Source organism: Aeromonas sp. 602396 (assembly GCF_049173735.1).
GTDB lineage: Bacteria > Pseudomonadota > Gammaproteobacteria > Enterobacterales > Aeromonadaceae > Aeromonas > Aeromonas veronii_A.
Genome location: NZ_JAAKSD010000024.1, coordinates 1 through 42,653, shown reverse-complemented (window position 1 = coordinate 42,653; position 42,653 = coordinate 1). Strand labels below are relative to the sequence as shown.

44 protein-coding genes are annotated in these 42,653 nt (G+C 60.5%); 25 read left to right on the top strand and 19 right to left on the bottom strand.

The genetic code is table 11. The features are described 5' to 3' along the window. Positions 1–263: 263 nt before the first annotated feature. The gene (locus G5229_RS20325; protein WP_421210226.1) at positions 264–2,888 is read right to left on the bottom strand and encodes a GNAT family N-acetyltransferase; all 2,625 of its coding nucleotides are present in this window, start codon (positions 2,886–2,888) and stop codon (positions 264–266) included. A 73-nt stretch (positions 2,889–2,961) separates the two neighbouring features. Next, positions 2,962–3,153: a hypothetical protein gene (locus tag G5229_RS20320; protein ID WP_124930448.1), complete on the bottom strand. Its 192-nt coding sequence runs from the start codon at positions 3,151–3,153 to the stop codon at positions 2,962–2,964. 192 nt (positions 3,154–3,345) lie between these two features. Here G5229_RS20320 and G5229_RS20315 point away from each other — a divergent pair, with 192 nt between their 5' ends. After that, positions 3,346–4,206 (top strand): hypothetical protein, encoded by an 861-nt coding sequence (locus G5229_RS20315; protein ID WP_421210224.1) that lies wholly within the window; start codon positions 3,346–3,348, stop codon positions 4,204–4,206. Here the strand turns inward: G5229_RS20315 and ilvY are convergent. Further along, complete coding sequence (ilvY, locus tag G5229_RS20310) at positions 4,195–5,088, bottom strand: HTH-type transcriptional activator IlvY (protein WP_005342097.1); 894 nt, start codon at positions 5,086–5,088, stop codon at positions 4,195–4,197. The two genes, G5229_RS20315 and ilvY, sit on opposite strands and share 12 nt — an antisense overlap. 253 nt (positions 5,089–5,341) lie before the next feature. Here ilvY and ilvC point away from each other — a divergent pair, with 253 nt between their 5' ends. Continuing rightward, positions 5,342–6,823 (top strand): ketol-acid reductoisomerase, encoded by a 1,482-nt coding sequence (ilvC, locus tag G5229_RS20305; protein ID WP_041210772.1) that lies wholly within the window; start codon positions 5,342–5,344, stop codon positions 6,821–6,823. A 156-nt stretch (positions 6,824–6,979) separates the two neighbouring features. Here the strand turns inward: ilvC and pgi are convergent, their stop codons facing one another. From pgi to coaBC, 5 genes are all read right to left on the bottom strand, one after another. Beyond that, a complete protein-coding gene (gene pgi / locus G5229_RS20300) occupies positions 6,980–8,629 on the bottom strand; it encodes a glucose-6-phosphate isomerase (RefSeq protein WP_021231531.1) in 1,650 nt (549 codons plus the stop codon). Positions 8,630–8,976: 347 nt separating this feature from the next. Next, positions 8,977–9,813 carry a mechanosensitive ion channel domain-containing protein gene (locus G5229_RS20295; RefSeq protein ID WP_005339493.1) on the bottom strand — a complete coding sequence of 279 codons (837 nt, stop codon included), beginning with the start codon at positions 9,811–9,813 and terminating at the stop codon, positions 8,977–8,979. A gap of 165 nt (positions 9,814–9,978) precedes the next feature. Next, positions 9,979–10,575 (bottom strand): nucleoid occlusion factor SlmA, encoded by a 597-nt coding sequence (gene slmA, locus G5229_RS20290; protein WP_005339495.1) that lies wholly within the window; start codon positions 10,573–10,575, stop codon positions 9,979–9,981. A 67-nt stretch (positions 10,576–10,642) separates the two neighbouring features. Beyond that, positions 10,643–11,101 (bottom strand): dUTP diphosphatase, encoded by a 459-nt coding sequence (dut, locus tag G5229_RS20285; protein WP_005339498.1) that lies wholly within the window; start codon positions 11,099–11,101, stop codon positions 10,643–10,645. Between the two features lie 81 nt (positions 11,102–11,182). Beyond that, on the bottom strand, positions 11,183–12,385 hold the full coding sequence (gene coaBC / locus G5229_RS20280) for a bifunctional phosphopantothenoylcysteine decarboxylase/phosphopantothenate--cysteine ligase CoaBC (protein WP_421210221.1): 1,203 nt from the start codon (positions 12,383–12,385) through the stop codon (positions 11,183–11,185). A 147-nt stretch (positions 12,386–12,532) separates the two neighbouring features. Between coaBC and radC the strand changes: the two genes are divergently transcribed. The 6 genes from radC (at position 12,533) to G5229_RS20250 (ending at position 16,195) form a co-directional block, all read left to right on the top strand. Next, positions 12,533–13,207: a RadC family protein gene (gene radC, locus G5229_RS20275; RefSeq protein ID WP_421210219.1), complete on the top strand. Its 675-nt coding sequence runs from the start codon at positions 12,533–12,535 to the stop codon at positions 13,205–13,207. Positions 13,208–13,343: 136 nt separating this feature from the next. Then, on the top strand, positions 13,344–13,580 hold the full coding sequence (gene rpmB, locus G5229_RS20270; protein ID WP_005307492.1) for a 50S ribosomal protein L28: 237 nt from the start codon (positions 13,344–13,346) through the stop codon (positions 13,578–13,580). Between the two features lie 11 nt (positions 13,581–13,591). Next, positions 13,592–13,759 (top strand): 50S ribosomal protein L33, encoded by a 168-nt coding sequence (gene rpmG / locus G5229_RS20265; RefSeq protein ID WP_005307500.1) that lies wholly within the window; start codon positions 13,592–13,594, stop codon positions 13,757–13,759. Positions 13,760–13,852: 93 nt separating this feature from the next. After that, positions 13,853–14,308, top strand: a complete 456-nt coding sequence (locus G5229_RS20260) for a hypothetical protein (protein ID WP_129504963.1) — start codon at positions 13,853–13,855, stop codon at positions 14,306–14,308. 24 nt (positions 14,309–14,332) lie between these two features. Further along, positions 14,333–15,145, top strand: coding sequence for a bifunctional DNA-formamidopyrimidine glycosylase/DNA-(apurinic or apyrimidinic site) lyase (gene mutM, locus G5229_RS20255; protein ID WP_005357390.1), 813 nt, complete (start codon positions 14,333–14,335; stop codon positions 15,143–15,145). A gap of 177 nt (positions 15,146–15,322) precedes the next feature. Beyond that, complete coding sequence (locus G5229_RS20250) at positions 15,323–16,195, top strand: VirK/YbjX family protein (protein ID WP_216952390.1); 873 nt, start codon at positions 15,323–15,325, stop codon at positions 16,193–16,195. A gap of 106 nt (positions 16,196–16,301) precedes the next feature. On the opposite strand, the gene coaD is transcribed toward G5229_RS20250, so the two are convergent. Further along, on the bottom strand, positions 16,302–16,784 hold the full coding sequence (gene coaD / locus G5229_RS20245; protein ID WP_040069411.1) for a pantetheine-phosphate adenylyltransferase: 483 nt from the start codon (positions 16,782–16,784) through the stop codon (positions 16,302–16,304). Positions 16,785–16,918: 134 nt separating this feature from the next. Here coaD and G5229_RS20240 point away from each other — a divergent pair, with 134 nt between their 5' ends. After that, positions 16,919–17,956, top strand: a complete 1,038-nt coding sequence (locus G5229_RS20240; protein ID WP_213388211.1) for a glycosyltransferase family 9 protein — start codon at positions 16,919–16,921, stop codon at positions 17,954–17,956. A gap of 51 nt (positions 17,957–18,007) precedes the next feature. On the opposite strand, the gene G5229_RS20235 is transcribed toward G5229_RS20240, so the two are convergent. Further along, complete coding sequence (locus G5229_RS20235) at positions 18,008–18,784, bottom strand: glycosyltransferase family 2 protein (RefSeq protein WP_040069408.1); 777 nt, start codon at positions 18,782–18,784, stop codon at positions 18,008–18,010. 276 nt (positions 18,785–19,060) lie between these two features. Here G5229_RS20235 and waaF point away from each other — a divergent pair, with 276 nt between their 5' ends. From waaF to G5229_RS20210, 5 genes are all read left to right on the top strand, one after another. Then, positions 19,061–20,095: a lipopolysaccharide heptosyltransferase II gene (waaF, locus tag G5229_RS20230; protein ID WP_104016839.1), complete on the top strand. Its 1,035-nt coding sequence runs from the start codon at positions 19,061–19,063 to the stop codon at positions 20,093–20,095. Position 20,096: 1 nt separating this feature from the next. After that, the gene (gene waaA, locus G5229_RS20225; protein ID WP_421210216.1) at positions 20,097–21,362 is read left to right on the top strand and encodes a lipid IV(A) 3-deoxy-D-manno-octulosonic acid transferase; all 1,266 of its coding nucleotides are present in this window, start codon (positions 20,097–20,099) and stop codon (positions 21,360–21,362) included. 95 nt (positions 21,363–21,457) lie between these two features. After that, on the top strand, positions 21,458–22,438 hold the full coding sequence (locus tag G5229_RS20220) for an MDR family oxidoreductase (RefSeq protein ID WP_216952383.1): 981 nt from the start codon (positions 21,458–21,460) through the stop codon (positions 22,436–22,438). A gap of 74 nt (positions 22,439–22,512) precedes the next feature. Continuing rightward, positions 22,513–22,650 carry a hypothetical protein gene (locus G5229_RS20215; protein WP_216952376.1) on the top strand — a complete coding sequence of 46 codons (138 nt, stop codon included), beginning with the start codon at positions 22,513–22,515 and terminating at the stop codon, positions 22,648–22,650. Positions 22,651–22,787: 137 nt separating this feature from the next. After that, positions 22,788–23,120 carry a DUF2799 domain-containing protein gene (locus G5229_RS20210; protein ID WP_216952374.1) on the top strand — a complete coding sequence of 111 codons (333 nt, stop codon included), beginning with the start codon at positions 22,788–22,790 and terminating at the stop codon, positions 23,118–23,120. Between the two features lie 18 nt (positions 23,121–23,138). Here G5229_RS20210 and G5229_RS20205 read toward each other — a convergent pair whose 3' ends face one another. After that, positions 23,139–23,303, bottom strand: coding sequence for a hypothetical protein (locus G5229_RS20205; protein ID WP_216952372.1), 165 nt, complete (start codon positions 23,301–23,303; stop codon positions 23,139–23,141). A 112-nt stretch (positions 23,304–23,415) separates the two neighbouring features. Next, complete coding sequence (locus tag G5229_RS20200) at positions 23,416–23,856, bottom strand: flagellar basal body-associated FliL family protein (protein WP_216952370.1); 441 nt, start codon at positions 23,854–23,856, stop codon at positions 23,416–23,418. 145 nt (positions 23,857–24,001) lie between these two features. On the opposite strand from G5229_RS20200, the gene G5229_RS20195 reads away from it, so the two are divergent. Then, a complete protein-coding gene (locus tag G5229_RS20195; RefSeq protein ID WP_005339534.1) occupies positions 24,002–24,538 on the top strand; it encodes a chorismate--pyruvate lyase family protein in 537 nt (178 codons plus the stop codon). Continuing rightward, entirely contained in the window at positions 24,535–25,404 is an 870-nt protein-coding gene (gene ubiA / locus G5229_RS20190; protein WP_216952367.1) for a 4-hydroxybenzoate octaprenyltransferase, read from the top strand. The genes G5229_RS20195 and ubiA overlap by 4 nt, the downstream gene beginning before the upstream one ends. A 69-nt stretch (positions 25,405–25,473) precedes the next feature. On the opposite strand, the gene plsB is transcribed toward ubiA, so the two are convergent. Next, on the bottom strand, positions 25,474–27,897 hold the full coding sequence (gene plsB / locus G5229_RS20185) for a glycerol-3-phosphate 1-O-acyltransferase PlsB (protein WP_058057057.1): 2,424 nt from the start codon (positions 27,895–27,897) through the stop codon (positions 25,474–25,476). A 204-nt stretch (positions 27,898–28,101) separates the two neighbouring features. Between plsB and lexA the strand changes: the two genes are divergently transcribed. From lexA to dinF, 4 genes are all read left to right on the top strand, one after another. Beyond that, positions 28,102–28,725 carry a transcriptional repressor LexA gene (gene lexA, locus G5229_RS20180; RefSeq protein WP_005339540.1) on the top strand — a complete coding sequence of 208 codons (624 nt, stop codon included), beginning with the start codon at positions 28,102–28,104 and terminating at the stop codon, positions 28,723–28,725. 484 nt (positions 28,726–29,209) lie between these two features. Beyond that, the gene (locus tag G5229_RS20175) at positions 29,210–29,425 is read left to right on the top strand and encodes a hypothetical protein (RefSeq protein ID WP_019446524.1); all 216 of its coding nucleotides are present in this window, start codon (positions 29,210–29,212) and stop codon (positions 29,423–29,425) included. Positions 29,426–29,635: 210 nt separating this feature from the next. After that, positions 29,636–30,268 carry an SCO family protein gene (locus G5229_RS20170; protein ID WP_421210214.1) on the top strand — a complete coding sequence of 211 codons (633 nt, stop codon included), beginning with the start codon at positions 29,636–29,638 and terminating at the stop codon, positions 30,266–30,268. Continuing rightward, positions 30,265–31,626 carry an MATE family efflux transporter DinF gene (dinF, locus tag G5229_RS20165; protein ID WP_421210212.1) on the top strand — a complete coding sequence of 454 codons (1,362 nt, stop codon included), beginning with the start codon at positions 30,265–30,267 and terminating at the stop codon, positions 31,624–31,626. Before G5229_RS20170 ends, dinF begins: the two co-directional genes overlap by 4 nt. 13 nt (positions 31,627–31,639) lie before the next feature. On the opposite strand, the gene trmL is transcribed toward dinF, so the two are convergent. The 3 genes from trmL to G5229_RS20150 all read right to left on the bottom strand — a co-directional run bounded on the left by trmL (position 31,640) and on the right by G5229_RS20150 (position 34,226). Next, a complete protein-coding gene (trmL, locus tag G5229_RS20160; RefSeq protein ID WP_421210210.1) occupies positions 31,640–32,104 on the bottom strand; it encodes a tRNA (uridine(34)/cytosine(34)/5-carboxymethylaminomethyluridine(34)-2'-O)-methyltransferase TrmL in 465 nt (154 codons plus the stop codon). Between the two features lie 74 nt (positions 32,105–32,178). After that, entirely contained in the window at positions 32,179–33,549 is a 1,371-nt protein-coding gene (locus tag G5229_RS20155; protein WP_410170594.1) for an ATP-binding protein, read from the bottom strand. Then, positions 33,531–34,226: a response regulator gene (locus G5229_RS20150; RefSeq protein WP_216952361.1), complete on the bottom strand. Its 696-nt coding sequence runs from the start codon at positions 34,224–34,226 to the stop codon at positions 33,531–33,533. Before G5229_RS20150 ends, G5229_RS20155 begins: the two co-directional genes overlap by 19 nt. Positions 34,227–34,311: 85 nt before the next feature. Between G5229_RS20150 and G5229_RS20145 the strand changes: the two genes are divergently transcribed. The 4 genes from G5229_RS20145 (at position 34,312) to G5229_RS20130 (ending at position 37,768) form a co-directional block, all read left to right on the top strand. Next, positions 34,312–35,223 (top strand): cation diffusion facilitator family transporter, encoded by a 912-nt coding sequence (locus tag G5229_RS20145; RefSeq protein ID WP_216952360.1) that lies wholly within the window; start codon positions 34,312–34,314, stop codon positions 35,221–35,223. A gap of 8 nt (positions 35,224–35,231) precedes the next feature. Then, complete coding sequence (gene cysE, locus G5229_RS20140) at positions 35,232–36,011, top strand: serine O-acetyltransferase (RefSeq protein WP_005339552.1); 780 nt, start codon at positions 35,232–35,234, stop codon at positions 36,009–36,011. Between the two features lie 20 nt (positions 36,012–36,031). Further along, positions 36,032–37,312 carry a hypothetical protein gene (locus tag G5229_RS20135; protein ID WP_421207252.1) on the top strand — a complete coding sequence of 427 codons (1,281 nt, stop codon included), beginning with the start codon at positions 36,032–36,034 and terminating at the stop codon, positions 37,310–37,312. A gap of 246 nt (positions 37,313–37,558) precedes the next feature. Beyond that, positions 37,559–37,768, top strand: coding sequence for a cell division protein ZapB (locus G5229_RS20130; RefSeq protein ID WP_005342050.1), 210 nt, complete (start codon positions 37,559–37,561; stop codon positions 37,766–37,768). A gap of 77 nt (positions 37,769–37,845) precedes the next feature. Here G5229_RS20130 and elbB read toward each other — a convergent pair whose 3' ends face one another. Then, positions 37,846–38,496, bottom strand: a complete 651-nt coding sequence (gene elbB / locus G5229_RS20125; protein WP_421210208.1) for an isoprenoid biosynthesis glyoxalase ElbB — start codon at positions 38,494–38,496, stop codon at positions 37,846–37,848. 400 nt (positions 38,497–38,896) lie between these two features. Between elbB and polA the strand changes: the two genes are divergently transcribed. Then, complete coding sequence (polA, locus tag G5229_RS20120) at positions 38,897–41,662, top strand: DNA polymerase I (RefSeq protein ID WP_421210206.1); 2,766 nt, start codon at positions 38,897–38,899, stop codon at positions 41,660–41,662. 88 nt (positions 41,663–41,750) lie between these two features. On the opposite strand, the gene G5229_RS20115 is transcribed toward polA, so the two are convergent. Further along, complete coding sequence (locus G5229_RS20115) at positions 41,751–42,290, bottom strand: gamma carbonic anhydrase family protein (RefSeq protein ID WP_421210204.1); 540 nt, start codon at positions 42,288–42,290, stop codon at positions 41,751–41,753. Between the two features lie 146 nt (positions 42,291–42,436). Further along, on the bottom strand, positions 42,437–42,653 hold a 217-nt coding region (locus G5229_RS20110; protein ID WP_421210203.1), incomplete at its 5' end, for a hypothetical protein.

The following is a 42,653-nucleotide window of genomic DNA, read 5'->3' as shown; positions in this document are numbered from 1 at the left end:
TTAGAATACCGGCCTGTCACGCCGGGGGTCGCGGGTTCGAGTCCCGTCCGCTCCGCCACTAATTTGAAGGCCTTCCCAGATGGGAAGGCCTTTTTGCTATGGGTGGTTTTATCAAGTGACCCACAGGTTTGCACACCAGAACCAACACAAAGCCCAGTCTCACGACCGGGCTTTGGTGTTTTTAGTGTGTTAAACCAGCCAATGGCTGGCTTTTACCTGTCGGAAGGATCGTAAGACAGCCGGTTATTTCCACCATTTTCTGGCTATATCCGAGCCTTATCAGCCATTTGAGCGAGTTTACAGGCGGCCAAATCAGCCTTCTGCTGGTTGCAGGGCAGTTCCATATTGACCACCCCCTCGTCCATCTGCACATCGATCTTGAAGCCAAGCCGTTTGGCGAGGTTGACCATGCCGCGATTGCTGGGCATGGTCATGCCGGATAGCTGGCCAATCCCCTGCTCTTTGGCGTAACGGATGATCTTCTCCATCATCAATTTGCCGAGACCGACCCCTTTCAAGTCCGATCGCACCAGAATGGCAAACTCGGCATCGCTCAGGTCCGGGGTCGAGATAGCGCGTACCACGCCGAGGATTTGATCCTGCAGCTCGCCATCTTGCCCCACCGCTACGAAGGCCATCTCCCGGTCGTAATCGATCTGGGTCATGCGGGCCAGCTCTTCGTGACCCAGTTCGCCGACATCGGCGAAGAAGCGTTTGTACCTGTCTTCATCAGAGACTTGCAGCACGAACTGCTTGTGAGCCGGTTCATCTTCCGGCCGGATTGGGCGCAGCAGGATATGGCGCTGATCTTTAAGCCAGGCACCCTCCTCCAGTTCGGTGGGATAGGGGCGGATCGCCAGTCGGTTGATTATCGGGATGGCGGGGTCAGTCAGTGTGAGGCTGGCATCCAGTACCACCATCTCGGTACCGCATGCTTGCAGCGGGTGCAGGTCCAGCTCCTGAATCTCCGGAAAGGCGAGCAATAGCTCTGAGAGCTGGCAAAGCACTTGGCCCAAGGCATCGATATCCAGTTGTTCCGGCCTCGCCTGCTCACGGATCTTGCGGCTCTTGAGGGCTCCTATGATTTGGTAACGAGCCAGTGCCTGATTGAGCGGTGGCAAGGCTGCCACCATCTCCTGCGGTTCTGCGCCTGATTCCCCCAGCAGAATGACGGGGCCAAAGATGGCGTCTTGCTGGATGCGTACCCGCAGCTCGAGGCCGCCGCTGCGGCGAGCCATCCGCTGCACCAGCAAGCCTTCGATACGGGCGCCCGGATCATGCTGTTTGACCCTGTCCAGAATGGCATCTGCAGCTTGTGCCACTTCGGCCGAGGTGCGCAGATTGAGTACCACTCCGTGTACGGCAGACTTGTGCAGGATATCGGGCGAGCGCAGTTTTACCGCCACCGGGTAGCCGATCTGCTCGGCGGTGAGGGTCGCCTCGATGGCGTCGGTGACGATCCAGGTTGGCAGGGTCGAGAGACCGGCGGCTTGCAAAATGGGGTGAACGAGATGTGTATCCAGTCTCAGTTGCTTGCGCTGCTGCGCTTGGCGGATCAGCTGCTGGCACAGCTCTACATTGAGCTGGTTGCCATGTAGTGACGCCGGTGTCTCCATCAACTGCTTCTGGTTGCGGCGGTATTCCACCATGTGCATGAAGGCGGCCATGGCGCTTTCCGGTGTGCGGTAGGTCGGGAAGCCCGCCTCGGTAAAGAGTTTGCGCCCCTCCTGCGCCGAGTATTCACCCGCCCAGTTGGTGAGGATGTTGAAACGGCGCGCTCTGGGATGCTGTTTCAGATGGACGATTAGATTGCTGGCCAGCGGCGCGCTTGGCGCCGTGAGCGAGGGGGCGTGGATGATCAGGATGGCGTCGATGCCATCCTCCTGCAACACGTTGTCCAGCGCCTCCTGATAGGTGGTGATGGTGGCATCGCTGCCGATATCGAGCGGCGGGCGAGCCAGCTTGCCGCCCCGCTCCAGCAGTACATCCACTGCCATATTGGCCAGCCCGCGACCGTTGGAGATGATGGCAAGCCGCTCTCCCTTGAGGGTCATGGAGTGGCTCAAGGTTTCTACCGCGGCGAATAGTTCGTGGGTATCCCGTACCCGCAGCATGCCGGCGCGGCGGATGGCGGCATCATAGACATTGTCGAGGCCGTGGGCCGGATCGTGGCGCCCGCTTTTCAGCACCAGGATCGGCTTGTTGCGCGAGGCTGCCCGCGCCGCCGAGAGAAAGTGGCGGGCGTCGTGCAACTTGTCCATGTAGATCAAAATGGCGCGGGTGACGCTGTCGCGGGAGAGTTGGTCCAGCAGCTGGCCGAAGTCGATATCGCAGTGATCACCCAGCGAGATGAAGGCGGAAAAGCCCAGTTCATGCTGCTTGGCCCAATCCAGAATGGTGGTGCTGACGGCGGCGGATTGCGAGAGAAAGGCGACCTGCCCCGGCTTGGCGGCAATGGGGGAAAAGCTGGCGTTGATCCCCTGGCCGGGCAGCAGCATCCCCATGCTGTTGGGGCCGAGCAGGCGAATGCCATATTGTTGGCAGACCCGTTTCAGCTCCAGTCGCTCCTCGGGGGAAAAGTCGGCGGCCAGTATGATGGCCGCCCCCGCCCCCTTCTGGCCGAGCGCCTCCAGCAACGGCAAGACCCGCTCCCGCCTGGTGCAGATGATGGCGAGATCCGGGGTTAGCGGCAGGCTGGCAATATCGGGATAGGCCAGCACGCCGGCGATGGACTTGTTGCGCGGGGTGACGGGGAGGATGGGCCCTTTGAACTGGCCCGCCAGCAGGTGGCGCACGATCACATGACCCGCCTTGAGCGGGTCGGTCGAGGCGCCGATCACGGCGATTGAGTGGGGTTTGAACAGCCGATCCAGACCGCTTGCTTTCATGGGCACTCCCGACAAAAGGGGGAAGATACCAGTCTAATACGCCTTTGCTGCGGGTTCTGTGACCGGATCCTGATCACCGTTTGTTCAGGGCATTGGCACGCAGATAAAAGCGCAGTTCGCCCTGCACCCGGCGAATGGCTCCCAGGTGGCGTTCCTGAAGATAGATATCTTGCTCCCGATCTAGCGCCGTGCTGGGCACGCCCATGCTTTGCAGATACTCCTCAAACAGGGTTGAACCCTTGATCTCTACCAGATGCTGTTTCATGGCTCTCCTCCCTGCGCCTTGGCGTGTGTTGATGAACGCCCAGTCTGCGATGACCTGCCGGGTTTGCCTATTGTCACTTTTGACACGAGATTTGACACGAGAGCGCTCACACATCTTTCAGAGAGGGCGCCGTTGAGGCGCTGGCTGGCGTTATAGTATGGCGAGGAGCACGAGGCACGGATGGTGCACAGGATGATCAGAGTCTGGTGGTGGTGCATGGCACTGTGGACGGTTGGCGTATCGGCAGCCGAGCAGCCTATCCGCGCCTGGAATCTGCTGCTGGATCATCCCAACCCCGCTGTCGTCCAGTTGCTGCGCCTCTCCCTCGATCTCACCGTGCCCGAATATGGCCCCTACCAGCTGGTCTCCAGTCCGCAAATGGAGCAGGGGCGGGCGGTGAAGGAGCTGCGCAGCGGCGAGCTGGTTCAGGTCGGAGTGTTTGCCCCCGATGGTGCGCGAGAGCGGGAGTTGCTGGCAATCCACATTCCGCTGGCCAAGGGGCTGCTGGGGTGGCGGGTTTGTCTTATCCGGCAGGGTGACGAGGGGCGTTTTGCCGCGATCGAGTCGTTGGCGGACTGGCATCAAGCCGGGCTCTCCATCGGCCAGCACAGATCCTGGCCAGACACCCAGTTGCTGCGGGCTAACGGCCTCAAGGTGACGGTGGGCAATCTTTATGAGGCGCTCTTCAACATGCTGCGCAAGAAGCGCTTTGACTGCTTCCTGCGCTCGGTCATCGAGGTCGAGGATGAGCTCAGGCAACATCCGGATCTCGCCATCGAGCCCCGTCTGGTGTTTCGCTATCCGCTGGCGCTGCTGTTTTTCGTCTCGCCCAACTATCCGGAGCTGGCGCAGCGCATCGAGCTCGGCATGCTGCGGGCGCGGCAATCCGGCGCTTTTGACCGGGTCTTTGAAGAGGGATTTGGCCGCACCATTCGGCGGCTGAAACTGGATGAGCGGGTGCGCCTCGAGCTGCACAACCCCGACTTGCCGCTGCCCAGCCGCATCATGATGGCCGATCCGGCCCTTATCTATAATCCGGTGTCAGCGCAGTGAGCCCTGATTCTGCGCAGTATCCCAGAAGGCGCGGATCAGCGGCTCTTCCAGCCGCTTCTTGAGTACCCCGATCCCCACATCAAATGGCTTGAAGGCGGGTTTGAGGTCGATGATCCGCACCTTGTCGCCGAGCGGGCTGTGGTCGATCACCGCCGCCGGCACCAATCCTACGCCACAGCCGAGCGCCACCATGGCGACAATCCCCTCGTTACCCGCCACTTCGGCATAGATGTTGGGCGCGATCCCCTTGTTGCGAAACCATTGGTCGCTGCGTTTGCGGGCCAAGCCCTGCTCGGAGAGGATGACTGGCAGCTGCTCCCAATCAGGTTCTCCCTGACGGAACCACTGGTTCAGCTGGGGGGCATTGCGCGGCGCGATAAAGACCAGCGGTACCAGCTGCAGGCTGGCGAACTCCAGCTTGGCGGGCAGGGCATCGGGGCGGGCGGCGATGGCGAGATCGGCCTCGTCGGCCAGGATCTTGTCCACCGCCAGCGCCGGGTCGCCAGTCTCCAGCTTGATCTCCAGCTGGGGGTAGCGGCGGCGAAAGCGCTCCAGCACCTCGGGCAGCAGAAAGTAACTGGCAGTGACCGAGCAGAATACCCGCAGCCGCCCCTGTAGCGGTTCATCGCTACGTTTGAGCTCCTGCTTGAGCTGACGCCACTCCTGCAACAGGCCGCCGCCGAATTCGCGCAGCTTCTCGCCGGCGGGGGTGAGCCGTACCGAGCGGTTGTCCCGTTCGAACAGGATGCAGCCGGTCTCCTGTTCCAGTCGCTGGATGGCGCGGCTCAGAGTGGAGGGGCTGACCGCCATGGCATCGGCGCTTTTGCCGAAGTGAAGGGAGTCGGCGAGGTGGAGAAACAGCTCGAGATTGCGAAGGTCCATTGATCACTTCCTGCTGCAGTCAGGGCATAAATTCATGCCGAACCGTCCGGCTCTGGCAACCGCATCCCCGCACAATTCAGCGGCCACATTGTCGAAACGGGGGCACATTTAGGGATAAATTGCCAAGAATCATCTTTCAATTCTTGCAACGTACTGTTTCGAATATATCAGTTCAGGCAATAAGTGTCCCGCGCTATAGTGGTTCAGACAACGCCGCTATCCGGCATGGAATCAATCGAACGGAGCAATCACCATGGCTAACTATTTCAACACCTTGAACCTGCGTCAGCAGTTGGCCCAGCTGGGCAAGTGTCGTTTCATGCAGCGCGAAGAGTTCGCGGACGGCTGCAACGTGCTGAAGGGCAAGAAGGTGGTGATTGTGGGCTGTGGTGCCCAGGGTCTGAACCAGGGTCTGAACATGCGCGACTCCGGGCTGGATATCTCCTACGCCCTGCGCAAGGCCGCCATCACCGAGAAGCGCGCCTCCTGGCAGAAAGCCACCGACAACGGCTTCGCGGTCGGCACCTATGAAGAGCTGATCCCGACCGCCGATCTGGTGCTGAACCTGACTCCGGACAAGCAGCACTCCGACGTAGTGAAAACCGTGATGCCGCTGATGAAGCAGGGCGCCGCGCTGGGCTACTCCCACGGCTTCAACGTGGTGGAAGAGGGTCAGCAGATCCGCTCCGACATCACCGTCGTGATGGTGGCGCCCAAGTGCCCGGGTACCGAAGTGCGTGAAGAGTACAAGCGCGGTTTCGGCGTACCGACCCTGATCGCCGTTCACCCGGAAAATGACCCGAAAGGTGAAGGCATGGCCATCGCCAAGGCGTGGGCCTCTGCCACCGGCGGCGACCGTGCCGGGGTGCTGGAATCCTCCTTCGTGGCGGAAGTGAAATCCGACCTGATGGGCGAGCAGACCATCCTCTGCGGCATGCTGCAGGCCGGTTCTCTGCTCTGCTACGACAAACTGGTTGCCGAAGGCACAGACCCGGCCTACGCCGGCAAGCTGATCCAGTTCGGCTGGGAGACCATCACCGAAGCCCTCAAGCAAGGTGGCATCAGCCTGATGATGGACCGGCTGTCCAACCCGGCCAAGCTGCGCGCCTTCGAGCTCTCCGAGCAGCTCAAGACCCTGATGCGCCCGCTGTTCGAGAAGCACATGGACGACATCATCGCCGGTGAGTTCTCCCGCGGCATGATGGCCGACTGGGCCGAAGACGATGCCAAGCTGTTCGGTTGGCGCGAAGAGACCGGTAAATCCGCCTTCGAAAACGCCCCGGCGTTCGCAGGCAAGATTGCCGAGCAGGAGTACTTCGACAATGGCGTGGTGATGGTGGCCATGGTCAAGGCGGGTGTCGAGCTGGCGTTCGAGACCATGGTGGCTTCCGGTATCTACGAGGAGTCTGCCTACTACGAATCCCTGCACGAGCTGCCGCTGATCGCCAACACCGTTGCCCGCAAGCGTCTGTACGAGATGAACGTGGTCATCTCCGACACCGCCGAATACGGTAACTACCTGTTCGCCAACGCCGCCGTGCCCTTGCTGCGCGAGCACTTCATGCCGACCCTGAAAGCGGGCGATCTGGGTGCCAGCAAGGCGGAAGGGCAGAGCGTCGATAACCTGGCGCTGCTGGCGGCCAACGAGGCGACCCGCAACCATCCGATCGAGAAGATCGGCCAGGTACTGCGCGGTTACATGAAGGACATGAAACGCATCGCCGTTGGCGGTTAAGCCCGCATCGGGCTGGATGATGAAGGGGCGGGGATGACGATCCCCGTCGCTGGTCGGGCTGGACACCCGACCGGCCAGCCAGAAAAATCAGCCTGACAGTCATAAAAAAGCCCCGCTCATCGAGCGGGGCTTTTGCATTCAGAAAGGCCGGATAAATCAGGCTTTCCACGCTTTCCAGGTGTTGATCAGACCGTTGGTGGAGCAGTCGTGGCTGGTGACAGCCTCGTTGTTGCCCAGCTCCGGCAGGATCTTGTTGGCCAGCTGTTTGCCCAGCTCCACGCCCCACTGGTCGAAGGAGAAGATGTTCCAGATTGCGCCCTGTACGAAGATCTTGTGTTCGTACATGGCGATCAGGGCGCCCAGGGTTTTCGGGGTCAGGCTCTTGAACAGGATGGAGTTGGTCGGGCGGTTGCCTTCGAACACCTTGAACGGCACCAGATCCTTGACCTGCTCCAGCGTTTTGCCAGCAGCCAGGAACTCGGCTTCAACCTCTTCCTTGCTCTTGCCGAAGGCCAGTGCCTCGGTCTGGGCGAAGAAGTTGGCCAGCAGTTTCGGATGGTGGTCACCGATCGGGTTGTGGCTGATGGCTGGCGCCAGGAAGTCACAGGGGATCAGCTTGGTGCCCTGATGGATCAGCTGGTAGAAGGCGTGCTGGCCGTTGGTACCCGGCTCACCCCAGATGATGGGGCCAGTCTGGTAGTCAACCGGCTTGCCGTTGCGATCCACGTACTTGCCGTTGGATTCCATGTTGCCTTGCTGGAAGTAGGCAGGGAAGCGGTGCATGTACTGGTCGTACGGCAGGATGGCTTCGGACTCGGCACCGTAGAAGTTGTTGTACCACAGGCCAATCAGCGCCAGCAGTACCGGCACGTTCTGCTCATAGGAGGCTGTGGCGAAGTGCATGTCCATCTCGAAGGCGCCTTGCAGCAGGGCCTCGAAGTTTTCGAAACCGACAGACAGGGCGATGGGCATGCCGATGGCAGACCAGGAGGAGTAGCGGCCGCCAACCCAGTCCCAGAACTCGAACATGTTGTTGGTGTCGATGCCGAACTCGGCCACGGCCTTGCCGTTGGTGGAGAGGGCCGCGAAGTGCTTGGCAACGTGGGCCTTGTCACCGGCGATATTGATAAACCAGTCGCGGGCGGTCAGGGCGTTGGTCATGGTCTCCTGGGTGGTGAAGGTCTTGGAGGCCACCAGGAACAGGGTGGTTTCCGGATCGATCTTCTTCAGGGTCTCGGCGATGTGGGTGCCATCGACGTTGGAGACGAAGTGCATCTGCAGGTGGTTTTTGTAGGGACGCAGAGCCTCGGTGATCATCACCGGGCCCAGATCAGAGCCACCGATACCGATGTTGACCACGTGCTGGATCGCCTTGCCGGTGTAGCCTTTCCACTCGCCTCCGATTACCTTCTCGCAGAAGCCTTTCATCTTGGCCAGTACGGCGTTCACTTCCGGCATCACGTCCTTGCCGTCGCACTCAATGGGGCGGTCGGAGCGGTTGCGCAGGGCCACGTGCAGTACGGAGCGGCCTTCGGTCATGTTGATCTTGTCGCCATTGAACATGGCATCGATCGCGCTGCGAAGATCGGTCTCTTTGGCCAGATCAACCAGCAACTTGAGGGTTTCTTCGGTGATCAGGTTCTTCGAGTAATCAACCAGGATGTCGCCGCCGAAGGTAAGGGAAAACTTGTCAAAGCGCTTCGGGTCCTGCGCGAACAGATCCTTGAGTCGAGTCTCTTTGTTTGCTGCAAAGTGGGCTTCCAGTGCCTGCCAGGCCTGGGTTTGGGTTGGATTGATATTTTTCATAGGATTCCTGAAATGCCAAGTTGTGTTTGAACCTTGCAGGCAAGGTCCCGCCAAACCTTATTATCCGAGCATTATAGCGAGCCTGCCGGGCGGCCCGTGTAACAGATTTTTACCGATTGTCTTTTACCGCAATGGGTCACTGTCGGGAGCATACAACCAGAACATTGGGATTATGTGTCACGAAAGCAAGGCGGATCTTGCGCTTGCTCATGATTGGGGCCACCCCGATAGCCTGAAATTGTTTTCATCCGGTTGGCGTGGTTATGCATCGACATTGCCATGGGCTGGGGCCAGAAACGACAATGCCAGCCCGAAGGCTGGCATTGTCTGTTGCCGCAGAACCGTGATCACGCCTGCGGTTTTTGCATGTGCATCACCATCTGCGGGAAGGGGATCTCGATGCCTTCGGCATCAAAGGTCAGTTTCACCTTCTCGTGGAAGTCGAACCAGACACCCCAGTAGTCAGCGGTTTTCACCCAGGGGCGCACCACGATATTGACCGAGGAGTCGGCCAGCGCGGCAACGGCGATGGTGGCTGCCGGATCTTTCAGGATGCGTGGCTCTTCGCTTACCAGACGCTCGAGGATCTGTTTGGCCTTGCGCAGGTCAGAGCCGTAGCCGATGCCAAAGGTCATGTCGACGCGGCGGGTATCCATGCGCGAGTAGTTGACGATGGTGCCGTTGAGGATGGCGGAGTTCGGGACTACTACCATCTTGTTGTCACCGGAGGTGAGGGTGGTGGTAAAGAGCTGAACGGACTGTACTACACCCGCGGTACCTGCAACTTCGATGAACTCGCCCGCCTTGATGGGGCGGAAGATAATCAGCAGGAAGCCGGCAGCGAAGTTGGAGAGCGAGCCTTGCAGCGCCAGACCGATGGCCAGACCGGCGGCACCGATAATGGCGACGAAGGAGGCGGTCTGCACGCCGACACGGCCCAGCGCGGCGATCACTACGAACACCAGAATGGCGTACTTGAGGATGCTGCCGACGAAGTGAGTGACGGTGGTGTCCAGCTTGCGGGCCTGCATCACCTTGACCACACCACCGCTGATGAGGTTGGCGGCGATATAGCCGACCAGCAGGGTCAGCAGGGCGGCGGCGATATTGACGCCGTATTCGATCAGCAGTCCCTGATTATTGACCAGCCAGGTCTGCGCTTCGGTAATGATTTCGGGTTCCATAGGATGTCCTGTCAGGTTCTAAAAGGTTTATGGTGGATAAATCTAACACCGCAGCGCGACAGTACGGGTCGCATCTGGTACTTCTTTTCTGCCATAAAAACCTGACACAAAAAAGAAGGGAGGCCAAAGCCTCTCTTCTTTTTGCTGAATGACGCGAAAAAAACATCAGCTCTGCAGCAGTTGGCTGCGGATAAATTGCCACTGATCTTCGAAACCTGCGGTCGGCTTGAGCTTGAACTCGGAGCGCACGAACTGGCTGATGCGACCTTCGGTGTAGGCCAGCAGCAGATTGGCCAACATGGTCTCGTCGAGCTGGAAGCCCTGACCCTCGCGCAGCCGCTTCTCGCGCAGCACCTGCTTGATCTGGGTCTCCAGCTTGTCGAACAGGATGCTGATGCGATCCCGCAGCCGATCGTGCTCACCCAGCAGGGCGTCGCCATTGAGGATGCGGGTAATGCCGGGATTGCGCTCGGCGAACACCAGCAGCAGCTGCAGGATATGGTGGCAGCGCGCCATGGTGTCCTTCTCTTCCGCCATGATCAGATTGACCCGTGACAGCAGGGAATCCTCGATAAAGTCGATCAGCCCCTCGAACATCCGCGCCTTGCTGGGAAAATGTCGATAGAGGGCTGCTTCAGAGACGCCGACCTCGGCCGCCAGACGGGCCGTGGTGATGCGCTGACCCGGACTGGTTTCCAGCATATGGGCGAGCGCCTGCAGGATCTGATCGCGCCGACTCTGTTTCTGATTACTGCTTGCCATGGATTCCCCTAAAAAAACAATGGCTTGATTCTATTATTAGGCACCGCCATCGGGCTGGTGTGGTCTGTTATTGGCGACCAGAAGAACCAAAACCGCCTTCACCCCGTTCGCTCTGATTGAACTCATCGACCAGTTGGAAGCTGGCCTGAACTACCGGCATGATCACCAGCTGGGCGATGCGCTCGCCGGGTTGCATGGTGAACTCATCCTTGCCGCGGTTCCAGACCGAGACCATCAGCTGACCCTGGTAATCGGAATCGATCAGACCGACCAGGTTGCCCAGCACGATGCCGTGCTTATGGCCGAGGCCGGAGCGGGGCAGAATGGTGGCACACAGACCCGGATCCTGGATGTGGATGGCCAGACCGGTCGGCACCAAGGTGGTATCACCCGGAGCCAGAGTCAGCGGCGCATCCAGCAGTGCGCGCAGATCCATGCCGGCAGAGCCCGGTGTGGCGTAGGCGGGCAGCGGGTACTCGGTACCGATACGGGCATCCAGAATCTTCAGTTCAATTTGTGTAGTCATGAATCGCTTTTTCAGTTGGATCTTGTATTGGCGCCCCTCTTGGCAAGGCGGGGCGCCGTGAGTCTTGTTCTGTCGGGACGCTCAGTGCCGGTAGTGGCGCGCAATCAGGGCGATCAGGTGACGGGCCAGCGTCAGCTTGTCGGCCAGCGGCAGCGGGGCCTGGCCCCCTTGCCAGAACACGGTCAGGGCGTTGTCATCGGCGTTGAAGCCTTGCCCCTCGCGGGACACATCGTTGGCGGCGATCATGTCCAGCCGCTTACGCTGCAACTTGTCGAGGGCGTATTGTTCCACATCCACGGTTTCGGCGGCAAATCCGACGGTGAAGGGTTTGTCTGAAAGGGCGCCGACGGCCGCGATGATGTCGGGGTTTTTCACCAGCTTCACCACCATCTGGTCGTTGTCGCCGGTTTTCTTGATCTTCTGGCTGGCCACCTGCTCAGGACGATAGTCGGCTACCGCCGCGCAGCCGATGAAGAGGTCGCACTCGCCGACTCGGCTCATTACCGCCTGATGCATCTGCTCGGCGCTTTCGACATCGATGCGGGTGACGCCAGCTGGTGTAGCCAGCGTTACCGGGCCGCTCACCAGCGTCACCTCGGCGCCCGCTTCACGAGCGGCGCGAGCGATGGCGTAACCCATCTTGCCGGAGCTGTGGTTGCTGATGTAGCGCACCGGATCCAGCGCCTCGCGGGTTGGACCGGCGGTGAGCAGCAGCTTGACGCCTGCCAGCAAGGGCTCGGCGGCCAGCTGCTGGCAGCAGCGATCCACCAGTTCGAGGGGGTCCAGCATCCGCCCCGGGCCCACATCGCCACAGGCCTGGCTGCCGGCATCCGGGCCCCACAGCAGAATGCCGCGGCTGGCCAGGGTCTTGAGGTTGGCCTGGGTGGCGGCGTTGAGATACATCTGCTGATTCATTGCTGGTGCCAGCGCGATGGACGCCGGAGTGGCCAGACAGAGGGTGGTCAGCAGTTCGTCGGCCATGCCTGCAGCCATCCGCGCCATCAGGTTGGCGCTGGCGGGGGCGATCAGCACCAGATCGGCCCACTTGGCCAGTTCGATATGGCCCATGCCCGCTTCGGCAGAGGGGTCCAGCAGGCTGTAGGCCACCGGATGACCGGAGACCGCCTGCAGGGTCAGCGGGGTGATGAACTCCTTGGCGGAGCGGGTCATCACCACCCGCACTTCGGCGCCCTGATCTTTCAGGCGGCGTACCAGCTCGGCACTCTTGTAGGCGGCGATCCCGCCACTGACACCCAACAGGATGCGTTTATCGGCCAATCTCATCTGCTGTTTCTCTATCCGGCTCATTCTGACTGGTCGGCTAAGATACCACAGGCAATGGATGACGACAGGGGTTGGCATCAAGGGGTGTGGTCGGGCGTGCGCAATTTTTTGCTATGTTTTTTCTCAACAGGGATGAGGGAGAGACAAATGAGCATCAAAGAGTGGCCGGAAGATGAACGCCCCAGAGAGAAGTTGCTGCGTCAGGGGTCTGCGGCGCTCTCCGATGCCGAGTTGCTCGCCATCTTTCTGCGCACCGGCGTCAATGGCCTGAGTGCAGTGGATCTTTCACGTAATCTATTGAATCAATTCGGCTCTTTACGCAGTTTGCTGGGGGCGGATCAACGGGCATTCTGCGAGGCGCACGGCCTTGGCCCGGCCAAATATGCCCAGTTGCAGGCGGTGCTGGAGATGGCCAGACGCCATCTGGCCGAGCAACTGCAACGGGGCGATGCCCTCACTTCACCCCAGCTGACCCGCGACTATCTGCAGGCCCAGCTGCGGGATCGGCCACGCGAGGTGTTTGCCCTGCTGTTGCTCGACAATCAGCACAGAGTTATTCAATTTGTTGAGCTTTTTTTCGGCACCATCGACTCGGCGAGCGTCTGGCCAAGAGAAATCGTGCAGATCGCGCTCAAACATAATGCAGCCGCGGTGATTCTGGCGCATAATCACCCGTCCGGCGTCGCCGAGCCCAGCAGGGCCGACCGCCAGATCACGGATCGGATCACGGCCGCTTTGGCCCTGATCGATATCAGAGTGCTGGATCACTTGGTGATCGGTGATGGCATCACGGTTTCTTTTGCCGAGCGCGGTTGGCTATAACTGTGCTCTGGCACCGTATTAGTTGATCTTTGATCACGGATGCTGTATAAAATGCCGCCTTCTGTTTGCCCCGCAATCGAAGGCCAGCGGGGCAGATATTTGCTCGAGCAATGAAGTAAGATTTGGAGAGACTGACATGTCTAGAGTATGCCAAGTAACCGGCAAGCGCCCGGCAGTTGGTAACAACCGTTCGCACGCTAACAACGCCACCAAGCGTCGTTTCCTGCCGAACCTGCACACTCACCGTTTCTGGGTTGAGAGTGAAAAACGCTTCGTAAGCCTGCGCGTATCCGCAAAAGGCATGCGTATCATCGACAAGCGTGGCGTTGAAGTGGTTCTGGCTGAACTGCGCGCCAGCGGTGTTAAGGTATAAGGAATTAGATCATGGCTAAAGGTATTCGCGAGAAAATTCGCCTGAACTCCAGCGCCGGTACTGGTCACTTCTATACCACTACCAAAAACAAGCGCACCATGCCCGAAAAAATGGAGATCAAAAAGTTTGATCCCGTTGTTCGTCAGCATGTGATCTACAAGGAAGGCAAAATCAAGTAATTACTTGATGCTGCATTCCCAAAAACCCGGCTTCGTGCCGGGTTTTTTTATGCGCCGAATTCAGTACACTGCCGGTTCAAAGGGAGGCTTGCCATGTTCAAATTGAGCCGCAAAGGCTGGAATAACGTGATCATTGTGGTGGTGCTGATCGTGATCACCCTGTTGCATCGTATGGAGACTGCCCAGCAGGAGAACAGCGCCAAGCGGGCTCGCCCCTTGCTGCCGGATGCGGCCGTGGTGCTCACTTGGCAGGGGCCTAGTTGGCAGATTGAGCGGATTGGTCAGGGCTGGCGCAGCGTACCGGATTTGGGGCTCGACACGGCTCAGCTGGATGCCCGTCTGGCGCACTGGCAGAGCTGGTTGCTGCCTCCCGGCGAGGTGGTGCGCGGTACCCCGGTGACCATTAAGGTGTGGATTGCCGGCCAGAGCGATCCGGTCGAGATCGGCCTCTATCAGAACAGCGGTCAGTATGGCGCTCAGCTGCCCTCCGGTCTCTGGCTCGCCCTCACAGCCGAGCAGTATCGCGATCTGCTGCGCCCTGCCCCCTGAGTTCCTTTTCCTTGTGAGGTACCCATGCCTGAATTGCCAGAAGTTGAAGTCAGCCGTCAGGGGATCTCCCCCTGGCTCACCGGTATCAAGGTGACGCGCGTGGTGGTGCGGGATGGCCGCCTGCGCTGGCCGATCCCCGGTGAGATTCAGGAGCTGGTGGACCTCACCATCCATCGGGTGCGCCGCCGTGCCAAATACCTGCTGCTGGAGACCGATTTCGGCACCGCCATCCTCCATCTGGGGATGTCCGGCAGCCTGCGGGTACTGGATATCGGCACCCCGGCCGAGAAGCACGACCATGTGGATATCGAGCTGGAGAATGGCAAGCTGCTGCGGCTAAACGATCCGCGCCGCTTCGGCGCCCTGCTCTGGACCAGGGAACCGGCCGAAGCCCACGCGCTGCTCGCCAAGCTGGGGCCCGAGCCGCTCACCGATGCCTTCAGTGCTGATTACCTGCAGGGGCGTGCCAAGGGGCGCAGCACTGCCATCAAGCAGTTCCTGATGGACAATCAGGTGGTGGTCGGGGTAGGCAACATCTACGCCAACGAGGCGCTCTATGCCGCCGGCATTCACCCCAAACGGGCGGCGGGCAATATCAGCGCCGAGCGGCTGGGAACCCTGGTGGCCGAGATCAAGCGGGTGTTGGCCGAAGCCATCCGGCAGGGCGGCACCACCCTCAAGGATTTCACCAGTGCCGATGGCAAGCCAGGCTATTTCGTGCAGCAGTTGCAGGTCTACGGCCGTGGCGGTCAGCCCTGTTTCCACTGTCACACCCTGCTGACCGAGACAAGAATGGGGCAGCGTACCACGGTTTTTTGCAGTCATTGCCAGCGCTGAGCGTACTTTTTTCCCCGATCCGGGGGAAGTTGTAACAGCATATTTCCAGGCTGTTGAATATTTGCGCAGTCATTACTAGTATCAGCGGCCGTTCAGGCGGTTTGAGAACTAGAAATGACTTTAAAATCAATAGACTGGGAATATTTATCCCGGCAGGAGCGCTATTGCGCAAAATCCATGGCCCGCTTCCTCTACCCCGAGGGATGTGACCGGAAAACCTTCAATCGCGGCAAGTTCGTGCTGCGCAGCCTGCTCTATCGCAAGTCGCTGAGCCGGGTCTTCAGCCTGTTTCAGTGCGACTCGCTCAAGGCACTGCCAGCGGTCTATCCCGAGCTGCTCGACAAGCCTATGCGACCCTATCGCTTCGCCTGTGCCAGCGCCCGTGAGCGGGCCGAGATGCTGGAAAATCACTACCGGTTGCTGCTGGAGTGCTACCCGCAGCTGATCGACCCCCTCTATCTGGGCGAGGGGATCGCGCTGGGGCACTATCCCCAGAGTGGCTGCCGCATTCTGCTGCGCCACGATGGCACCTTCCGCCGCGAGGCCGAGCTGGCGCTCTCCATCGTCAACGGCGAGGGGCAGCGCCTCTACAGCTGCGCCTTTTCGCTGGCGGGTAGCGTGGATCGTTTGATTCTGATGATCGGCTCCATGCAGGGGCCGGAGCCTGCGGTCGACAATGCTCAGGATCGGGTGCGCGAGCTGACCAAAGAGGGACACGGCCTGCGGCCCAAATCCCTGCTGGTGCAGCTGGTGCTGCAACTGGCGCAGAGCATGGGGGCGGCGGAGGTGCTGGCGGTGCGCAAGCGTGCCCACGTGTTTCAGGCTAGGCGCTACAGCAGCAAGCAAAAAGCCAACCTGCAGGCCGATTATGACGAGCTGTGGCAGGAATTCGGCGCCCGGGATGTGGATGCCAACTTCGTCGCCCTGCAAGCCCAGCCGCGCAAGCCGCTGGAGGAGATCGCCTCCAAGAAGCGGGCCATGTACCGGCGCCGCTACGAGTGGCTCGATCTGCTGGTGCAGGAGATGAATGAGCGGTTTGCCCGTCAGTAACCGGCAAGCATGCTGACCTCTCTATAACGAGAAAGATACAACAAGGGCTACCCGTGGGTAGCCCTTGTTCGTTGTTGCCGTCGGGAATGGCCAGTGTGGAAGGGAATCACCCTTTCTGTTTGGCGGCGATGGCTTGGGCCACCACGGGGTCGACAAACTGGCGGATGTCGCCACCGTGCAGCGCCACCTCTTTCACCAGAGTGGAGGAGATAAAGGAGTTCTCCTCGGCCGGGGTGAGGAAGACGCTTTCCAGCTCAGGCATCAGGCGGCGGTTCATATTGGCCAGCTGAAACTCGTACTCGAAGTCGGAGACGGCGCGCAGGCCGCGGATCAGCACGTTGGCCTGATGCTCTTTGGCGAAATCGACCAGCAGACCGGAGAAGCCCACCACCTTGACGTTGGGAAGCGTGCTGGTCACTTGCTGGACAAGCTGGACACGTTCTGCCAGATCGAACAGAGGTCGCTTGCTCGGGCTGTTGGCGACACCGACCACCACCTCGTCAAACAGCTTGGCGGCGCGGCCGATGAGATCGGCGTGGCCATTGGTAACGGGATCAAACGTCCCGGGATAGATCACCCTGGTAGTCATCTTTGCGGTCCTGCAACCTGGAAATTTGGTCGCATTATAAGGTCGTCGCTTGAGAATAGCAGTGCATCAGGCAAGAATACGCCATCGCGCATCAAGCCTCCCTGCATTGGTGACAGGGAGCAAAGGGATTTTTTATGAAACGTATTCTGGTCGTTCGCAATGACAAGATTGGTGACTTCATGCTGGCGTGGCCGAGTTTCGCCATGCTCAAAGGCTCCATGGAGTGTCATGTGACTGCCCTGGTTCCGGCCTACACGGCCCCGCTGGCCCGGCTCTGCCCCTGGATTGACGAGGTGATCATCGATCCGGGCGTGCGGGCCGACAAGGAGCAACAGCGAGCGCTGCTGGCGCGGATCAAGGCGGCGGCGTTCGACGCGTCCATCTGCCTCTTCTCCAACTCCCGCAACGCCATGCTGGTGTGGAAGGCACACATCCCTTATCGGCTGGCGCCGGCGACCAAGCTGGCGCAGGTGCTCTACAACCAGCGACTGGTGCAGCGTCGCTCCCGTTCCCAGAAGCCGGAGTCCGAGTACAATCTGGAGCTGATCCGCCGCTTCCTGGCCGATCAGCAGGTGGCCGTGGTGGAGCCCAAGACCCCCTTCCTGCAGTTCGATGAGGAGACTCTGCGGCAGGTGCGCGAGCAGCTGGCGCTCAAGCTCAAGCTCGATACCAGTCGCCCCTGGCTGATGGTACATGCCGGTAGCGGCGGTTCGGCCAACAACCTCTCCATCGAGCAGTATGCTCGCATCATCATCAAGCTCAATCAGGCCTGCCCCGAGCTGCAGTGTGTGCTGACCGCAGGCCCGGGCGAGGAGAAGATGGCCGAACAGCTGGCGGCCGAGTTGCTGGCCCACGGTGGCAATGGCTGGATCTACCGCTCCAGCGATGGTCTGCCGATGTTCTGTCAGGTGCTGGCCAACGCAGCCCTGTTTATCGCTGGCAGTACCGGCCCGCTCCATATCGCCGGTGCGCTCGATGTGCCGACTATCGGTTTCTTCCCGATGCGCCGCTCCGCGACTCCGCTGCGCTGGAAGCCCCTCAACAGCGAAGGGCGTCACCTTGCCTTCAGCCCGCCGGAGGATAGCGACCATCCTGAGGATATGAGCCAGCTCGATCCCAAGACCATGGTGCCGGTGATGGCCCGCTGGGCGGCGCCTTTCTGGCGCAAATAACGTATGCAGCAATGTAAACAGGGCCCCGTGGTGCCCTGTTTCGTATGACGGTTATTCCGGCTGCTGCGGCTGCTGGCGCACCCAGAGGTCGGCGTATTTGACGAAGGTGGAGTGGGCGGAGAGGATCGCCAGCAGCAGCCCCTGCTTGCCATCGAGGAAGCCCGCTTTGAGCAGGTACATCTTGAGGAAGCAGCCTACCGCGTGGATCAGCCCCTGACTGAGAGAGCCCTTCTTGCCGCGAGCGGTGCGCTGATCGGCCCAGGCGCGGGCATAACCGGCGGATTTGACCAGATAGTGCTCCAGATCCCGATAGGTGAAGTGGAGCAGGTCGCCGTAGAGGTTGACGATCTTCATGTTGGCGCGCACCTCCACCTTCTCGTGCACCAGCGCCTCGTTGTAGCTGGTGAGCGCCTTGGGGTAGAGGCGCAGCACCCGATCCGGATACCAGCCACTGTGGCGGATAAAGCGGCCAAAGACCCAGGAGAGGCGCGGGATCGAGTAGATGGTATCGCTGGCCGGATTGGCCATCACGTTGGCGATGGCGGTTTTCAGCTCGGGGGTGAGCCGCTCGTCGGCATCCAGCCACAGTACCCAGTCGGATTGCACGTGGGACTGGGCCAGCCGGCGCTGTTTGCCAAAGCCCGGCCACTTGGCGTTGACGAAGAAGCGGGCGCCAAACTCGGCGGCAATGGCCGGGGTCTCGTCCTGACTGCCGGAGTCCAGAATGACGATCTCGTCCACCAGACCGTCGAGGGAGGCGAGGCATTTGCGCAGGTTGTCGGCTTCATTCTTGACGATCAGAACGGCAGCCAGAGTCGGTTTTTTCACGAATGTGGGCTCACGGTTATTGCCCGGCTGGCGGGTCGAATGCGTATTGATGGGCCATTCTAACGGAAAAACGGGTCAAAGAGAGAGCCGCCATTGCCCGTTTCTATCAGCTGTTTGCCTGTCTCGTCTCGTCCGGTTGGAAGATGGGCGCCGCTGGAAAAATGGGGTGACGGCAGCGTCTGCCAAGGATCTTCTGTTATTTATCCAGTCATTCTTGGGGCATAATCTCGCCCAGTGATGATTAACAGTCGGGCCAGTCCCGAGAGAAGACGCGTGATGAAAATATTGGTGATCGGCCCCTCCTGGGTCGGCGATATGGTGATGTCCCAGAGTCTCTACAAGGCGATCAAGGCCAACCATCCCGAGAGCGAACTGCACGTGATGGCCCCCGCCTGGTGCTGCGCCCTGCTGGAGCGGATGCCGGAGGTGGACAAGGCGATCACCATGCCCCTCGGCCACGGTGACTTCAAGCTGGTGGCGCGCCGCCGCCTCGGCAAACAACTGGCGGCCGAGAAGTACGATCAGGCCATCGTCCAGCCCAACTCCATGAAATCGGCGCTGATCCCCTGGTTTGCCCGCATTCCGGTGCGTACCGGCTGGAAAGGGGAGCACCGCTTCGGCTTGCTCAACGATATGCGCAGCAACAAGTCCGCCTTCCCGCTGATGGTGGAGGGCTATCTGGCGCTCGCTTATCCCAAAGCGCAGATGAAGAGTCGGGCCGATATTCCGACCATTCCGCACCCGGCTCTCCACGTCGATTTGATCAACCAGAGCAAGGCGCTGGAGCGGCTGGGACTGGATCGCGCCCGTCCGGTGCTGGTGCTCTGCCCCGGTGCCGAGTTCGGCCCGGCCAAGCGCTGGCCGGAAGGGCACTATGCCGTGGTGGCCCAGCAGCATCTGGACGAGGGATGGCAGGTGTGGATCTTCGGTTCCAACAAGGATGTGCCGGTGGCCAATACCATCCGGGATCGGGTCAATCTGCTGACTCGCCCCAACTGCCACGTGCTGGCGGGCAAGACCAGCCTGCACGAGGCGATCGATCTGATGGCGCTGGCCAGCCGGGTCATCTCCAACGACTCCGGCCTGATGCACATCGCCGCCGCCCTCAACCGGCCGCTGGTGGGCGTCTATGGCTCCACCTCGCCGCTCTACACCCCGCCGCTGGCAGATCGGGTCGAGATCGTTCACACCGACATCGAGTGCCGCCCCTGCTTCAAGCGCACCTGCAAGTTCGGCCATCTCAAGTGCCTGATCGACCTGGCGCCGGAGCAGGTGGTCGATGCCTGCAAGAAGCTGGAGCAGAGTCAGTAAGATGCCCTACCGTCTGCTCTACAACCTGCTGATCCATCTGGGATTGCCGCTGGCCCTGCTGGCCCTCTACAAGCCGAAAAAAGGCAAGCCCGGTTTTGGCAAGCGCTGGGCCGAGCATCTCGGGCGGCTGCCCGCCACCGGACAGGAGGCGCCGCTCTGGATCCATGCGGTGAGCGTGGGGGAGACGCTGGCCATCACGCCGCTCATTCGTGCCCTCAAGGCGGAGCGGCCCGATCTGCCGATCCTGCTCACCACCACCACCCGCACCGGCGCCGATCAGGCTGCCAAGCTGGGGGATCTGGTGATCCATCGCTACGCGCCGCTCGACTACCCCTGGGCCATTGCCGCCTTTCTCGACACCTTCAAGCCGCGCGCGCTCTGGGTGATGGAGACCGAGTTGTGGCCGAACTGGCTGGCCGCCTGCGAGGCGCGCCACCTGCCGGTGACCATCATCAACGCCCGTCTTTCCGAGCGTTCCTGCCAGCGTTATGCCCGCTTCCACGGCGCCTTCGATGCCCTGAGCCGGCCGCTGACCCATCTGCTCTGTCAGCATCAGGATGACGCAGACCGCTTCGCCCGCCTCGGCATCGAGCGTTCGCGGCTGGCGGTGACCGGCTCCATCAAGTTCGATATCCAGTTTGGTGACGAGGTGCAGGCCAAGGGGCGTGCCCTGCGCCAGCAGCTGGGGGCGGATCGGCCGGTCTGGATCGCCGCCAGCACCCATCAGGGTGAGGACGAGCAGGTGCTGGCCGCCTTCGATCTGCTGCTCAAACGCCATCCCGACGCGCTGCTCATTCTGGTGCCACGCCACCCCGAGCGGTTCGACCGGGTGGCCGAACTGTGTGCCCCTTATGGCTGCGTGCGTCGCACTGATGGTGCTGCGGTGAGTGCGGAGGATAAGGTCTATCTCGGCGATACCATGGGCGAGCTGCCGCTGATGCTGGCGGCGGCCGATGTGGCCTTTGTTGGCGGCAGTCTGGTGAAGATCGGCGGTCACAACCTGCTGGAACCGGCAGCCCTCGGCAAGCCCTGCCTGACGGGGCCCGCCTATTTCAACTTCAGCGACATTACCCGCCAGCTGGTGGCTCAGGGTGGCGCCGCCATCGTGGCCGATGCCGCCGAGCTGGGCGAGCGGGTGAGCCAGCTGTTTGCCGACGAGAGCGCCCGCCGCGAGATGGGCGAGCAGGCCCGCGCCGTGGTGCTGCGCAATCAGGGGGCGCTGGCCCGCACCCTCTCGCACTGCCTCACTGCGCTGGAGAACGACTGAACCCATAACGAGCATCGCACTGGCTCTGGATTTTCAACTGCAAAAGTGCCAAAGCAGCTAACCGTTCCGTTTCAATCCCCATCAAAGAGGCAACCATGTTCAAGGCTCTGTTACTGGAAAACCAAGACGGCAAGACTGTTCCAACCCTGACCCGACTGACCGAGAGCCAGTTGCCGGAAGGTGAAGTGCGGGTAGCGGTCGTTTACAGCTCCATCAACTACAAGGACGGGCTGGCCATTACCGGCAAGGGCAAGATTGTGCGTCAGTGGCCGCTGGTGCCCGGTATCGACTTCGCCGGTACCGTGCTCGAGTCTGCCGACAGCCGCTATAAGCCCGGCGACAAGGTGGTGCTGACCGGTTGGGGCGTGGGCGAAGGGCATTGGGGCGGTATGGCCGAACAGGCGCGGGTCAAGGGGGACTGGCTGGTGCCATTGCCCGCCGGGCTGGATGAACGGCAGGCCATGTGCATCGGTACCGCCGGTCTCACCGCCATGCTCTGCGTGCTGGCGCTGGAAGAGGCGGGCATTACTCCCGAAAGCGGCGAGGTGCTGGTCACCGGTGCGGCAGGCGGTGTGGGGGCCACCTCGGTCGCCCTGCTGGCGGCCCTTGGCTATCAGGTGGCGGCGCTGACCGGTCGTCCCGAAGAGCAGGGCGCCATGCTGACCGCACTGGGTGCCAGCCGCATCGTGCCGCGCAGCGAGCTGCAGGTGCCTGCCAAACCGCTGGAGAAGCAGCTTTGGGCCGCTGCCATCGATACCGTCGGCAGTCAGGTGCTGGCCAAGCTGCTGGCCCAGATGAACTATGGCGGCGCTGTGGCAGCTTGTGGGCTGGCGGGCGGTTTCGATCTGCCGACCAGTGTGATGCCCTTTATCCTGCGCAACGTGCGGTTGCAGGGGGTCGATTCGGTGATGTGCCCGTTTGAACGTCGTCAACTGGCGTGGCAGCGACTGGCACGGGATCTGCCTGCCAGCTTCTTTGAACAGGCGGTCACCGAGATTGGGCTGGAGCAGGTAGTGGAGGCCGCCGAGGCCATCACGCAAGGCCAGATCGCCGGCCGCACCTTGGTCAAACTTTGAACTTCCTCTGACTGGCGAGCCCGACAATTCCGGATAAAATTGGAGTGCGGGTGAACTATCCAAGGAGAGTGAAGATGGGTGGACACAAGCCGGATTACGACTCCTCTGATGATGATTGGGAGCCGGATTCCTGGGAAGAAGAGCTGGATCAGTGGGAAGAAGAAGGCTGGCAGGACGATGATCCCTTCGATGACCCCTTCAACAACCCGTGATCCATAGCATTGAATGAACAGGCGGGCATTGTGCCCGCCTGATTTTTTTGGTGCGCTCACAGGGGGGATGCAAGTTGCTTGTGGTCATCCCCTGGCTGGTCAAGAATGAACAGCTCAAACGACACTCAAGGATGACTATGCGACTTTCCATCATATTGCTGGCGGCCCTGCTGGGGGGCTGTGTCTCCAACGATGACCCTTGCGAGAAGGTGTGGAGCGAAGTGGGGGAGGCTGACGGCAAGCTGGGCTTCACCACCGAACGGGTTGAGTTCCATCAGGGCCAGTGTGGCAAGAAGGTGGATACCGAACTGTGGAAGCAGGGACATCAGAAGGGATTGGCATGGTATTGCCGCCCCGAGCATCTCTATCTGGCTGGCCGCTCAGGCGAGGAGTATCGCGGTGTCTGCCCGAACGATACCCAGGCGCGCAGATTGTTCGAGCAGGGACGACAGGGTTGGACCGATCAATAGTGCACTGACCGTGAGGGGTTACTCCTCTTTCAAGCGGAGTGGCAGGCAGAGGTAACCCTTGTCATTGGCGCTGCGGGCGCACTTGCCGCAGACGAATTTCGGCTTGCGAACAATTTTGCGCAACGCTTTGAGATCAGTGGGGATCTCGTGGCGACGCCACTCACACAGGGTCTTGCTGCCCATAACGACTACCTCTAAGACTCGACGGCCGTATTGTAATCGATTTTCATTTCGAGTGAATCGGTAAAGCTCGCTTATTGGCCGTTATGCCAATAAGCGATTGTTTCGGGAGGGATTACTGGTAGAGGAACTTGGTGAAGATAAGCTCGCGCACCGCTTTCTTGCCAGTCTCTTTGACCAGCAGTTCGTTGACCTTGGTTTCGCACTCCTTGCGCAACTCTTCACGGCTGACCAGGGATTTGATCTGCTCGGCGCTCTTGCTGCCCATCAAACGAATGATGGTATCTCGGATGAGCGGGTCATGCTGCTCCAGCAGCTTGAGGTCGGCTTCGTTTTCCGCCATTAGCTCCACCGTGACTCGGACATAACCGAGGGTTTTGCCGTTGCTCAGGTAGTTGGTGATGATGTCGGGGTCGAGCGCGTGGTAGGAAAAGCCCGGCTTGGCGGCTGCGGCTGCTTCTTCTCCCTCTGCGGGCGGCTCTTCTTCGGATGAGGCTTGTACATGCAGCGCACCACAGCTCAGTAACAACACCAGCAGAATTTTGAAGATCTTCATATAGATGGCTCATCAGCAAGAGATAACCCATTTTTGATGTTGCCATCGGGGCCGTCAAGCACGGATGTTCTTACATTTCGCTATTGATTTACGGATAATAAACCGGATTTTAACCTGAACACGGAAATCTCTGGATGGTGAAGCTGTGAAGTCCGAGTTGACTGTTCCTCTCACGCCGTTAAGCGGGTGGCTGGCCCCCGAATGTTGTGAATTGCCCGCCAGCTTGCGCCCCTGGCTGCTGGAGCCCGGCTCCATGACCCGGCGGCTGCGTCAGCACAATCGCCACTTTTCGGTGGAGTGGCTGGGCAATCACCCGGTCGCCCTTACTGCCGATGAGCAGTGGCTGGTGGATTCGGCCTCTCCGGCCGGTACCTGCCGCGAGGTGATCCTGCACGGGGATCGTGGGCCCGCCGTGCTGGGCTGGACCCTGTTTGCCGATGACGCATTGCAAGGGAGCGGCATTGCCGAGCTTGGCGAGCAGCCGCTGGGTGAGCGGGTATTTGGCCATGAGCCTGCCCGCCGCGATCATCTGCAGTTGGCCCGTTTCGATATTGCCGCCAATCCCCGTTGCCCGGCCGCCACTGTCTGGGGGCGTCGTTCCCGTCTGTTTCTGGGGCAGTGGCCACTGCTGGTGCACGAGCTGTTTCTGCCCTCTCTCGTCTGTGACAAGGAGCTGGAGTGAATCTGTTAACCAAGGAGCGGGGACTTGCCTACATGCAGTTGGCCCGCGTCGACAAACCCATAGGCACTCTGCTGCTGCTGTGGCCAACCCTGTGGGCGCTCTGGCTGGCCGCTGGTGGCCTGCCCAATCTCTGGGTGCTGGCCGTGTTTGTGGTCGGAGTCTTTCTGATGCGCTCGGCAGGGTGCGTGATCAACGATTATGCGGATCGCAACTTCGATGGCCACGTCAAACGCACCGCAGGTCGCCCCTTGCCCACGGGCAGAGTCAAGCCGTGGGAAGTGCTGGCGCTCTTCTTCGTGCTGGCGCTCATTTCGTTTGGTCTGGTGCTGACCATGAATCCGCTCACCATCGGTCTGTCGTTTGTCGCCCTGCTGCTGGCGGTGAGCTACCCCTTCATGAAGCGCTTTATCTCGAATCCCCAGCTGGTGCTCGGGATGGCCTTCTCCTGGTCGATCCCGATGGCCTATGCGGCGCAGGCGGATGCCCTGCCGCTGGTGGCCTGGCTGCTCTTCTTTGCCAACCTGCTCTGGACCGTGGCTTACGACACCCAGTACGCCATGGTGGATCGGGATGACGACCTCAAGATCGGCCTCAAATCCAGCGCCATCCTGTTTGGTCGTTACGACAAGCGGATCATCGGCGCACTGCAACTCTCGACGCTGCTGCTGTTGCTGGCGGTCGGGCAACTGATGACGCTGGGGGGCTGGTATTACTGGGGATTGCTGGGAGCGGCGGTGCTGTTTGTCTATCAGCAGCGGCTTATTCGTGAGCGGCAGCGGGAAGCCTGCTTCCAGGCGTTTCTCAACAACAACTATGTGGGGGCGCTGGTGTTTGCCGGTCTGGTGCTCGATTACCTGCTGGCGTGACATGTTCCCGCGCAGACTCCGATAAAAATGAAGGCCGCATCATGCGGCCTTCTTTGTTTGCGTTGCAGATCAGAGCTGATTGCCTGCCTGAATGGTGCGGCGGATCTTGTTGCTCAGCAGCGGCACTATATTGTCGGCCAGCGCCTGGAAGCGGCCGAGATCCGGCTTGCACTCGGGAGAGAGGTAACCCTCCTTGCGCAGCGTGTGGATCAGGGTGCTGAACAGCTTCTGGTCGAAGAACTCGGGGGCGTTGATGCCGTGCAGGGTGCCGAGGCGCTCTGCCATCATCAGGCCGTCCGCCTCCAGCTGCTCCGCCTCGATATGAGGCTGGGCCAGCACCCGGGTCAGCACGATGGCGTAGCGTTGCAGGGTCTCCTGAATGCTCTCCGCCAGCAGCAACAGGCGCATCTGGTTGGCCGGATTGACCCAGTAGCCGTCATCGCGGGTCTCGATCAGTTGCTGGGTCTGCAGGGCGTCTAGCAGGCTGTCAACCAGCGCCGGCAGATCCTCCTCTTCATAACGTAGGAACAGCTCGGTCTTGAGCAGCGGATAGATGTCGATGCAGCGGGCCATGATCTCGCTGCGGGAGATCCCCTCGCACCGTTCGATCAATGCCGCCACCAGAGAGGGCATGGCAAACAGGTGGAGGATGTTGTTGCGGTAGTAGGTCAGCAGGATCGCCTGATAGCGGTCGAGACTGATGATCTGCCCCAGCTTGTCCTCGCTCACCTCGAACTTGTTGAGCTCCATCGCCTGATCCAGCAGGGTCTTGGCATCCTCATCCGGAATGGTGCTCTGCGGGCTGTAAGGCACCGCTTTGAGCAGATCCAGATAGGTGTTGAGCTGGGCCTGCAATTCGTCGCGGGTCAGGGCGTGGCGCTCGGCGGCCAGCAGCGCCAGCGCGCTCAGGGTCAGGCCGTTGACCGCGGCCGCGCCGTTGATGCGGGTCATCAGCAGTTCGGCCAGATTGTTGACGGTGCCCGCCATCCACTCCGGACGCTCCTCTTCCCCGATGTGCTTTTTCCAGTCGGGGATGTGTTCGCTCAGGTAGCTGTTGAGAGTCAGCGGCTCGCCGAAGTTGACGAAACCACGGCCGTAGTTGCGCAGCTTGCGCAGGATGCCGAGCACCTGCAGGAAGCTCTCTTTCTCCTTGCGGCTGCCCTTGAGCTCGTTGTGGTAGGTGTTCACCTCCATCACGTGCTCGTAGCCCAGATAGACCGGCACCAGAGTGACCGGCCTGTCCAGCCCGCGCATCATCGCCTGCAGGGTCATCGCCAGCATGCCGGTCTTGGGCGGTAGCAGACGGCCGGTACGGGAGCGACCGCCTTCGGTGAAGAACTCTACCGAGTAACCCTTGGCAAACAGCAGGTTGAGGTATTCACGAAATACCGTGCTGTAGAGCGGATTGCCCTTGAAGGTGCGGCGAATGAAGAAGGCGCCGCCGTGGCGGAAAATCGGGCCCGCCGGCCAGAAGTTGAGGTTGATGCCTGCCGCGATATGGGGCGGCACCATCCCCTGGTGGTAGATGACGTAGGAGAGCAGCAGGTAGTCCATGTGGCTGCGGTGGCAGGGAACGTAGACGATCTCGTGCCCTTCCTGCGCCAGCTGGCGTACCTTCTCGGCGCCATTGACCGACAAACCGCGGTAGAGCTTGTTCCACAGCCAGCCGAGGAAGCTCTCGCCCAGGCGGATCAGCCGGTAAGAGAAGTTGGAGGCGATCTCGTCCATGTAGCCATGGGCACGCTTCTGCGCCTTCTCGAGGCTGATCCCCTCGCGCTGGGCCTCCTCTTCAATCGCCTGCTGGATCACCGCGGAGTCGAGCAGCTGCTTGAACAGCAGGTTGCGGTTCGGCAGTTTCGGGCCGGTGGCAGCCAGCTGCTGACGGCTGAAGTGGGTACGTGCCACTCGTGCCAGCTTGTGGGCGATCGCCTCGTCAGTGCCGTGCTTGTCCGCCATGTAGCGCAGGGAGAGCGGCGGCGAGAAGCGCACCAGATTCTCGCGCCCCTTGAGGATCACGATAAGTGCCTTCTTCAGCCGGTTAGGCGCCAGGCTGCTGATGATGTTGAGGCCGGAGGCTTCTTCCCCTTCCCGACCCGGAGCGCGGCCCCAGAACAGGGTGACGGGCACCACCTGGATATCCAGCTCGGGATCTTGCTTGTGCAGATCCAGCAGCTGGTGGAACTCCTGCAGGAAGGGGAGCGGTTTGCTGCGTTTGCCAAACAGGGGAGGCGGACGATCCAGACAGACATAGCGCGGCAGCAGCTGGCCGTTCAGTTCCAGCGGCGTGAAGGGACCGGGCAGACCGAGATCCTCGCAGCACTGCTGCAGGGTCATCAGGTCGGTGATCGAACTGGTTTTCAGGGCATAGACGATGGGTCTGGCCGGATCCAGATTGAGTTCTGTGATGGGATTTTCCGGCAGGCTCTTGTGATTGACCAAGCCGCTGACCGGCCATTGCAAGATGGCTCTGGAAATCTTCTGTCCTAGGGACATGTGCGTCTGCTCTCCAAAAAAATGCGGCGTGAGCATAGCAAATCGGCGGCCCCTTGTCGCCGAGAGGTACGATGAGTCGGCTGCGCAGGATCAAAACAGTAGTAAATGAGGGGTTGGTCGCGACAAATGTCAGCTGCGCCTTGCCTTGGCCACTGCACTGTATATACTGCCAGTGTGCTGTATAAAAAGACAGGTGCCAATTCTATGAAACCCCTTACCCCCCGCCAGGCCGAAGTGCTGGAGCTGATCAAGGTGAACATGAGCGAGACCGGCATGCCGCCGACTCGTGCCGAGATTGCCCAGAAGCTTGGTTTCAAGTCGGCCAATGCGGCCGAAGAACATCTGAAGGCCCTGGCCAAAAAAGGGGTCATCGAGATCATGCCGGGCACGTCCCGCGGCATTCGCCTGTTGCTCGAAGAGGAAGAGGTGCTGGAAGAGAGCGGCCTGCCGCTCATCGGCAAGGTGGCTGCCGGTGAACCCATCCTGGCTCAGGAGCATATCGAGAGCCACTATCAGGTTGATCCCGCCCTGTTCCATCCGCGCGCAGATTTTCTGCTGCGGGTACAGGGGATGAGCATGAAGAACATCGGTATTCTGGATGGCGATTTGCTGGCGGTGCACAAGACCCAGGAGGTGCGCAACGGTCAGGTAGTGGTCGCCCGTCTCGATGAGGATGTCACCGTCAAGCGCTTCCAGCGCAAGGGCTCTCAGGTATGGCTGCTGCCGGAAAATGAAGAGCTCTCCCCCATCGAGGTGGATCTTTCCTGCCAGCAGCTCACCATCGAAGGACTGGCTGTCGGGGTGATCCGCAACGCCGACTGGATGTAATCATCCCCGCCAACTGCGTTTGCCACACGGCCTCCTTCGGGGGGCCGTGCTGTTTCTGGCGCACTTTCCTTGTCATATCAAACAGATCATCGGCGGCGGCATTTTTGTCCTGCGCGACCGGCTACCAATCACCCATTTCAGATATATGCTCAGATCAGTGCCCTGTCGCCGAGACAGGGCTTGGCACCTCCCTCTGACCATCACAGTGCGTCGGTACGGGAGGGCCGGTAACAACGAGAATAGGGCAGTACACCTTCACGGGATATGAAGGGGGAGTGGGGAGATCCCGAGCCTTGTCAGGCAAAGGGGACCACTCGTAATGGTTGCAGATAGTCGTGACGGGCCTGTTCCCAGTTCAGGCCGACGAAGCAACATGACCTGTCGGTCAAGGAGGACTGGTATGGCATCAAGATCGCCATGGGATTCAGAGGCTGGGGCTGCGCCAGCGGAATCGTCAATCACCCGTTTTGTCAAAGGCAGCCGGATGACCTGGTTTTACGGTCTCTGGCTGCACCATCGTGGTTCGCACTGGACGCTCTGGCTGGGATGCCCGAAAGAGAAGGTGGTGCGTCTGGTGCTGCTGTTCAAACGGGGTCACGGCGATCGCCAGGGGGAAGAGGGCTGGCTGGCCCCCGTGATTCCAATCGGCGTGCGGGCCATCGGCAAGATGTTGCAGCAGGGGCGTAACGCTCGCCCCTGAGCAGAAGAGACAAACAAATCCATCCATAACCGGCACCCAAGGGGGCCGGTTTTTTTATGGCCGCAACTGGCGATTAATTATGCCAAATGGTCGACTCCTGACAGGGCGTTGCACAAGGTTGAACCACCTTGGCGGCTCGCTGGGGTACAATGCCACCCTCTTGTCCGGTCACTGCTGGCTATCTGCCTCGAACTGAAAGGGTCTCTTGTTATGATGAAGCTCCGCTATCCCCTGCTCTTTCTGCTGCTGACAGCCTGCCTGATCCTGGTGTTCTACGCCACGCAGCCAGAGCAGCCGGAACAGGCTGACTACTATCCGGCGGGGCGGGACATCAATGATTTCGCCTTTACCGATGCGGACAACCAGCCGTTCACTCCTGCCAACCTGAAGGGGCACTGGACCTTCCTGTTTGTCGGCTACACCTTCTGCCCCGATATTTGCCCCACCACCCTGGCAGATATGCGCTCCGTCTATGACCAGCTGAAGAAGATGGCGCCCGACAGTCAGGTAGTGTTTATCTCGGCGGATCCCCAGCGTGACGATATTCCACGCCTCAAGACCTATACCGCCTTCTTCAATCCCGAATTCAAGGCGGCCACTGCCCCCCACGACAAGCTGTTCCCGTTCGTGCGCAATCTGGGGCTGATCTACTCCATCGCCAATCAGGGGGAGAAGGATTACCTGATCGATCACTCCGCTTCCATCGTGCTCATCAATCCCAAGGGCAAGCTGCAGGCGGTATTCCGCCCGCAGGTGGCGCCGGATCAGGTGCCCCGGGTGCAGATGGCCACCATGCTCTCTGACTTCTCCCGCATCCTGAAGCTGACAGGCCACTTAGCGTGACCCCAGCTGTTGCGCCTTGGTGGCGAGACCCATCTCGCCACCGCGCCGTCTTTGCGCTCGCCCTGCCCATGGTTTTCTCCAATATCACCACCCCCTTGCTGGGGCTGGTGGACACCTGGGTGATCGGTCATCTCGGTCAGGCCTGGTTTCTGGGGGGCGTCTCGGTCGGTGCGACCCTGATCAACCTCATCTTCTGGCTGCTCGGTTTTTTGCGGATGTCGACCACCGGCCTGACGGCGCAGGCGCTCGGCGCCGCCGACGGTCGTGCCCAGCTCGATACCCTGCTGCGGGCGCTGGGGCTGGCCATTGCTCTCGGCCTGGCGCTGCTGTTGTTGCTCTTCCCCCTGTTGCCACGACTGATCGCCCTGAGTGGCGGCTCGCCCGAGGTGCAGCTTTATGCGGGCCAATATGTGGCGGTGCGGATCTGGAGTGCCCCGGCGGCGCTCTGCAATCTGGTGGTCATGGGCTGGCTGTTGGGGATGCAGGATGCCCGCAGCCCCATGGTGATGCTGATCCTCACCAATCTGGTCAACATGGCGCTCGATGCCCTGTTTGTGCTGGGACTCGGCTGGCAGGTGCGGGGTGTGGCGGCGGCCTCGGTCATGGCGGACTACTGCGCGCTGGCAGTCGGTATCTGGCTGGTACGCCGTCAGCTGCGGCAACTGGCGCCGACGGTGTGGCAGGATGGTTGGCAGCGCTGGCGGCAGCTTGCGCCCATGGTGCGGTTGCTCGGCCTCAACCGCGATATCTTCCTGCGCTCCCTCTGTTTGCAGCTCTGCTTCGCCTTTATGACTCTGCAAGGGGCACGACTGGGGGATGTGGCGGTGGCCGCCAATGCGGTGCTGCTCAACTTCCTGATGCTCATCTCCTACGGACTCGATGGTTTTGCCTATGCGGTGGAGGCCATGGTAGGACGAGCCATCGGTCAGCAGGATCGGCAGAAACTGCGGGAGGCCATCGTGCTCAATCTAGGCTGGGCCGCCCTCATCGCCAGTGGTTTTACCCTGGTGTTTGCCCTCTTTGGTGCCCACCTTATCGGCTATATCACCGACATTCCGGCCGTGGTGGCGGAGGCACATCGTCAGCTTCCCTGGCTGATCGCCATGCCCTTGCTGGCGGTCTGGTGCTTTCTGCTGGATGGCGTGTTCATCGGGGCGACCCGGGCGCAGGAGATGCGCAACAGCATGTTGCTGGCCGCGTTTGGCGGCTTCTTCCCGATTTGGTGGCTCTGTCAGTCGTGGGGCGTGGCCGCGTTATGGGCGGCGATGGCGGCGCTGATGGTGGGGCGCGGTCTGTCGCTGGGGGTCACTTGCTGGCGGCTGGAGCGCAGCGGGCATCTGCTCAACGCCCGCCACTGATCATCGGTGGCGCTTACATGGCACCGTCGTAGCCGAGCTGGCGCCAGCTCTCGTAGACAAAGACAGACACCGCGTTGGAGAGGTTCATGCTGCGGCTCTGGGGCGCCATAGGGATGCGCAGCCGCTGCTCGAACGGCAGACTCTCGATGATCTCGGTGGGCAGGCCGCGACTCTCCGGGCCAAACAGCAGGGCGTCGCCAAGGGCATACTGGGCCGCCGAGTGTGCGGTGCGGCCCTTGGTGGTGCAGGCGAACACCCGCTTGGGCGCCACGGCGGCCAGAAAGGCCTCATAGCTCGACCAGCGCTTCACCTCGGCAAACTCGTGATAGTCGAGTCCCGCCCGTTTTACCCGCTTGTCATCCCACTCAAATCCCAGCGGCTCGATCAGATGGAGCCGGTAACCGGTATTGGCGCAAAGCCGGATGATATTGCCGGTGTTGGGCGGAATTTCCGGCTGGTAGAGGACGATATCGAGCATGACGAGCTCCTGCAAAGAGGTGTAAAGCCAAGAAGGGGCGCCAGCATACCCAGCGCCCGTCCGGATGAAAAGGATCAGGCGATGGGCAAGCGGATGGTGATGGTCAGCCCGGTGGGGTGATTGTTGCTGGCCGCAATGGTGCCGCCGTGGCGCTGTATTGCCTCCGAGGCGATGGCCAGCCCCAGCCCGGTGCCGCCAGTCTTGGCGTTGCGGGCGTCATCGACCCGGAAGAAGGGCTGGAACAGCAGCGCCTGCTGCTCGTCTGGCACCCCGGGGCCGTCATCCCGAATGGTCATCACCCACTCCAGTCCCTCCCGATACCAGTCCACCTTGATGAACTCGCGGGCATATTTGAGGGCGTTGCGCAGGGGGTTCTCCACGGCCCGGGCCAGCAGCTCGGGCCACATCTGGATCGACTCTGCGGGCAGCGGCGGCAGTCTGAGCTGTTTGCCGCTCTGATTCGCTTCGAACATGGCATCTTCGAGGATGGGTTCCAGCAGGTCGGCCAGCGGATGTACCACCGGCGCCTCCACATGCTGCTGCACTCGCGACAGATCCAGCAGATCGCCGATCAGCTTGTCCAGCCGCCCGATCTCCGATTCGATCCGCGCCAGCTCGGCGCTGTCACCCTGCTTGCGGCGGATCAGCGCCTGCGCTAGTTGCATCCGGGTGAGGGGGCTGCGCAGCTCGTGGGAGATATCGGAAAGCAGCTGTTTCTGCTTCTGGATCATGCTCTTGAGTGTCTCCACCATGCGGCTGACGTTATCCGCCAGCTGGCCGATCTCGTCGCCCCGTCCCAGGTTGGGGATCTGTACCTCCAGATTGCCAGCCGCCAGTTGGGAGACCGACTTCTGCAACTGCAGGATGGGGCGGGTCAGCCGCCAGGCGAGCAGCAGGCAGAGCGGGGTGCTGACCAGCATCGAGATGCCCAGAATGCGGATCGGGTGATCCAGCACCTGTATGAACAGGAACAGGTAGGGGTTCTCGGCATTGAGGCCGAAATAGACGTGATAGCGATGGCCGCGGTGCTCCATCAGGAAGGGACCAGCGATCGCCTTGCGATCCTCGTTGCCCAGCATGGGTTTGGCCGGGTCATCGGCGTCCACCATAAAGCGCACCACAAACTTGCGTGGATGGGTGGTGGACTGGATCTGCCCCCTCTCGTCGCGCAGGTAGACATTGTCCACCGGGAGCATGGCGATCTTGTCCATCGTTTTGGCCAGATCGAAATCCTGATTCGGATCGGCAGCGTTGAGCAGGGCCTGCACATTTTTCTGCATTCGCACCGCCTCATGGGTCGGCAGCGGGATCTGGTTGCGAGGATCCAGAGTGGGCAGGCTGATCACGGCGGCCAGCATCACCAGCAGCATGAACCAGAACCAGAGGAAGATGTGGGTCGATATGCCGTTGAGGGAGCTGGTACTCTTTATTCTTGCTCTAGCCACAGGTAACCGCGCCCCCGTACGGTTTTGAAGCGGGGCTGGCCATCACTGCGGTCCGGCAGCTTCTTGCGCAGGTTGCTCAGGTGCATGTCGATGGCCCGATCGAAGGGCTCCAGCTTCTTGCCAAGCACCTGTTCGGAGAGGTGGCTCTTGCTGACAATCTGGCCGGGATTGCGCAGCAGGCACTCCAGCAGCCCGAATTCGGTGGCGGTCAGCTCCAGCAGTTGTACGCCGCAGCGGGCCTGCTGCAGGCCGGGTTGCAGCACGATATCCATGAAGTGCACTTCGTCGGAGGAGCTGCCACGCTGGGGCGGGGCACTCTGGGTACGGCGCAGGATGGCGCGAACCCGGGCCAGCAGCTCCCGATCGTCGAACGGCTTGGCCAGATAGTCGTCGGCACCCGCTTCCAGACCGTTAACCCGATCCTGGCTGTCGCCACGAGCGGTCAACATCAGCACCGGGGTTTCATGGGTCTTGCGCAGCTTGGTCAGCATGGCAAAGCCGTTGAGTTTGGGCATCATCACGTCCAGCAGCACCAGATCGAAGCCCTGCTCCGCCAGCCGTTGCAGCCCCTCTTCACCATCCTCGGCGACCGTGACCTGAAATCCTTCCAGGGTCAGAATTTCGGTGAGCAGCTGGGTCAATTCAAGATCGTCGTCGACCAGGAGTATTCTGTTCATCGGGTGTTATTCCGCAGATTTTCGCGCCAAACTGACGCCGGGGTCAGGGTATAATAAGTTTTTCATCGCCAGAGGAAAGCCGGTTTTGAGCCATCAACAATATTCCCGTTGGGTTACCTTTGCCAGCATGGCGGCCGTCACGACTGCCACCCTGCTCATCATCGGCAAACTGATCGCCTGGCTGATGACCGACTCGTCGACCCTGCTGGCGTCGCTCACCGACTCTTTTATGGATGTGAGTGCCTCCATCATCAACCTGCTGGCCATTCGCTATGCGCTGGCCCCCGCCGATGATGAACACCGCTTCGGTCACGGCAAGGCGGAGTCTCTGGCGGGGCTGATCCAGTCGGCCTTTATCTCCGGTTCCGCATTGCTGCTGGTGATGCACGGCATCTCCTCCCTGCTCAAACAGGCACCTATTGAACGGTTAGAGGCGGGTCTCTGGGTTAGTGGCGGTTCCATTGTGCTGACCCTTCTGCTGGTCAGTTTCCAGAGTTTCGTTATTCGCAAGACCAACAGCGTGGCCATCAAGGCGGACATGTTGCACTACCGCTCCGATCTGCTGCTCAACGCCGGTGTCTTGCTGGCGCTGGTGCTGGCGGGGCAGGGGTGGTACTGGGCTGACGGCCTGTTTGCCATCCTGATCGGGTTGTTCCTGTTGTGGGGGGCGGGACATATCGGCTACGAGTCGGTGCAGGCCCTGCTCGATCGTCAGTTGCCAGCGGAAGAACAAGCGAGAATAATGGCGCTCTGCTGTGCCGTAGAAGGTGTACACGGCGTACATGACCTGCGCACCCGTCAATCCGGGCCGACCCGATTCGTACAGTTGCATCTGGAACTGGATGATCAGATCCCCCTGGTCAAGGCCCATCAGATCGCCGATGAAGCCGAGCTGGCGGTACGCCAGGCATTCGAGCGGATGGATGTCATCATCCACATGGACCCCATCTCGGTGCTGACAAAAGAACAACAGAGCCCTCACCCAGAACAACAGTAGGCTGCAACATGGATGAACTGGTTGCCAAAACCTGGCACAAAATTCAGCAAGAAGCGGAGTGCATGGCGGCCCAGGAGCCGATGCTGGCCAGCTTCTTCCACTCCACCATTCTAAATCACAAGAATCTGCGTTCGGCCCTCAGCTTCCAGCTGGCCAACAAACTCGACAGCGCCACCATGCCCGCCATCGCTCTGCGCGAGGTGATCGAGCTGGCCCTGCGCAGCGAGCCCGAGTTGCTGACGGTAGTGGCGGCCGACATCTGCGCCGTGCAGGAGCGCGATCCTGCGGTCGATCTCTTCTCCACCCCGCTGCTTTACCTCAAGGGGTTCCATGCCCTGCAGGGCTATCGGGTCGCCAACTGGCTGTGGCGTCAGGGGCGCCGCTCGCTGGCCCTTTATCTGCAAAACCAGATCTCGGTGGTGTTCGGGGTGGATGTGCACCCGGCTGCCCGCATCGGCAAGGGGATCATGTTTGACCACGCCACCGGCATAGTGGTGGGCGAGACGGCGGTGATTGAAGATGATGTCTCCATCCTGCAGAGCGTGACCCTCGGTGGTACCGGCAAGGAGAGCGGCGATCGCCACCCCAAGATCCGCGAAGGGGTGATGATAGGGGCGGGCGCCAAGGTGCTCGGCAATATCGAAGTGGGCGTGGGTGCCAAAATTGGCGCGGGCAGCGTGGTGATCAACCCGGTGCCACCTCATACCACGGTTGCTGGCGTACCCGCCAAGATCGTCGGCCGTCCGGAGTGCGACAAGCCTTCACTGGATATGGATCAGTGTCTCTGATCTCCTGACCGGAGGCGTCGATGGCCAAACGCTGGTCGGGTTATCTGATTTTGGGGATGTGGCTGCTCAACCTGCTTCATCTCTATCTGGGTCTCTCCCCCTGGCCCGCGGCCATTGCAGCCTGGGGGGCGTCACTGCTCACCTGGCCCTGGCTGGTAGGGGCCGCCAGGCGGCAGGCGCTGGCCCTGTATAGTGCCGCCCTGCTGCTGTTGATCTTCTCCTGGTGGCAGGGCGCGACCCTCATTGCCGGTGACTGGCTGCTGCCCAATATCAATATGCTCACCATGTTTGCCGCGGTGAGCACCCTCAACCTTGCCACTTCCGGCTTGCTGACCGGCACCACCTCCTGGACCGGGCGCAAGGGGCTGTGGAGCACCATGGCCAGCCTCAATCTGCTGGGGGCGGTCATCAATCTCTCGGTGCTCTTTATCATCGGCGATCGGCTGGAGCGTAATGGCACCCTGGAGCGGCGTCAGGTGATGGTGCTGAGCCGGATTTTCTGTGCCGCCGCCTTCTGGTCACCCTTCTTTGTCGCCATGGCGGTGGCGCTCACCTATGCGCCGGGCTTGCAGCTCTCCCATATTCTGCCGCTCGGGATCCTCGCCGCCTTGCTGGCGATGGGGCTGACTGCCTGGCAGGTGGAGAGGATCGGAGTGGCCGACTTTGCCGGTTATCCGCTGCGGTTGCAGACACTGGGGTTGCCGGTCACGCTGGCGTTGCTGGTACTGCTCATCAAGCAGATCTGGCCCCAGCTCGGCATTCTGGCGGTGATCGCACTGGTGGCCCCGCTGCTGGCGCTGCTCTTTATGCCGAGGGCCGGGCGCAAGGCGGCCCTCAAGCGGCAGGTGGTGGAGCGTTTCCCCGCCATCGGCGGTCAGCTGGTGCTGTTTCTGGGGGCCGGTTTGTTGGCGGCAGGCATCAACAGTGCGCTGTCGGTCATCGATTTCGGTGCCGGTCACGGCCTGCCGCTGTTCAACCACTTTGGCTGGCTGGAGGCATCCCTCACTCTGCTGCTGATCCTGCTGGTGGCCATCGTCGGGGTACATCCGCTCATCAGTATCTCCGGGCTGGCGCCACTGCTCTGGCCGCTGGCGCCGGATCCCAGCCTGCTCGGTATGTGTTTCCTGCTGGGATGGGGGCTTGCCACCGGCACCAGTCCGCTCTCCGGATCCAATCTGGCGCTGGCCTCCCGTTACAACCTCAGTGCCGGGCTGATCCTGCGCTGGAACCTGCTTTACGGCCTGCTGATGTATGTGGTCGCCTGTCTGTTGCTGGGGGCTTATATCGCCTTGCATGGATAGCGACCGTGCCATCAGGATGGCATCAATGATGCGTTGGTAGCGGCGCTTTTTAGGTACGGTTTAGAGTGTTGTCGCGGCTCGGGCGCAGGATGCGAGAAAAATAGACGCATATTTAGACAATACATCTATGGAAGGCGCATTTTACAGCGCACTGGCTTGTTTGTGCCGATAGGCTCGGGGTATGCTGGCTCCACGCGCTTGAATCGCCCTCTGTGGGGCATCGCAATTGAACAAACAGGTATGCATATGTCACTAGAAGTCCTTGAGCAACTCGAATCTAAAGTACAATCCGCTGTCGACAACATCTCCCTGCTGAAGATGGAGCTGGACGAGCTGAAAGAACAGAACAGCAAGCTGCAAGACGAGAACCATCAGCTGCGTAACGAGCACGCTGCATGGCAGGAACGTCTGCGTGCCCTGCTGGGTAAAATGGATCAGATGGGCGAAACCATCTAATTCATCGCCTTCAGGCAGAATTGAAAACGGGCCGCTCCATGAGCGGCCCGTCTATTTTTGTTTTGGCGGGATGGGAATTACAGCGCCAGCAGTTGTTTGACTGTCTTCTCGATGCCGTCCGCGGCTTCGACTATGTTGTTGGCCAGCATGTAGGCGGGGGTGGAGATCACCTTGCGCTCCTGATCCACCACAAACTCGTTGACCGGGCAGTTGAGATGGCTGCCACCCATCTCCTCGATGGCGTTGGCGGTACCCTCGTCATGGCCGATGGTCGCCAGCGTTCCAGCACCATATATCCGCGGGATCATGGCGGGCGCGATGCAGATATAGGCGGCCGGTTTATTGGCTTTGGCAAAGCTCTGGCACGCTTTCAGCACATCGGGCTGGATCTGGCATTCGGCGCCCCTGATTGCGAAGTCGCACAGGTTTTTGGCAGCGCCAAAGCCGCCGGGCACCAGCAGGGCGTCATAATCTACCGCATCCAGCTCGGCCACATCCTTGATCTGGCCACGGCAGATGCGGGCCGCTTCGACCAACACGTTGCGGCTCTCTCCCTTGCTCACTTCACCGGTCAGGTGGTTGATGACATGGAGCTGCGCCACGTTCGGGGCGAAGCACTGGACGGCGGCTCCCTGACGGGCCAGCGCCAGCAGGCTGATGACGGCCTCATGGATTTCGGCTCCGTCAAAGACACCGCAGCCACTCAAAATCACGGCCACTTTTTTCATGGCAAACTCCTCGTTGTTGAAAATGTGAGCCAGGATGGATTGTTGTACTTTTGTATGGTTATCGCTCGCCCTCCGCTGGTCAAGTCATCTTGCTGTGCTAGGATTGTTTCGTTTTGGATCCTGCCGTACCTACTCCCTTAAATCTTTTTCCACATTGATCGAGATCATTCTAACTGTCTCACGATCGGTTTTTACGATCTCAACGCATTGTTTTTAATGGGTTTTTATATTCTTATGCACAGTTTTATCACTGTGCGCCCTGATGCGCCCCATTTTTGAACACAGAGTTATCCACAGATTGAGTCCCTTTATCAGGCGCTGTGTGCTGTTGCTGCGCCCCTTGGTGTGAGGGGGGCCCTGTGGCATCCTAGCGGCTGTTTATCTCTGGCAGGACGATTTCATGGCCCCTAGCAACCCCCTTATTCTGGTCGACGGCTCCTCTTATCTTTACCGCGCCTTCTTCGCCTCCCAGCAGGCCGATCTGCGCACATCGACCGGTTTGCCGAGCGGCGCCGTCCGTGTCATGGCCAACATGATGCGCAGCCTGCGCAAGCAATATCCTGACTGTCATGTGGCCGTGGTGTTTGATGCCAAGGGCAAGACCTTCCGCGACGACATCTATCCCGAGTACAAGGCGACCCGCGCCAGCATGCCGGACGATCTGCGCAGCCAGGTCGCCCCGATCCACCAGATGATCAAGGCGATGGGCTTCCCCTTCCTGATGGTGGAAGGGGTGGAGGCCGACGACGTGATCGGCACCCTGGCCCGTCAGGCGACCGAGAAGCAGCTGCCGGTGCTGATCAGCACCGGTGACAAGGATATGGCACAGCTGGTCTCCGACCATGTCACCCTGATCGACACCATGAAAGATGTGAAGACCGATCGGGAAGGGGTGATCGAGAAGTTTGGCGTACCGCCCGAGCTCATCATCGACTATCTGGCCCTGATGGGTGACAAGGTCGACAACATTCCCGGTATGACCGGTGTCGGCGAGAAGACCGCACTGGCTCTGCTGCAGGGGATTGGCAGTATCGACGAGATTGCCGCCAACCTCGACAAGGTCGCCGCGCTCGGTTTCCGTGGCTCCAAGGCGTTCGCCGACAAGTTCCGCGAGCAGGAGGAGCAGGTTCGCCTCTCCTATCGACTGGCGACCATCAAGACCGATGTCGAGCTGGAACAGAGTCTGGAAGAGCTGTTGCTCAAGCCGGTCGACAAGGAGTCCCTGCTGGCGGTCTATCGCGAATACGAGCTGCGCAACCTGATCAAGGAGCTGGAATCCGGTGGTGAAGAGGGCAGCGAGAGCGCCGGACAAGACGAGGCTGGCGATGAGAGCGCCGCTCCGGTTGCCGCCATCGAAACCGACTACCGCTGCATTCTGGACGAAGCCGAGTTTGACGGCTGGCTGGAACAGCTGAAAGCGGCACCGTTGTTTGCCTTCGATACCGAAACCACCAGTCTCGACTATATGGAGGCGCGGATCGTCGGCGTCTCCTTCGCGGTTGAGCCGGGCAAGGCTGCTTATGTGCCGTTTGGCCACGACTATCTGGGGGCACCGGTACAGCTGAGCGAGGCCGTGGTGTTGGGCAAGCTCAAACCGCTGCTGGAAGATCCGACCCGTCTCAAGGTAGGGCAGAACCTCAAGTACGATCGCAACGTGCTGCTCAACCACGATATCGATCTGCAGGGCATCGCCTACGACACCATGCTCGAGTCCTACGTGCTCAACTCCACCGCCAGCCGCCACGATATGGATTCGCTGGCCAAGCGTTATCTCGGAGTCGAGACCATCTCGTTTGAAGATATCGCGGGCAAAGGGGTGAAACAGCTCACCTTCAACCAGATCGAGCTGGAGCAGGCCGCCCCCTATGCGGCGGAAGATGCCGACATCACCCTGCGTCTTCATCAGGCGCTGTGGGGTCAGCTGGAGGCCGTGCCGGGTCTCGCCAAGGTATTCAGCGAGATCGAACTGCCTCTGCTGCCAGTGCTGGCGCGGATGGAGTTGCTCGGCACCACTATCGATCCCAAGTTGCTGCACCAGCAGAGCCAGGAGATCGAGCTGCGCTTGGCGGAGCTGGAGAAGCAGGCCCATGAGCTGGCCGGGCAGGAGTTCAACCTCTCCTCGCCCAAGCAACTGGGGGAGATCCTCTTCACCAAGCTGGGGCTGCCGATCATCAAAAAGACGCCGAAGGGGGCACCGTCCACCGCAGAAGAGGTGCTGGCCGAGCTGGCTGAGACCTACGAGCTGCCGCGCCTCCTGATGGAGCACCGTGGGCTGGCCAAGCTCAAGTCCACCTACACCGACAAGCTGCCGTTGATGATCAAGCCCCGGACCGGTCGGGTACACACCTCCTATCATCAGGCGGTCGCGGCCACCGGTCGTTTGTCATCGTCTGATCCCAACCTGCAGAACATCCCGGTGCGCAACGAGCAGGGGCGTCGGATCCGTCAGGCCTTCATCCCGAGCGCCGGTTACAAGCTGGTGGCGGCGGACTACTCCCAGATCGAGCTGCGCATCATGGCGCACCTTTCCGGTGACAAGGGGCTGCTGACCGCCTTTGCCGAGGGCAAGGACATCCACAAGGCGACCGCCGCCGAGGTGTTTGGTGTGGAGCTTGATGCGGTCACCACCGACATGCGCCGCAGTGCCAAGGCGATCAACTTTGGCCTCATCTACGGCATGAGTGCCTTCGGTCTGGCCAAGCAGTTGGGTATCGGCCGTGCCGAGGCGCAGAAGTACATGGATCTCTACTTCGAACGCTACCCGGGCGTGCTGGAGTATATGGAGCGTACCCGCCAGCAGGCGGAAGCCCAAGGTTATGTCGAGACCCTGTTTGGCCGTCGTTTATATCTGCCGGATATCAAGTCCCGCAACGCCGGTCTGCGCAAGGCAGCCGAACGGGCCGCCATCAACGCGCCCATGCAGGGTACGGCTGCCGACATCATCAAGCGCGCCATGATCAACGTAGATGGTTGGATCCGTGGAATCGAAGATGAATCGATCCGCATGCTGATGCAGGTACACGATGAACTGGTGTTCGAGATCCGCGAAGAGAAGCTGGAGGAGTACATCGCCATCATCAAGGAGAAGATGTCTGCCGCAGCCGCACTGGATGTGCCGCTGGTGGTGGAGGCGGGCACCGGCGACAACTGGGATCAGGCCCACTGATCTCCGGTCAGCCGTTTTGCACTGCTATATAGCTATATAAGAAGCGAAGCCCGGCACCATGCCGGGCTTCCTGTTTCTTGCAGCTCTATCAGGTCTCTTGCAGATACTCGTCCTTGAGCAGGACATAGTTGTCCGCCGAGGTTTTGAGGAAGGCGACCTCGGCGGGTTTGAGCGGACGAGCCTGTTTGACGGGATTCCCTATATATAGAAAGCCCGATTCGAGTCGCTTGCCCGGTGGCACCAGTGAACCTGCGCCGATCATCACATCATCTTCAACCACGACGCCATCAAGCAGAATGGCACCCATACCGACCAGCACCCGGTTGCCGATGGTGCAGCCGTGCAGCATCGCCTTGTGACCCACAGTGACATCTTCACCGATCAGCAGTGGATAGCCGGTCGTATTGCTGGCGCTCTTGCGAGTCAGGTGCAGTACGGTGCCGTCCTGAATATTGCTGCGGGCGCCGATACGGATATGGTTCACATCCCCCCGTGCCGCCACCATGGGCCAGATGCTGGCATCGTCACCCAGCTCGATATCGCCCACCAGGGTGGCGCAGGGGTCTACATATACTCGCTTGCCCAGTTGTGGGCGTTTTCCTTTGTAGGGTCTCAGTCGCAAGTCCATCTTGGCCTCCTTGTTTTCGGCCATTCTAACAATCTGAAGGCGGTTTCTGTGGATAAGTTTGTATAAAAGCTGTGGTTGGAGATGAATAACTAAAAAAGAGCAGTTTTTTGCAATTTTATTGCAGGAGAGGGGTTGCCAGAACGAATTCACTCCCTATAATGCGCCTCCATCGACACGGCAAGCGGCAACGCAAACAGCCGAGTCGATAACCTCGAAAAGCCTTTGCAAATAAGGCTTGACTCGAGAAGGCGGTTGAGTAGAATGCCACTCCCGCAGCAGCAAAAGCTGCGTCGCTCTTTAACAATTTGAATCAAGCAATCTGTGTGGGCACTCACAGCATCGAGCATCAAAAACAATTTTTGA

Coding starts and splice junctions, on each gene's coding strand:
- G5229_RS20325 (WP_421210226.1), bottom strand. CDS start 2,888: ATGAAAGCAAGCGGTCTGGATCGGCTGTTCAAACCCCACTCAATCGCC.
- slmA (WP_005339495.1), bottom strand. CDS start 10,575: ATGGCAAGCAGTAATCAGAAACAGAGTCGGCGCGATCAGATCCTGCAG.
- G5229_RS20200 (WP_216952370.1), bottom strand. CDS start 23,856: ATGAAGATCTTCAAAATTCTGCTGGTGTTGTTACTGAGCTGTGGTGCG.
- polA (WP_421210206.1), top strand. CDS start 38,897: ATGGCCCCTAGCAACCCCCTTATTCTGGTCGACGGCTCCTCTTATCTT.
- G5229_RS20175 (WP_019446524.1), top strand. CDS start 29,210: ATGACCTGGTTTTACGGTCTCTGGCTGCACCATCGTGGTTCGCACTGG.
- G5229_RS20295 (WP_005339493.1), bottom strand. CDS start 9,813: ATGGAACCCGAAATCATTACCGAAGCGCAGACCTGGCTGGTCAATAAT.
- dut (WP_005339498.1), bottom strand. CDS start 11,101: ATGACTACACAAATTGAACTGAAGATTCTGGATGCCCGTATCGGTACC.
- trmL (WP_421210210.1), bottom strand. CDS start 32,104: ATGCTCGATATCGTCCTCTACCAGCCGGAAATTCCGCCCAACACCGGC.
- waaA (WP_421210216.1), top strand. CDS start 20,097: ATGCCCTACCGTCTGCTCTACAACCTGCTGATCCATCTGGGATTGCCG.
- G5229_RS20315 (WP_421210224.1), top strand. CDS start 3,346: ATGATCAGAGTCTGGTGGTGGTGCATGGCACTGTGGACGGTTGGCGTA.
- elbB (WP_421210208.1), bottom strand. CDS start 38,496: ATGAAAAAAGTGGCCGTGATTTTGAGTGGCTGCGGTGTCTTTGACGGA.
- pgi (WP_021231531.1), bottom strand. CDS start 8,629: ATGAAAAATATCAATCCAACCCAAACCCAGGCCTGGCAGGCACTGGAA.
- G5229_RS20210 (WP_216952374.1), top strand. CDS start 22,788: ATGCGACTTTCCATCATATTGCTGGCGGCCCTGCTGGGGGGCTGTGTC.
- G5229_RS20205 (WP_216952372.1), bottom strand. CDS start 23,303: ATGGGCAGCAAGACCCTGTGTGAGTGGCGTCGCCACGAGATCCCCACT.
- G5229_RS20215 (WP_216952376.1), top strand. CDS start 22,513: ATGGGTGGACACAAGCCGGATTACGACTCCTCTGATGATGATTGGGAG.
- G5229_RS20150 (WP_216952361.1), bottom strand. CDS start 34,226: ATGAACAGAATACTCCTGGTCGACGACGATCTTGAATTGACCCAGCTG.
- G5229_RS20320 (WP_124930448.1), bottom strand. CDS start 3,153: ATGAAACAGCATCTGGTAGAGATCAAGGGTTCAACCCTGTTTGAGGAG.
- G5229_RS20240 (WP_213388211.1), top strand. CDS start 16,919: ATGAAACGTATTCTGGTCGTTCGCAATGACAAGATTGGTGACTTCATG.
- G5229_RS20170 (WP_421210214.1), top strand. CDS start 29,636: ATGATGAAGCTCCGCTATCCCCTGCTCTTTCTGCTGCTGACAGCCTGC.
- G5229_RS20260 (WP_129504963.1), top strand. CDS start 13,853: ATGTTCAAATTGAGCCGCAAAGGCTGGAATAACGTGATCATTGTGGTG.
- mutM (WP_005357390.1), top strand. CDS start 14,333: ATGCCTGAATTGCCAGAAGTTGAAGTCAGCCGTCAGGGGATCTCCCCC.
- G5229_RS20250 (WP_216952390.1), top strand. CDS start 15,323: ATGGCCCGCTTCCTCTACCCCGAGGGATGTGACCGGAAAACCTTCAAT.
- G5229_RS20115 (WP_421210204.1), bottom strand. CDS start 42,290: ATGGACTTGCGACTGAGACCCTACAAAGGAAAACGCCCACAACTGGGC.
- ilvY (WP_005342097.1), bottom strand. CDS start 5,088: ATGGACCTTCGCAATCTCGAGCTGTTTCTCCACCTCGCCGACTCCCTT.
- G5229_RS20135 (WP_421207252.1), top strand. CDS start 36,032: ATGGCCAAACGCTGGTCGGGTTATCTGATTTTGGGGATGTGGCTGCTC.
- cysE (WP_005339552.1), top strand. CDS start 35,232: ATGGATGAACTGGTTGCCAAAACCTGGCACAAAATTCAGCAAGAAGCG.
- plsB (WP_058057057.1), bottom strand. CDS start 27,897: ATGTCCCTAGGACAGAAGATTTCCAGAGCCATCTTGCAATGGCCGGTC.
- rpmB (WP_005307492.1), top strand. CDS start 13,344: ATGTCTAGAGTATGCCAAGTAACCGGCAAGCGCCCGGCAGTTGGTAAC.
- ilvC (WP_041210772.1), top strand. CDS start 5,342: ATGGCTAACTATTTCAACACCTTGAACCTGCGTCAGCAGTTGGCCCAG.
- coaBC (WP_421210221.1), bottom strand. CDS start 12,385: ATGAGATTGGCCGATAAACGCATCCTGTTGGGTGTCAGTGGCGGGATC.
- G5229_RS20220 (WP_216952383.1), top strand. CDS start 21,458: ATGTTCAAGGCTCTGTTACTGGAAAACCAAGACGGCAAGACTGTTCCA.
- waaF (WP_104016839.1), top strand. CDS start 19,061: ATGAAAATATTGGTGATCGGCCCCTCCTGGGTCGGCGATATGGTGATG.
- rpmG (WP_005307500.1), top strand. CDS start 13,592: ATGGCTAAAGGTATTCGCGAGAAAATTCGCCTGAACTCCAGCGCCGGT.
- lexA (WP_005339540.1), top strand. CDS start 28,102: ATGAAACCCCTTACCCCCCGCCAGGCCGAAGTGCTGGAGCTGATCAAG.
- radC (WP_421210219.1), top strand. CDS start 12,533: ATGAGCATCAAAGAGTGGCCGGAAGATGAACGCCCCAGAGAGAAGTTG.
- G5229_RS20130 (WP_005342050.1), top strand. CDS start 37,559: ATGTCACTAGAAGTCCTTGAGCAACTCGAATCTAAAGTACAATCCGCT.
- coaD (WP_040069411.1), bottom strand. CDS start 16,784: ATGACTACCAGGGTGATCTATCCCGGGACGTTTGATCCCGTTACCAAT.